The organism is Thioalkalivibrio sp. ALRh, from assembly GCF_000381425.1.
Taxonomy (GTDB): domain Bacteria; phylum Pseudomonadota; class Gammaproteobacteria; order Ectothiorhodospirales; family Ectothiorhodospiraceae; genus Thioalkalivibrio.
This window is the reverse complement of sequence record NZ_KB906519.1, coordinates 1480799-1536561: the sequence shown is the minus strand read 5'-3', so window position 1 is coordinate 1536561 and position 55763 is coordinate 1480799. Positions and strand designations below refer to the sequence as shown.

Below are 55763 nucleotides of genomic sequence, written 5' to 3'. Positions count from 1 at the left end.
CCGAGCCGTCATCGTGCAGGCGCACGATGCTGCCGGCATGGTCGTCCTTCTTCTGGGCGCGATCCTGGTCACCACGATCGCCGATGCTGACGTACACATAGCCCTCGTCGTCGAACACGATGCGCGAGCCGAAGTGACGCCCGCCGCGGGCCGCCGGCTCGGCGGAGAACAGCACTTCGACCTCCTCCAGCGCCCCGTCCGTGAACTGCCCGCGGGCCAGGCGCGTCGTCTGACCGCCCTCCACCTGCGCGGAATAAGTGAAGTACAGCCAGCCGTTGTCCTCGTAATCCGGGTGCAGGGCCAGATCCAGCAGCCCGCCCTGGTTATTCGCAACCAGGTCGTCCGGCAGGCCGGACACCATCTCGCCGCGCCCCTCGAGGTTCTCCGCGTCGGGGAAATAGCGCAGCTGCCCGGGCCGCTCGCTGATCAGCGCCCCGCCATCCGGCAGAAAGGCAATCGCCCAAGGGTGATTGAGCCCCGAGTGCAGGACTTCGCCCCGCAGCTCGCCGTCGGCGGTGGAGAATTCCTCGGCCGCGATCCCGGCCGAACCCCCGCAGGCCACCAGAAGCCCGCCCAGCAACGGGGCCGCCAGCAACCGCCCCGGGTATCGCTTGTCCATGTCCCTGCCCTCGTTAGGTCCGTACCCGTTGGTGGCCCGTACCCGCCGCCGGGTTCCCCGGGGCACCAACGCGAGCGTGTGCATTCATCCGTGTTTCCCCGGCTGACAGGACGGACACCAGTAGGTGGAGCGCAGGTGCTCGCCCGCCAGCGCCCGCTCCACCGGTGTCCCGCAGGTGCGGCAGGCCTGCCCGCTGCGTCCGTACACGTTCAGGTACTCGTCCGTCTCGGCCCGCGCGCGCGTGATACGCGGGCCCGGCTTGAGGTTGCGTCGCAGCAGGCGCGCCGCTTCGCAATAGAGCGCCAGGAGCTCGTCATCCGTGATCGCGCCGACCGGGTCGAGTGGATGTCGTCCGTGCAGGAACAGCACCTCCGACTTGTAGATGTTCCCGATGCCGGACGCCAGCGACTGATCCAGCAGCACATCCAGAATGGGTCGCGCGGGGTCGCTGCGGGCACGGATACGCCGGACGACTGCGGTCAGGTCCACCTCCGGGTCCAGCAGATCCGGCCCCACGCGCGCATCCAGTCGCTCCGGGTCGCCGCGCCCCTCCGGCCGGGGTTGCCAGGCGAGTTCGCGCGGATGGAAACAGACCAGCACCCGGTCCGCGAGCCGCAGCACGGCCCAGGCCTGATACTCCGGCTTGTGCCAGACGGCCCCCGGCGCATACTGGTGCCAGGTCCCGTACATGCCCAGGTGCGTGCGCAGCTGCCAGGCGCGGCCCGCGGCGTCGTCCAGCTCGATCAGCAGATGCTTGCCGCGCGCGCTCACGCCACGCGCAGCCATGGCCCCATGCTCCACCAGTGCCGCACCACGCCGGGACCGGGTCGACACGGCCTCCAGCGCGGCGCCGGTCAGCAGCGGACCCAATGCCCGGGCCAGCTTGTGGATGGTATCGCCCTCGGGCATCGCGGATGGACGATCAGCGCTTGCGGCTGGGATAGAGCGGGGGCTCGCCCTCGGGACGGGTGCGAAACAGGCGCATGGACCACAGGTACTGGGCCGGGGCCTGTGTGACCCCGCGTTCGATGGCCTGGTTCATCTGCCGGGCATCCGTATGGTCATCGCCGCTAGGGAAGCCCTCGAGCGGGGGCCACAGGCGCATCACGTACTGGTCCGCCACCGAGTCGTACCAGGCGAAGCTGGGCAGCACGGCCGCCTTCGACATGCGCGCCAGGCGTCCCAGCGCAGTGAGCGTCGCCTTGGGTACCCCAAAAAAGTCGACGAACACCGCTCCCTCGGCCCCCAGATCCTCGTCCGGCAGGTAGTAGAAGAAACGGCCGCGGCGAAGCTGGCGAATGGCCGGACGCAGGCCCTGCTCACGGGCGAAGATGTCGCCCGAGTAGCGTGTGCGGCTGCGGTGGTTAATCCACTCCAGCACCGGGTTCTTCATCGGCTTGGCGAACGACACACCGTCGTACATCTGGCTCATGCGCACGCCGCCGTAGTCCAGCGCCAGCGAATGCGGGGCGAGGACGATCACCGGCGTACCGGCCGCCTGCAGGCGCTCGTAGTGTTCCAGCCCCTCGATGCGGATGCGCGCGGCGTGCTGGCCGGGCTTGCCGAACCAGAGCAGGCCGTAGTCCAGCACCGTCTGCGCCTGGTAGCGGTAGTAGGCCTCCATGCGCTTCTCGCGCTCGGCCGGGGTCATTTCGGGGAAACACAGCTCGAGGTTGCACTCCACCACCGCGCGGCTGCGCCCGGCGCCCTTGCGGATCAGTCGCCCGAGCCCCCGGGCCAGTGCATGCACGGCCGGGCGCGGTATCTCCTGCAGCACCCAGGCGACGCCCAGCAGCAGCCAGCTGCCCCAGTAGCGCGGGGCGAAATGACGGCCGGTCAGCGGTGCCTGATAGGCGCCTGCCTCCTGGCCCGAGCGGGTCTCCCCGGCCTGTTCGCTCATGCGCCCCCGCCCGCATCGAGCTGCTTGCGCGCGCGCTTCGCATAGACCTCCATCTCCTTCGCCGCCTGCAGGTCGCCCTTCTCGGTGGCGATGGCAATGCCGCGTTCGCAGGTGGACAGCGCGGCCTGCGGCCGCTCCAGGTCAACGAGGGTCTTGGCCAGCAGCTTCCAGGCGGCGGAATACCCGCCATCCAGTTCCAGCGCGCGTTCCAGGTGCGGAATCGCGGCCTCCTTCTGGCCGTCGGTCGCCAGGGCGTTGCCCAGCGAAAAGCGCAGCATCGCGGAGTCCTGTCCGCCATCCAGCATGTTCTGGAAGCGTTCGATCATGTCACTCATGGAGCTCCTCCTTCTGGATATCGTCAGGCTAACGCCGCCAGAAGGCGGGCGACAGAAGCACCAGCACGGTAAAGATTTCCAGCCGGCCCATCAGCATCGCCAGCACCAGCACCCACTTGCTGAAGTCGTTAATCGAGGCGTAGTTGGCCCCGACCTCGCCCAACCCGGGGCCAAGGTTGTTCAGGGTCGCGGCCACCGCGGAGAACGAGGTGACCTGGTCCAGCCCGGAGGCCATGATCAGCAGCATCATCACCACGAAGACCATCACGTAGGCGGCGAGGAAGCCCCAGACCGCCTGGACCACGCGGTCGGGCGCTTCCTTGCCGTTCACCTTCACCGCGATCCGGGCATGGGGATGGATCAGGCGCTTGATCTCGCGCAGCCCCTGCTTCACCAGCAGCAGTACGCGCACCACCTTCATCCCGCCGCCGGTGGAGCCGGTGCAGGCCCCGATGAACGACAGGAAGATCAGCAGCACCGGGAGAAAACCCGGCCACAGGTAGAACGCATCGGTGGTGAAGCCCGTGGTGGTCGCCACCGACACCACGTGGAAGATCCCCCGTCGCAGGGCATCGTTCGTATCGGCGGCAAAGCCGCTCCACAGCATGTAGCCGACCACGATCACGGCGGCGGAGACCAGCAGGATCAGGTAGGTACGCAGTTCCTCGTCACGCCGGTACGGCTTCCAGGTCGCGCGGTGCAGCACCAGGAAGTGCAGCGCAAAGTTCATCCCGCCAAGAATCATGAACGCGATCGCCACCGTCTCGATCGCCACCGAATCGAAGTGCCCGATACTGGCGTCGTAGGTGGAGAACCCCCCGATCGCGATGGTCGAGAACGCATGCCCGACCGCGTCGAAGGCCTCCATCCCGGCGGCCCAGTAGGCCAGCGCGCAGGCCACGGTCAGGCCCAGGTAGATGTACCAGAGGTTGCGCGCGGTCTCGGCAATGCGCGGGGTCAGCTTGTTGTCACGGATCGGGCCGGGGGTTTCGGCCTTGAACAGCTGCATGCCGCCCACGCCCAGCAGCGGCAGGATCGCCACTGCCAGCACGATGATCCCCATGCCACCCAGCCACTGTAGCTGCTGGCGATACCACAGGATCGCGCGCGGCAGGTCGTCCAGCCCGGTGAGCACCGTCGCCCCGGTGGTGGTAAGCCCGGACATGGACTCGAACACCGCATCGGTAAACGAAACCGGCAGGTTCGGGTCCAGTACCAGAGGCGCCGCCCCGGCAATCCCCAGCCCAAGCCAGAACAGCACGACCAGGATGAAGCCGTCGCGCACCTGCAGGTCGCTGCGCGCCCGGTACATCGAGCCCCACAGGATCCCGCCGATCAGCAGCAGCAGCGCGAACGCCTGCAGGAACACCCAGGCGGTGGACTCGCCGTAGAGAAACCCGATCGCCGCCGGCGGCAGCATGGTCAGGCTGAACAGCGTCAGCAGGACCCCAAGCAGGCGGGCGGTGGATGCGAAATGCAGCATCGGCCAGTACGACCTAGAAGAACAGCGCGGAGGGCTGGAACAGGCGCTGCACCTGCTTGACCTTGCGCCGGTCGGTCAGGAACAGGATCACGTGGTCACCGGCCTCGATCACCGTGTCGTGGTGCGGGATGATCACGTCCTCGCCGCGCACCACCGCGCCCACACTCGTACCCTCGGGGAAGTCGATCTCCTCGATCCGCCGCCCCACCACCTGGGAGGTGCGGGCATCGCCGTTCACCACCGTCTCGATTGCCTCGGCGGCGCCGCGACGCAGGGTATGCACGGTGGCCGTTCCGCCCTCGCGCACGCGCGCCAGCAGCGCGCTGATGGTCGCCTGCTGCGGCGAGATCGCGACGTCAATCGTGCCGCTTTGCAGCAGGTCCACATAGCTCGGACGGTTGATCAGCGACATCACCTTGCGCACGCCCCAGCGCTTGGCCAGCATGCCGGCAAAGATGTTGGCCTGGTCGTCGTTGGTCACCGCACAGAAGACGTCGTTGTTCTCGATGCCGATCGATTCGAGGAAGCGGTCGTCCGCACTGTCGCCATGCAGGACCAGCACATTGCTGGGCAGCGAGCGCGCCAGGTGGTCGGCGCGATCCGGGTCGCGCTCGATCACCTTGACCCGGTAGCGCTTGCTGAGCGTCTCCGCCAGGCGCTCGCCGATATTGCCGCCGCCGGCGATCATGATGCGTTTGTAGGGCTTTTCCAGCTTGCGCAGCTCCGAGGTGACTGCACGGATGTTCTTCTTCGCGGCGACGAAGAAGACCTCGTCGTCGGCCTCGATCACGGTGCTGCCATCCGGCTGGATGGAGCGGTTCTGGCGAAAGATCGCCGCGACCCGCGTGTGGATGCCGGGCATGTCGCTTTGCAGGTTCTTCAGCTCGTGCCCGACCAGCGGCCCACCGTAGTAGGCGCGCACGCCGACCAGCGAGACCAGCCCCTCGGCAAACTCCAGCACCTGCAGCGAGCCCGGATGCTCGATCAGGCGGTGGATGTGACGGGTGACGATCGCCTCCGGCGAGATCAGCATGTCCACCGGCATCGCATCCTGGGCGAACAGCTCCGGGGTCTCGTGGTAATCCCGTGAGCGCACACGGGCGATCTTGGTTTCGACGTTGAACAGGGTCGAGGCAACCTGACAGGCGATCATGTTCACCTCGTCGGAGTCGGTCACCGCGATGACCATCGAGGCATCCTGTGCCCCGGCGGCCTCCAGCACGCTCGGGTGCGAGGCGAAGCCGTTCACCGTCTTGATGTCGAACTGGTCCTCCAGCTCGGCCAGGCGCTCGCCGCGGGAGTCGACGATGGTGATGTCGATGCCGTCGGCGCTCAGGGCCTCGGCCAATGACTGGCCCACCTGCCCGGCGCCGAGGATGATGATGTGCTTCATGCGTCTCCCGTCCCGGAGATGTCAGGGCGTCGTGCCAGGGAAACGAAGGCTGGCGTCTCAGCCGTCGGCCTTCACCCGTTTTGGATCGATGCCCAGTGCCTTGAACTTGCGATAGAGGTGGGTGCGCTCCAGCCCCACCCGCTCGGCCAGCCGTGTCATGTTGCCTTCCGAGCGCTCCAGTTGCTGGATCAGATACTCGCGCTCGAACTGCTCGCGCGCCTCGCGCAGCGGCAGGTCGGGGATCGCCAGTGCCCCCTCCTCGAACTCCTCACCGCGCTGCGGCTGGCCGGTCAGGGTGCGCTCGACCTCGTCGCGGGTGATCTCGTCACCGGAGCCGAGGATCATCAGCCGTTGCACCAGGTTGCGCAGCTCGCGCACGTTGCCGGGCCACTGATACTGCTGCAGCCGCTCCAGCGCCGGACGCTGGAACAGCCGCATCGGCAGGCCTTCCTGCTGGTGCAGATGGCGCATATGGTAGTCCAGCAACTCCGGGATGTCCTCCACGTGCTCGCGCAGCGGCGGGATGGCCAGCGGGAGGACGTTCAACCGGTAGTACAGGTCCTCGCGAAACCGGCCCTGCTCCACCGCCGCGCCAAGGTCATGCTGGCTGGCGGCAATCACCCGCACGTTGACGCTGATCGGCTGATCGCCGCCGATACGGGTAATGCGCTGGGTATCCAGGGCATGCAGCAGGCGCCCCTGCGTCTGCATATCCATCTCCGCGACCTCGTCGAGAAACAGCACGCCACCGGCGGCCTGCTCGAGCAGCCCATAGCGCACACGATCGCCTTGCTCGCTTCCGAACAGCTCGGCCACGGCCTCGTCGCCCGACAGCGAACCGACCGAGACCACGATGAACGGACTGTCCCGACGGGCGCTGCGCGCATGCAGCAGCCGGGCGAAGGTCTGTTTGCCCACCCCGGGCTCGCCGGTAATCAGCACCCAGGTGTCGTGTTGCGCCATGCGCTGCACCTGGTCGCGCAGGTTCACCATCACCGCACTGCCGCCCACCGGGTCGGCGACCGTGCCGGCATGGCGTTTCAGGCCCACGTTCTCGCGCTGCAGGCGGGCGGCCTCCAGGGCGTTGTTCAGCGTGATCAGCAGCTTGTCGATCGACAGTGGCTTTTCGATGAAGTCGTAGGCCCCCAGGCGCGTGGCATCGACGGCGGTCTCGACATTGCCGTGGCCGGAGATCATCACCACCGGACAGGGCAGACCCTCGTCGTCGCCCCACTCCTTGAGCAGGGAGATCCCGTCGCCATCCGGCATCCAGACGTCGAGGAGAATCAGATCCGGCCGGCGACTACGGCGCTGAGCCTTGGCCTCGGCCACCGAGCCGGCCAGCGCCACCTGATAGCCCTCGTCCTCGAGGACATCCTGCAACAGCATCCGGATATCCGGTTCGTCGTCGACGACCAGTACGTAGGGTTCGCTCATTCCGGTTCCTCGTGGGCCAGGGCCTGCGGGGTATGTTCGACCGGGATGCGAATGCGGAAAACCGCCCCACCTTCGCCCGCCGGTTCATTATGGCACTCAATCATGCCGCCATGTTCCTCGACGATCTTCTGCGCGACCGCCAAACCGAGACCGGTTCCACGCGGCTTGTCGGTGGTGTAGGGCTCGAAGATGCGTTCCAGCAACTCGGGCTTGATACCCGGGCCGGTGTCGGTCACCCGCAGCTCGATATGGGGTCCGGTCGGATCGTCGAGATAGGCGGTCGCGATATGCACCACGAACGCCTCCTGGTCCTTGCCGGCCTCCAGCGCGTTCTTGATCAGGTTGTGCAGCAGCTGTCGCAGGCGTCCGGCGTCGCCCCGAATCCCGGGGAGGCCCGACTCCAGGTCGGTCTGTACACGGGAATGGCCGTCGGAATCGACATACAGCTCGCAGACATCCTGGATCAGCTGGTTCAGGTCCACCGATCCCAGTTCCAGGCGCGGGGCCTGGGCGTAATCGCGGAAGGCGTTGACCAGCGTCTTCATCGCCTCCACCTGCTGGATGATCGTACCGGTCGCGCGATCCAAGACCTCGCGATCCGCCCCGTCCAGGACCTTGCCCAGCCGGCGCGACAGACGCTCGGCGGAGAGCTGGATCGGGGTCAGCGGATTCTTGATCTCGTGTGCCAAACGCCGCGCCACCTCGCCCCAGGCCGCGTCGCGCTGCGCCTTCAGGAACTCGGTCATGTCATCGAACACGATCGCGTGCAGGCCGCGGCTGGAGCCCGAGGTTGGCAGCCATACGGCACGCGTCATCAGCACCTTGCGCCCTGAACGGGTAAACACGACAACCTGCCGCGACCACTCGTCTTCCTGGCGCGCCAGGGCATCGTTGATCGCCTCGAAGAACTGCCCGACCAGCGGACACTCGGCGCCCAGCTCGGAGATCGGACGCGTGCGGGCGCCCTGCAGGTCGCACTCCAGGATCTGGCCGGCGGCCTCGTTCGCGGTGCGAAGGCGCAGACTGCCATCCAGCGCGAGCACGCCGGAACGCAGGTGCTGCAGGACGCTCTCCAGGTAGGCGCGCTCGGCATCCAGCAGGCGGCGGTTGCGTTCGGCCTCGTCACGCGCCTCGTTCAGCGTGCGCGTCATCGCATTGAACGACTGCACCAGAAAGCCCAGCTCGTCGGCCCGCTGCACCGCGAGCCGGGTGGAATAGTCGCCAGCCGCGACCGAGCGCGTCCCCTGCACCAGATCGGAGATCGGACGCACCATGCGCCTGGCCACCAGAAGCCCGGCCCACAGAGCCGCCATCAGCGAGATCGCCAGCGCCAGCGACAGGGTAAAGATAAAGCCCTGGATGATCGGGCCGCGCAGGTAGGCGAATTCGCGGTAGCCGGCAAAGGCATCCTCCACGCGTTGTGACAGGGCCGACATGCGCGGATCGACCGGATAAATCCCCTGCAGGATGCGGTTCTCCGCCCCCGGTCTTCGACTACTGGTGGTCGCCACCACGCGAATCACCAGCGAGCCGTCGGTCTGCGGCTCAAGTCGCGAATACGGCTGCTCCGGGCGCACCCGCATCAGGATATCGGCCCCGGGGGGACTCGGCAGGCGGCGGATCGGGCTGTCGGTGGACGAGGCAATGATGCGGTTGTTGGAGCCGACCAGCGTCAACTCCTGGGCCCCAACCTGACGGCGGTAGTCATTCAACGCCAGCGGAACCAGACCCTCCGAGACCCCTTCCAGCTCGCTCATCATCTCCTGCGTCTCGGTCGCCAGCTGGCGCACGCGCAGATCCAGCGACGAACGCGACAGCTCCAGGGCATCCTCCAGCGCGGAGTCCACGCGCACGTCGAACCAGGAGTCCACGCCCTCGTTCAGGAACTCGAAGGAGAAGTAATAGACGACCGATACCGGCAGCACCGCGACCAGCATGAACCCCCCGACCAGCCGCAGCGTCAGGCGACTGCCGGGCACCCCCTGGCGATACTGGGCGACCATGCGCACGAACTGGTGGACGATCAGCCCCCCCAGCACCAGCAGGATTGCGGCGTGGAATACCAGCAGCCACAGGAACAGCTGCTCGAAGCGGGCCTGGTCCTGCGCCGCCCCGCCCATGACCACCAGCGAGGTCAGCAGCAGCAGGAACAGCAGGCCCATGCCCAGCAGGCCCCATGGGAAGCGTCTTAGGGAAACGCTGATCAATGTACACACTCGCGTTGGCACCCCAGGTTTTCCGAGACAAGGCTCGCCGTGCAGCCGGTAATGGTTCTACCGGCAAGTGGCGCAACGCAGGATCGGGGAACCTGGGGTACCAACCCCGCAAGCGATTGAATGCCGGGGCTCGGCCGCCCGTTGTTATCAAAAACGGGCATGCGCACGGCGTTGCGGCTCCCTTGTGCAGAATGACTGCACGGCAGTTGCCGCGCCTTGTTCGCACGCAAAAGCGACGAAGCAGCGAGCGTGTACATTGGCCAGCGTTTCCCTAGTCCAGGGACCATCGATGCCACTCCCGCCGGGTGGTGAGGTCACCGCGCAGACCGGCATCCAGCTGCAGCGGCAAGGGCAGCGCCGAATACACGAGCAACAACCGCGCGGCCATGTTGTAGTCCTCCGGCCGCTCGCGCACCGCCCCCGGGACGCCGTGCATCGGCAGGCGCCCGAGTCGGCGGGCCACATACTCCAGGGCATCGCCCAGGGTCGGTTTGAGCTCCATCCGGTCGTCGTTCACGTCGGTTACCAGGTAGTAGCGGTTCAGCGCAAAATATTGCAGCTTGACCCGGCGTGTCTCGTGCTGCACGGACTCCCGTCCCAGCCAGCGATCCCGTTCGATCCGGGCCTCGGCCTCGAATTCCAGCGTGACCCCGTTCGCCAGCGCATCCTCCAGCACCTGCGGCAGTCGCATATCGAGCACAAGGCGCACCAGCAGGGTGTCATCGTCCATCCACATGTGCCGGGCGTCGCGGATCTCCAGGGCCTGCGCCGTACCCGGGGCCAGCGCCAGCACGAGCGACCATGCCAGCAGGAATCCGATCGGCGACCGCCCCGCGCGCATGCCCTAGTCCTTTGTCAACAACGCGTAGTAGAAGCCATCGCCACCTTCCAGGCCCAGCGGCAGCGCCCAGCCGACCGGGCGTGCGTGCGCCCCGGCGATCGGTGGGCCACCCTCGGGCTCCAGCGCTCGGGCATCCGGCATCCGCTCGAGAAAGTTTGCGACCACCGCGTCATTCTCCTCGGACAGCAGTGAGCAGGTTGCATACAGCAGGCGTCCGCCGGAACGCAGCAGCCCCCAGGCGGCCTCCAGAATGCGCGCCTGCTCCGCCGCCAGGCGCGGGATGTCGTCGGCGCGGCGCAGGGTCTTGATGTCCGGGTGACGCCGGATCACCCCGGTCGCGGAGCAGGGGACATCCAGCAGGATCGCATCGAAGGGCTGGTCATCCCACCAGGCATCAGGGTCGGCGACATCGGCCGCGGTCAGCTGCGCGGCGAAGCCCAGGCGGTCGAGGTTTTCGCGCACCTGCACCAGGCGCTCGGCGTCGCTGTCCAGCGCGGTGAGACGGAGATCGCCACCCGCCCGTTCCAGCAGATGACCGGTCTTGCCGCCCGGGGCCGCACAGGCATCCAGCACGCGCTCGCCCGGCTGCGGATCCAGCAGGACCGCCGCCCATTGCGCAGAGGCGTCCTGCACCGAGAGCCGGCCCTCGGCAAAACCGGGCAGCCGGGCGACGTCGGCGGGTTCGGCCAGTGTCAGGGCAGCCCCCAGCTGAGGATGCGCCTGTGCCGGGTGCCCCGCCGCGACCAGTGCCTGGAGCGCGTCCTCGCGCGAGGTGCGAGACAGGTTCACGCGCAGGGTCATGGGTGCGGGGCGGGTGGCCGCCTCCAGCAACGTCTCCCAGTCGTCGGGCCAGGAGGCCTGGATCGCCTCCAGCAGCCATTCCGGAACGGCGTAACGCAGCGCCGGGTCTTCCCGGACTGCCGCCTCCAGCGCATCCTGCTCGCGCTGCGCGCGCCGCAGGACCGCATTGATCAGCCCCACCGCACCGGGGCGATGGATGGCCCGCGCCAGCTCTGCGGTCTCGCGCACGGCCGCGTGGTCGCGGGTGGAGAAATGCATCAGCTCGGCCAGCCCCTGCGCCAGCAGCACACCGATCACGGCGTCTTTCTTGCGCAGGGGGCGCTCCAGGAACCCGTTCACCAGCGCCGACAGCTGCGGATACCAGCGCAGCGTGGTGTAGGCCAACGCCTGCACCCAGGCCGCGTCGCGGGCGTTCAGCCCCTCGGTTGCGTGCTCGACCGCGCGCGTCAGGGAATGCCCCTGCAATACGACGCCCTCGGCTGCCTCCAGCGCCCGCTGACGCGGGGAGCGCGAGTCCACCCGCGAGGGTACGATGCGTCCGTTGCGCTTGCCCGCCATCGCTCAGCCGCCCGCGAGGCGCTGCCCCACCAGCGCCGTGGTATTGGCCCAGTCCGCAGCTGCAACCGGGCGCTTGCCCGGCAGCTGCACGATCTCCAGGCGCAGTCGGCCCTCTCCGGTGCCTACTTCCACCCCGTCGCGGCCCGCAGCACGGATGGTGCCCGGCTCCGGGTCCGCCGGCCCGGGCAGCGGGCGCGCGGCATGCACACGGATCACCTGCTCGCCCCAGCGTGCCTGGGCGACCGGCCAGGGGTTGAAGGCCCGCACCTGGCGATCCAACTCCACCGCCGGTCGGGCCAAGTCCAGCCAGGCCTCGTCCTTCTCCAGCTTGTGCGCGTAGGTCGCGCTGGCATCGTCCTGCGATTCCGGCTGCGAACGCCCCGCGAGGACCTCGGGCAGCCGTTCCAGCAGCAGCTCGGCGCCCAGCGTGGCCAGCGTGTCGTGCAACTCGCCGGTGGTCGTCGTCGCCGTGATCGGGGTCGAGCGACAGGCGTGCACGGGGCCGGTGTCCAGGCCGGGCGCCATCTGCATCAGGCAGACCCCGGTCTCGGCATCGCCGGCCAGGATCGCGCGGTGGATCGGCGCGGCGCCCCGCCAGCGGGGCAACAGCGAGGCGTGGATGTTCAGCCCGCCCCGGCCGGGGATCTCCAGCACCGCCCGCGGCAGGATCAGCCCGTAGGCCGCGACGATCAGGATATCCGGGCGCAAGGCGGCCAGTTCGGCCTGGGCCTCGGGCGATTTCAGGGATTCCGGCTGCAGCACCGGGATGCCGGCCGCCTCGGCGGCGACCTTGACCGGGCTCGGGCGCAGTTGGCGCCCCCGCCCCGCCGGGCGATCCGGCTGGGTGCACACGGCCACGGGCCGCGGGCCACGCTCGATCAAGGCCTGCAGTGCGGGGACCGCGAAGTCCGGCGTGCCCGCGTAGACCACGCGCGGCGATGGTACGTCCCTGTCGGCCTGGGACATCAGACGGCGGGCGCCGCGGCCTTGTCTCCCGCGCCAGCCCGCGCGCCCTGCTTCTCCAGCTTCTTGCGGATGCGATTGCGCTTCAGGCTGGAGAGGTAGTCCACGAACAGTTTGCCGTCGAGATGGTCGATCTCGTGCTGGATGCAGACGGCCAGAAGGCCATCGATATCGAGCTCGTATGGCTGGCCGTCTCGGCCGAGGGCACGTACGCGGATACGGTCGGCGCGCTGCACTCGCTCGTAGAATCCGGGTACCGACAGGCAGCCCTCGTCCATCTCCTCCTCGCCGGAGGTCTCGAGGATCTCGGGGTTGATCAGCACGTGCGGCTCGCTCTGGTCATCGGAGACATCCGCCACCAACACCCGCTTTTGCACGTTGATCTGGGTGGCCGCCAGACCAATGCCCGGCGCGTCGTACATGGTTTCCAGCATGTCGTCGACCAGAGTGCGGACCTCGTCGTCCACCGTCTCGACCGGCTCCGCCTGCAGACGCAGGCGGGGATCCGGGAAATGCAGTATTTCGCGCTTGGCCATGAAAAACCTCAAACTTTGTACTGTACAGATGCCGCAATTCTGCTAACGTTGGACCGCAATATCCGCGGAATTGCGTCATCCGCATGGGGCCGGGCTAAAGCAAAAGAAGGCTCGGGGAGCGCGCGGATCTGACAGGGGACAGCAATGTACAAGACCAGGGCGACCACGACCTTCGTTCTGCCGGGCATTTTATTCAGTGTAACGCTGTTGCTCGGCGCCTGCGCAGCCACCCAGACCGAAGAGGGGGCTGCCACCGCCGAGGACACCGAGGCCACACAAACGGCCCGCAGCGAGGACACCTCCCGCGAAACCGACCGGGCCGCCGAGACCCCGGAGCCGGAACCCGAGATCCGCGAATCCGCTCCCGAACGCTACGTGGTCCGCGAGGGCGACACCCTGTGGGACATCGCCGCGATGTTCCTGCGCGATCCGTGGTACTGGCCGGAGATCTGGCTGGTGAACCCCGAGATCGAGAACCCGCATCTGATCTATCCGGGCGACGTACTCAGCATCTACTACGTGGACGGCGAACCGCGCATCACCGTGGATGGCGGCCCGCGCGTTCGCCCGACCAAGCGTCTGTCGCCCGAGATTCGCGTAGTCGATCGCGATGAGGATGCGACCCCGATCTCCACGCTGCAGTCGTTCATGTTCCGTCCGCAGGTGCTGGACGACGAGACGCTGGACAACGCCCCCTACATCCTGGCCTCGCAGGATGAGCGCGTGATCTTCGGCCCGGGCGACCGCGTCTACGTGCGCAATGCCGAAGACACCCAGCAATACGACCTCTATCACATCGTGCGTCGTGACGGCGAGCTGGTGGACCCGGACACCGGCGAGAACCTGGGCATTGCGACCCTGCCGATTGGCGAGGCCGAGATCGTCGAGCCCGGCAACGTGGCACGCGCAAACATCCGCAAGGGTGAGCGCGAAGCCATCCGTGGCGACCGCCTGGTCCCCTATGCCGATGAACAGGACATGCTGTTCGAGATCGGACGTCCGCCAGAAGACCTGGAGGGCACGATCATCTCCCTGTTCGACGCGATCAGCCAGATCGGCCAGCTCCAGGCTGCGATCATCAACCGTGGCGAGCGTGACGGCATCGAGAACGGCCAGGTGATGACCGCCTACACCGCCGGCCGCCAGGTTCGCGACCCGATCAGCGACCGGGCGAACGAGGTCGTGACCTTGCCCGAGGAATCGGTCGGAACGGTGATGGTGTTCCAGACCTTCGAGAAGGTCTCCTACATCCTGGTCACGGAGTCCGACCGCACCCTGCGCGAGGGTGACAAGGTCCGCCATCCGTCGCACTGATCCGCTCGCACGGGCATCCGCACCACCGATGACCGACGACTGGGACCGGGCGACGCATCAGCGCGCCTGGCTGGAACTGATCAACACCCCGGGGCTCGGCCACCAGCGCCTGCTGCATCTGGTCGAGGCCTTTGGCGGTCCCGGCGCCGCCCTGGCCGCTTCTCCTAGCGAATGGCGCCATCACGGCGTCGAGCTGAATATCGACCCGGCGGCCCGCACGGCAGCCGCCGATGCCGACCAGGCCTGGCTCGACCAGGACGAGCGGCACCACCTGCTATGCCGGGATGACCCCGACTACCCGCCGCTACTGGCCGAAATCCCCGATCCGCCCCCGGTCCTGTACCTGAACGGCGACCCGAGCCTGCTGCATCGGCCGCAGATCGCCATCATCGGCGCACGCGAGTGCACGCCGCAGGGCGAACGCCTGGCCGGGGAGTTCGCGCGCGAGCTCGCCGGTGCCGGCGTGGTGGTGACCAGCGGCCTGGCGCGCGGCATCGACGGGGTGGCCCACGAGGGCGCCCTGGCTGCCCCCGGTGGCCGCACGATCGCAGTCGTCGCGACCGGCCCCGACCGCATCTACCCGGCGCAGCATCGTCGCCTCGCCCACCGCATCGCGGATCACGGACTGGTCGTATCGCTGTGGCCAACCGGCACGCGCCCACTGGCGCGCAACTTCCCGCAGCGCAACCGGGTGATCAGCGGCATGGCCCTGGGCACGGTCGTGGTCGAGGCCGCGCTGAAGAGCGGATCGCTGATCACCGCCCGCCTGGCGGCGGAACAGGGCCGGCAGGTCTACGCGGTGCCGGGCTCGGTACTGAGCCCGGTCAGCCGAGGTTGCCATCGCCTGATCCGTGATGGGGCGCAACTCGTGGAATCGGCCGACGAGGTGCTGGAAGACCTGGCGGACTGGCTCGGCGTCGCCCCCGGGGAGACAGCCAGCACACCACCGGAACCGGCCCGGGAGCCACTGGATCCGGAGCAGGAACGCGTGCTGAACGCGATGGGTTTTGACCCGATCCCGCTGGAAACCCTGCGGGATCGCACCAAATTGACCATCGAGCGCCTTTCATCCATGCTGGTTTTGCTGGAACTCAACGGCCGTGTGGCCGCCCTCGACCACGGGCGCTACCAGCGCCTCGACGCAGGATCCCCTGAATCATGAACGAAAGCGTGCTGGATGTGCTCATGTACCTGTTCGAGCACACCATGGACGAGGAATCCGACGAGGAGCCGGATCGCGCGGAACTGGAACGCCACCTGGTGGAGGCCGGTTTCGCCCGCCCCGAGATCGACCGCGCCCTGGGTTGGCTGGATCGCCTGATGAGCGAGGCCCCCCTCACCGGTCGCGGCGGCGACAGCGCGGCCCAGCGCATCTATGCCCCGGAAGAGCGCAAGCGCCTGGACACCGAGGCGCACGGCTTCCTGCTGCACCTGGAGCAAAACGGGCTGCTGACCGCCGGCACCCGCGAGCTGGTACTGGACCGCGTGATGGAACTGGACGCCGAGGAGATCGACCTCGACCAGCTGCGCTGGGTGGTGCTGATGGTGCTGTTCAACCAGCCCGACGATGCGATCGCCTATTCCCGCCTGGAAGAGGTGATGCGCGACGATGCCGGCCCGTCGGCCGTGGATTATCTGCACTGAGTCCACCGTCCTCCGCAGACAATGCGGTAGCCACGGGCGTTTTCCTCCTCTAGTCTTTAGCGCCCGTGAACCCGGTCGCTGCCATGCGACCGCGATCGCCCCGATACGGAACCCGCTGCCACGGAGACGGTCCCGAGCGACATGAGCAAGCACCTCGTCATTGTAGAGTCGCCCGCCAAGGGCAAGACCATCGAAAAATATCTCGGCCCGGACTACCAGGTCATGGCCTCCTATGGCCATGTCCGCGACCTGGTCCCCAAGGAAGGGGCGGTGGACCCGGAAAACGGGTTCCGCATGAAGTACGACGTGATCGAGCGCAGCGAAAAGCAGATCGAGGCGATCGCCAAGGCGCTGAAGAAATCCGATGACCTGATCCTCGCGACTGACCCCGACCGTGAAGGCGAGGCAATCTCCTGGCATCTCTACGAGGTGCTGCGTGACCGCGGCCTGCTAGACGATCGTGGCGTGCATCGGGTCGTGTTCCACGAGATCACCAAGAAGGCGATCCAGCAGGCGATCGAGGAACCGCGCGACCTGGCCAAGCCGCTGATCGATGCCCAGCAGGCGCGCCGCGCGCTGGACTACCTGGTCGGCTTCAACCTCTCCCCGCTGCTGTGGCGCAAGATCAAGCGCGGCCTGTCCGCCGGGCGCGTGCAAAGCCCGGCACTGCGCATGATCTGCGAGCGCGAGAACGAGATCGAGGCCTTCGTCCCGCGCGAATACTGGACCCTGGATGCGAAGGTCGAGCGCCAGGAGCAGCCGTTCACCGCGCGCCTGACCTACCTGGACGGCAACAAGCTGGACCAGTTCGACCTGAACAGCGCCGAGCTCGCGCACGATGCCCAGAAGCGTCTGACCGAGGCCGCGAACGGCGAGCTGCGTGTCGCCAAGGTCGAGAAGAAGCAGCGCCGCCGCAACCCGGCCGCGCCGTTCACCACCTCGACCCTGCAGCAGGAGGCCTCGCGCAAGCTGGGCTTCACCGCATCGCGCACCATGCGCACCGCGCAGCAGCTGTACGAGGGGATCGATCTGGGCTCCGGCGCGATCGGCCTGATCACCTATATGCGTACCGACTCGGTGGCCCTGGCCGGCGAGGCGATTGGCGAGATCCGCGGCCTGATCGAGGAGCGCTATGGCGCCAACAACGTCCCCGACAGCCCGCGCCAGTACAAGACCAAGTCGAAGAACGCGCAGGAGGCCCACGAGGCTATCCGCCCGACCTCCGTGCGCCGCCTGCCGAACGAGGTCCGCGCCCGCCTGAGCAGTGACCAGGCCCGGCTGTACGACCTGATCTGGAAGCGCACCGTCGCCTGCCAGATGATCCACGCGACCTTCGACACCGTGGCCGCCGACCTGGTCCCGGGTGACAGCCGACACCAGTTCCGCGCCACCGGCTCCACCCTGGTCGACCCCGGCTTCATCGCCGTCTACCAGGAGGGCCGCGACGACGCGCAGGATGACGACGAGGACAAGCGCCTGCCGGAAATGGCCGAGGGCGACACGGTCCAGCTGGAAGAGGTCACCGCCGACCAGCACTTCACCGAGCCGCCGCCGCGCTACACCGAGGCCAGCCTGGTGAAGACGCTGGAGGAATACGGCATCGGCCGTCCGTCCACCTACGCCAGCATCATCTCCACGCTGCAGTCGCGCGAGTACGTGGAGATGGACGGCAAGCGCTTCATCCCGACCGACACCGGCCGGATCGTGAACAGCTTCCTGACCCAGCACTTCGACCGCTACGTGGACTACGACTTCACCGCGAAGCTGGAAGACGAGCTGGACGCGATCTCGCGCGGCGAGAAGGACTGGGTCCCGGTGCTGGAGGATTTCTGGGGCGACTTCCGCGACCGGGTGAAGGAGAAGGAAGAAAACGTCACTCGCGCCGAGGCCGTGCAGTCGCGCGAACTGGGCCCCGATCCGCAGAGCGGACGCCCGGTCAGCGTGCGCCTGGGCCGTTTCGGCCCGATCGTGCAGATCGGCACCAAGGACGACGAGGAGAAGCCGCGCTTCGCCGGCCTGCTGCCCGGGCAGAAGATGGACAAAATCACCCTCGACGAGGCGCTGGAGCTGTTCAAGCTGCCGCGCGACCTCGGCGAGACGCCCGAGGGCGAGCCGGTGATGGTCAACATCGGCCGCTTCGGACCGTACGTGAAGTACGGCTCCAAGTACGCCTCCCTCGGCCCGGACGACGACGTCTGGACCATCGAGCTGCCGCGCGCGCTGGAGATCGTCGCCGAGAAGAAGAAGAAGGACGCCGAACGCTTCATCAAGAGCTTCGACGAAGAGGGCATCCAGGTCCTCAACGGGCGCTACGGCCCTTACGTGACCGACGGCAACAAGAACGCCAAGATCCCCAAGGAGACCGATCCCAAGTCCCTGACGCTGGAGCAGTGCCAGGAACTGATCGCCGCCGCCCCGGAACGCAAGGGCCGCGGCCGCAAGGGGGCGGCCAAGTCGACCGGCAAGTCCTCCGGGAAGACCGCCTCCAAGTCGTCGACCGCAAAGAAGACGACCACGAAAAAGGCAGCCACCACCAAGAAGGCCGCCAGCAAGACGGGCACGAAAAAGGCCACCGCAAAGAAGACGAGCACGTCGAAGAAGGCCCCGGCGAAGAAGGCTTCGACCGCCAAGTCTGGTAGCGCGAAATCCGGCAGCGGCGACAGCCGCCTGAGTGCCCAGCCCTCCGGCGACCGTGGATCCGAATAGCCAACCGCTGCTAACCCCCGAGATCGAGCCCGTCGCGCAGTGCGTGCGCGACGGCGGCGTGGTCGCCTACCCCACCGAGGCGGTCTTCGGCCTTGGCTGCCGCCCGGATGACCCCCGGACGATCGATCGCATCCTCGAGATCAAGGGCCGCCCGGCCACCAAGGGACTGATTGTGGTCACCGACCGGCTGGATCGCCTCGCGCCCTGGCTGGCGCCGCTACCGGCCGAACGCCGGGCCGAGATCGACGCCAGCTGGCCTGGGCCGACCACCTGGCTGCTACCCGTCACCGATGCCTGCCCGCCGCTGCTGCGCGGCGAACACGACAGCCTCGCGGTACGCGTCACCGCCCACCCGGAGACGCGCGCGCTGTGCGCGGCCGCGGGCAGCCCCCTGGTCTCCACCAGCGCCAACCGCGCGGGCATAGAGCCCTGCCGCACCTGGGACTGCGTGAACACGCAGCTCGGGGCGGGCATCGACGCGATCCTGCAGGCAGAATGTGGCGGGCGCACCGCACCCAGCACGATCCGCGATGCCCGCACCGGGGCCTGGCTCCGGGGCGCGCCGGATACCCACGAATAACCAACCGGGACGCAGCATGAGCCAGGACCACGTCTCCATCGACCGTGTCATCGACTACCTGCAGGGCCTGCAGGACCGCATCTGCCAGGGTCTCGAGGGCCTGGACGGCCAGGCCCGCTTCCAGGAGGACGCCTGGGAACGCCCGGCCGGCGGCGGCGGCCGCACCCGTGTAATGCACGAGGGGCGGGTCTTCGAGCAGGCCGGGGTCAACTTCTCCCATGTGATGGGCGACAACCTCCCGGCCTCGGCCACCGCGCACCGCCCGGAGATGGCCGGACGCTCGTTCCAGGCCACCGGCGTGTCGCTGGTGATCCACCCGCACAACCCGTATGTGCCGACCTCGCACGCGAATGTGCGCTTCTTCATCGCGGAGAAGCCCGGCGAGGAGCCGATCTGGTGGTTCGGCGGCGGCTTCGACCTGACCCCGTACTACGGTTTCGACGAGGACTGCATCCACTGGCACCGCACGGCCGAGGCCGCCTGTCGTCCGTTCGGCGAGCACCTCTACCCGGCGCACAAGCAGTGGTGCGACGAGTACTTTCATCTCAAGCACCGCGACGAGCCGCGCGGCGTCGGCGGGCTGTTCTTCGACGACTTCAGCGAGGGCGGCTTCGAGCACGCCTTCGGCTACATGCAGAGCGTCGGCAATGCCTATCTGGATGCCTATGGCCCGATCGTCGAGCGTCGCCACGCGACCGAATACGGCGAGCGCGAGCGCCAGTTCCAGCTCTACCGGCGCGGGCGCTATGTCGAGTTCAATCTGGTCTACGACCGCGGTACCCTGTTCGGCCTGCAGTCGGGCGGGCGCACCGAGTCGATCCTGATGTCGCTGCCGCCGCTGGTGCGCTGGGAATACAACTACCAGCCGGAGGCCGGCACGCCCGAGGCCGAACTCTACGAGCGCTATCTGAAGCCGCGCGACTGGCTGGCCGAGTCCGCCGGCTGACCCACCAACAAGGACGACCCGCATGACCGCACCGATCGCCCCCTATCCCGCCGGCCGTCCGCGCCGCATGCGCCGCGACGCCTTCTCCCGCCGCCTGATGCGCGAGCATCACCTGCGCGCGGACGACCTGATCCTGCCGGTGTTCGTCACCGAGGGCGAAGGGGTGCGCGAGGCGGTGCCGTCGATGCCCGGCGTGGAGCGCGTCAGCATCGACCTGCTGCTGGAGGAGGCGGCCGCCGCCGTGCGCCTCGGCATCCCGGCGCTGGCCCTGTTCCCGGTGGTCCCGGGCGAGAAGAAGAGCCTGGATGCCGCCGAGGCCTGGAACCCCGAGGGCCTGGCCCAGCGCGCGGTACGCGCGCTGAAGCAGGCCCACCCCGAGCTCGGCGTGATCACCGACGTCGCCCTGGACCCGTTCACCACCCACGGCCAGGACGGCATCATCGACGATGACGGCTACGTGGTGAACGACATCACCGTCGAGGCGCTGGTGAAGCAGGCGCTGTCGCATGCCGCGGCCGGGGCCGACGTGGTCGCCCCCTCCGACATGATGGACGGGCGCATCGGCGCGATCCGCACCGCGCTGGAAGATGGCGGGCACGTGCACACGCGCATCCTCGCCTACTCCGCCAAGTACGCCTCGGCCTTCTACGGGCCGTTCCGCGATGCGGTGGGCTCGGCCAGCAATCTGGGCAAGGGCGGCAAGGAGACCTACCAGATGGACCCGGCCAACGGCGATGAGGCCCTGCACGAGGTCGCGCTCGACCTGGCCGAGGGCGCCGACATGGTGATGGTCAAGCCGGGGATGCCGTACCTGGACGTGGTCCGCCGGATTCGCGACGAGTTCCAGCGCCCGACCTTCGTCTATCACGTCTCCGGCGAGTACGCGATGCTCAAGGCCGCCGCCGAACGCGGCTGGCTGGACGAGCGCGCCTGCGTGCTGGAGGCCCTGACCGGCATGAAGCGCGCCGGGGCCGACGGCATCCTCACCTACTACGCCCGCACCGTGGCCGAATGGCTGACGGAGGACGCGGCCCGATGAGCGAGCCGCGCCCCGATCGTTATGGCGTGGTCGGCAACCCGATCCGCCATTCGCTGTCGCCGCGCATCCATGCCCTATTCGCCGAACAGACCGGGCAGCACCTGACCTACGAGGCCCTGCTCGGCACCCCGGGGCAGTTCGCCGAGGAGGTCTGGGCATGGTTCTCCTCCGGGTTCCGCGGCCTGAACGTGACCGTCCCGTTCAAGGAAGAGGCGTTCGCCCTGGCCCGGGTCCTGACCGACCGCGCCCGGCGCGCCGGCGCCGTGAACACCCTCTGGCGCGACGACGAGCGCCAGCTCCACGGCGACAACACCGACGGCATCGGCTTCTGCCGCGACCTCGACCGCCTGGGTGGCGAGGTGCCCGGCCGGCGCATCCTGATCCTCGGGGCCGGCGGCGCGACCCGCGGGCTGCTGCAGCCCCTGCTGGAGCGCCACCCCGCACAGCTGGTGATCGCCAACCGCACTGCGGCGCGGGCCGAGGCACTGGCCGAGGACTTCGCCGACCTGGCGATCGATACCGAGCTCTCCGCCTGCGGCCTCGACGCCCTGCCCGCCGGCCCGTTCGATCTGGTCATCAACGCCACCGCCGCCGGCCTGTCCGACGCGGGCCTGAACCTGCCCGCGACGCTGGTGCACCCGGACAGCCTGGCCTACGACCTGGTCTACGGCCCCGGTGCGGCCCGGTTCCTCGACTGGGCCCGGGATGCTGGCTGCCGGCAGACGTCGGACGGCCTGGGCATGCTGGTCGAGCAGGCCGCCGAGGCCTTCGCGACCTGGCGCGGCATCCACCCCGACACCACCCCGGTATTGCGCCAACTGCGTCACGAAAACGACACGGCCTGACGCCCGGTTCACCTTCCGTTCAAGCAACGGCGCAATCCTGTTCCCGAGCGCGCCCGTGGGCGCAGACTGAAACCCGGGAGTTCCTTCCCGGCTGGGGGGCAAGCATGATCTCGCGCATTGGTGTTCTGGTACTGGTCGGTTTTCTGACCTTCGCCATCGGCTGTACCACCACGGATCCCTATACCGGCGAGGAGCGGGTATCGCGCACGGCCATCGGCGCCGGTGTCGGCGCGGCTGCCGGGGCCGTGGTCGGCAGCATCACCAGCCGCCGCAACCGCACCCAGCGCGCGATGATCGGGGCCGGGATCGGGGCCCTGGCCGGCGGTGCGATCGGCAACTACATGGACCGCCAGGAGGCCGAGCTGCGCGAGCAGCTGCGGGGAACCGGTGTCAGCGTGACCCGCGACGGCGACAACATCATCCTGAACATGCCCGGGCACATCACCTTCGATATAGACCGCACCGACATCAAACCGGAGTTCGAGGAGGTGCTGAACTCGGTGGCGCTGGTCCTGGCCGAATACGACCAGACCGGTATCGAGGTCGCCGGCCATACCGACATCACCGGACGCGTCGAGTACAACATGGACCTGTCGGAACGGCGCGCTCAGAGCGTCGGGCGCGCCCTGATACGGCGCGGCGTCCAGTCGGTGCGCGTCGACACCGTCGGCTTCGGGCCGCATCAGCCCATCGCGACCAACGAAACCGCCGAGGGCCGCGCGCTGAACCGGCGTGTAGAACTGACCCTGTTCCCGCTGACCGCGGACTGAGCGCCGGCCCCCAGCACGATCGGGCCGGGGATTGCCCGACCCGCCCCCTTCCTCATCCATCCGGCGCGCCGGGCTGGTAAGCTTGGCCGCCATGGACGCACGTGCACGCCTGTGGGAACTGGCCCGACTGGTCCGCCTGGACCGGCCTGTCGGCATCTATCTGCTGCTGTGGCCGACTCTGTGGGCGCTCTGGATCGCAGCCGAGGGCTGGCCGCCGGGTTCGCTGATCTTCATCTTCGTTGCCGGCGTCGTGCTGATGCGCTCGGCCGGCTGTGCGATCAACGACTACGCGGACCGCGACTTCGACGCCCATGTCGCCCGCACGCGCGACCGCCCGCTGGCACTGGGCACCATCACCCCGAACGAGGCCCTGGCAACCTTCGCCGTGCTGGCGCTGACCGCCTTCGTGCTGGTGCTGTTCACCAACCTGCTGACCATTCTCTATTCCCTGGTCGCAGTGGTGCTGGCCGCCACCTATCCCTTCGCCAAGCGCTTCCACCACTTTCCGCAGGTGCACCTGGGCGCGGCCTTCGCCTGGGCGGTGCCCATGGCCTTTACCGCGGTCACCGGGGACCACCCGCCCCCGCTCGCCTGGCTGCTGTACGTGACCGTGCTGGCCTGGACCGTGGTATATGACACCTTCTACGGCATGGTGGACCGCGAGGACGACCTGAAAATCGGGGTGAAGTCCACCGCCATCGCGTTCGGCGAGATGGACCGTCTGATCACCGCGGGGCTCCAGGTGCTCGTCTGGCTGGGGCTGTACCTGATCGGCCAGCATGCCGGGCTCGGCGGCTACTACACGGCGGGGCTGGTGATCGTGGCGATGCTGATGTTCTACCAGCAGTTCCTGATCGCCGAACGCGAGCCGACCGACTGCCTGCGGGCATTCAAGAACAACCATTATCTCGGTGCCGTGGTCCTGCTCGCGATGATCGCAGACCATCATCTGGGGGGCTAACTCGGTTACGCGCGGGCAAGCGCCAGACCCTCGACCGATGCCGCTCCCGCCGCCCGCAGCGCACGGGCCAGCGCATCCAGGGTCGCCCCGGTCGTGACCACATCGTCCACCAGCAGCACCCGCTCGCCCGCCAACTCCGCGTTCACGGCAAATGCATCGCGCAGGTTCCGGCGCCGCTGTGGACCGCTCAGCGTCTGCTGCGAAGGCGTGGCCCGTACGCGGCGAACGCATGCGGTATCCAGCGGGAGCCCCAGGACCTCGGCGACGCACCGCGCCAGCGGCTCGCACTGATTGAACCCGCGCTCGCGCAGGCGCGAGGGGTGCAATGGAACGGGCACCACGCGGGTAGGCAACGGTGTCGGCACATCCCGGCGTTCGCGGGCTGCCTGTGCGGCCAGGTCCACGAGGATCCGTTCAGCGCGGGCGTGGCCGCTGCGCTTGTAGGCCAGCAGCACCCGATCCAGCGGCCAGGCATAGGCCCATGGCGCCCGCAGGGCGTCTACTGCCGGAGGGCGGCGCTGACAGGCGGGGCAGGCCACTGTCGCCGGCAGGGGTGCCGCGCAACCCGGGCACGGGGCCTCCACCCGCACCAGGTCCTTGCGGCAGGCAGGACAGATGGCCCCGCCCTCCGGCAACGGGGCCAGACACAAGCCACAGTGGTCGGGATACAGCGCCCGGGCCGCCCAGGCGCTCAGCGCACGCAGCGCGCCCGATCGCTCTCCAGTTTGCCCCGGCGTGGCTGAAGGGGGATGAGCCATGATGGTATGCTTCCGCTTTTGCATTCAGGGTAGTCCATGGCGACCAAGACCGTCTCTGCACGCAGTTCGCGGCGCGCCGCCGCGATGTTCGACGTCGGCAATCTGATCAGCGTGTCGATTGCCGGCATCCCGCTGTTTGTGGTTAGCAGCGAGGGGGTCGGAGTCGGCTTCATCATTGCCGCGATCATGGGCATCGTGCCGCTAGTGCTGTGGTTTGGCGCCTCCATGCTGGTGTACGCCCTGAACAAGCACCACCCCGATCCGCGCGTGGGCCATTTCACGCAGTGGGCGGCCTATCGCTACTACGCGCTGATGGGCCTGCTGATCGGGGTCGCCACCTTCTTCCCGCCGGATCTGGCCTACTACCGCGCCTATTGGGCCGTGGCTGCCGCCATCCTGCTGCCGTGGACGGTCTACGCCCTGTTCCGCGTCTACCGCGAACCCTGGGCCGATGTCGCCATCCCGGCGGAAGCCGACAAGGAGCCACACTCATGAGCACGCCCCGACACGACTGGAACACCGACGAGGTCGAGGCCCTGCTCGACCTGCCGCTGAATGACCTGATCTTCCGCGCGCAGACCGTGCACCGCGAACACTTCGATCCGAACGCAGTACAGGTCAGCACGTTGCTGTCGATCAAGACCGGGGCCTGCCCCGAGGACTGCGCCTACTGCCCGCAGAGCGCGCACCACGAAGTGGAGCTGGAACGCGAGCGCCTGCTGCCACTGGATGAGGTGCTGGAGGCGGCGCGCAACGCCCGCGCCCAGGGTGCGACCCGCTTCTGCATGGGGGCCGCCTGGCGGAACCCGACCGACAAGAACCTGGAACGCGTGATCGAGATGGTCCGTGCGGTCAAGGAAGAAGGCCTGGAGACCTGCATGACTCTGGGCATGCTGAAGGCCGAGCAGGCCCGACGCCTCTCCGAGGCAGGTCTGGACTACTACAACCACAATCTCGACACCTCGCCGGAGTTCTACGGGCACATCATCTCGACGCGCACCTACGAAGACCGCCTGGAAACCCTGGAACACGTACGCGAAGCGGGCATGAACGTATGCTGCGGCGGCATCCTCGGCATGGGCGAATCGCGCCGTGACCGGGCGCGTCTGCTGCAGCAGATGGCCAACCTGCCGAAGCACCCGGAGTCAGTCCCGATCAATCAGCTGATCCAGGTCGAGGGCACCCCACTGCACGGGATCGAACATCTCGATCCGCTGGAGTTTGTGCGCACCATCGCCGCCACCCGCATCCTGATGCCGGCCTCCTACGTGCGCCTGTCCGCCGGGCGCACCGAGATGTCCGACGAGATGCAGGCCCTGTGCTTCCTGGCCGGCGCCAACTCGCTGTTCTACGGCGACACCCTGCTGACCACACCGAACCCCGGCGAGAACCACGACCTCGCGCTGTTCGAACGCCTGGGCCTGCACCCGGAGACCGGGCCGGAAGCCCCCGGGGAATCGGACCGGCCCGCCTCCGCATCGGCCTGATGCCGACCGGCCAGTGGCGGGCGACTTTCCCGATCATTTCTCGGCGGTGGCGGCGGCGTATGCCCGCCACCGCCCGGACTACCCCGCCGATCTCTTTGACTGGCTGGCCGCGCGCACCCCGCACCACGAACAGGCCTGGGACTGCGCCAGCGGCAATGGCCAGGCCGCGCAGGGCCTGCAGCCTCACTTCTCCCAGGTCGTAGCGACCGATGCCGCCCCAGCCCTGCTGGCCGCTCTGCCGGCGACAGCCGGGATCAACCGAGTAGCCTGCGCCGCCGAGGCCTGCGCACTGGCCGATACCTCGGTGGATCTCGCCTGCGTCGCCCAGGCCGCGCACTGGTTTCGCCACGCCGAGTTCCATGACGAGGTTGCACGCGTCCTGCGCCCGGGCGGCCTGCTGGCGATCTGGGGCTACGGCATCCTGCGCGCCGAGGACCCGGCGCTGGACCGCCTGCTGACCGACTTTCACGACACCACCCTGGCGCCCTGGTGGCCGGAAGAACGCAGCCATATCCGCAGCCACTACCGCGACCTGCCGTTCCCCTGGCCGGAGATCGAGACGCCCGAGTTTCGGATCGACCGCGAATGGGGCCGCGACACCCTGCTCGGCTACCTCGGCACCTGGTCAGCCATCCGCCGCGCGCAGACGGCCGGCCAGGATCCGCTGGCCGTGCTGGAGCCGGCCCTGCGCGCGCTGTGGCCGAATACGGACATCACCGCCCGCGTCCACTGGCCGATCTTCCTGCGCGCCGGGCTGCGGCCGTGAGCGATTCACCATGAGCCATTCACCATGAGCGAGTCGCTGCAGGCCTTTCTGCAGGCCCGCCTCGACCGCGTGCGCACGGACGGTCGCTGGCGCCGTCTGCGCACGCTGGACGGGCCGCAGCAGCCGGAGCAGGTCATCGACGGTAAATCGATCGTCGCCTTTTGCTCCAACGACTACCTGGGTCTGGCGGCCGATCCGGCCGTCGCCGCCGCCGCCCGCGAGGCCCTCGACCGCTACGGGTTTGGGGCCGGGGCCGCCCATCTGATCAACGGCCACACCCGCGCCCATGTGGAACTGGAGCAGGCGCTGGCGCGCTTCACCGGGCGCGAGCGCGCGCTGCTGTTCTCGACCGGCTACATGGCCAACCTGGCGCTGGTACAGACGCTGGCCGGCCGCCACGACACGGTGTTCGAGGACCGCTGGAACCATGCCTCGCTGATCGATGCCGTGCGCCTGGCCGGCGCGCGCAGCCAGCGCTATCGTCATGCCGATCCCGGGCACCTGCGCGATCGCCTGGAGCGGGCTCCCGATCGCGGGCATCGGCTGGTCGTCACCGACGGGGTGTTCTCCATGGACGGGGATATCGCACCCCTGCCGGAGCTAGCCGCGCTGGCGCGCGAGTTCGATGCCTGGCTGATGGTGGATGACGCCCACGGCCTGTCGGTGCTGGGCGCGACCGGTGGCGGCAGCTGCCAGCACCACGGCCTCGGCGCGGACGATGTGCCGATCCTGATGGGCACGCTGGGTAAGGGATTCGGCGCCGCCGGGGCCTTCGTTGCCGGCTCCGAAGCCCTGATCGAGACCCTGATCCAGACCGCCCGGCCCTACATCTACACCACCGCGATGCCGGCCGCCCTCGCCGCCGCAACGCTGGCGTCCGTGCGCATCGCCGAGGCCGCAACGGATCGGCGGGCGCACCTGCAGGGCCTGCTCCAGCGCCTGGGGGCGGGCCTGGACCGGCTCGGCCTGCAGCACCCGCCTCCGTTGACCCCCATCCAGCCGGTCCAGATCGGTGACGCCCACCGCGCTAGCGACGTGGCCGAGAGGCTGCTGGCCGCCGGGTTTCTGGTCCCGGCGATCCGTCCGCCCACAGTCCCCGAGGGCCAGGCACGGCTGCGCATCACCCTGTCCGCCGCCCACACCGAGGCTCAGGTGGATGCCTTGCTACGGGCGCTGGAGCAGGCCCTCGAGCATGCGACTCCGTGAACCCGTACACACCCCGGCATTGACGCCCTTCACGTTTCCGAAAACCGCCATTCCCTGTTAAAGAACCGTTCAGCAACCCCGCGCGAGGCTGAAGCCGAGCACGGTCGAAAGGAGACGGACCATGGCACGGAAACGCAACCATTCCCGACGCGGTGTACCCACTCATCTGAAGGCGCTGGCGGCCGCGATGCTGTTCGGCTTCGCCGCCGACACCCTGGCCTCCCCACCGCCCTGGGCACCGGCCCACGGCTGGCGCGCGCAGAACGACCCGGGGTATGCCGGGTACCACGGCTACAGTTACGATCGCTGGGAACACGACTACGGCGTGATGGACGGCCGCTGCAACCGCGACGCAATCGGCGCGGCGATTGGCGGCGGTGCCGGCGCCGTCATCGGCCACCAGGTCGGCGACGGCGATCCGGTGGCCATTCTGATCGGGGCGGCCGGTGGCGCGGTGCTAGGCGGCATGATCGGACGCCAGATGGACCGCAATGACCAGGCCTGCATGGGACATGCCCTGGAACTGGCCGAGCCCGGACAACCCGTCTACTGGGACAATGCCAATGGGCAGCCGGTGCACATGACGCCGGGGCGCGTTCGCGACAGCGGCTGCCGCGACTTCGAGATGATGATCGACGGCGAACGCCACACCGGTACGGCTTGCCCGGACGCACCCGGACACTGGGAGATCCGCGGATAAACGACCATTGGCCCGGGGGCCTTGAACGCCCCCGGGCACCATCGCCTATCCTGCAGGGTCAACCTGCCCTGACCCGGCCGACGACGCCTTCCGTCCGGCTACCGAAGGGCCGCACAGCACGGAATGGCTCACTCCATGGCCCGGACCCTGCCCGCCAATACGTCCCCGTCCGCACCGGAACGCGTGATCGTTCTGGATGTGCTGCGCGGAGTCGCGATCCTCGGCATCCTGGTGATGAACATCCAGTCGTTCGGGCGTATCTCCAGCGAATACCTGAACCCGATGGCACTGGGTCCCCTCCCGCTGGCGGACTGGATTGCCTGGATCGTGGTCCACGTGCTAGCGGACGAGAAGTTCATCAGCATGCTGACCCTGCTGTTCGGGGCCGGGGTCGTGCTGATGGCCTCGGGCTCGCGCCATCCGGCCGACACCTTCGAGCAGCGCTTTCGCCGCCGCATGGGCTGGCTGTTCCTGATCGGACTGGCACACGGGCTGATCCTGTGGCCCGGCGACATCCTCGCGGCCTATGCGGTGTGCGGGCTGGTGGCCATGCACTTTCGCGACCACCCGCCGATGACCCTGCTGGGCCTCGGGGTCGCCCTGATCGGCGGGCTGACCGCGCTCTGGCTCGTGCTGAGCGCGATCCTGATCTTCCTTGTCCCCGAGCACTGGCTGCAGATGCTCAACGAGCGCTACTGGCAGCCCGGCGCCGATGTCGTCAGCGACGAGCTCAACCGGATGTCCCTGCACTGGCTGGCGGCGACCGGCGAACGGGCGACCGGTGCACTGACTGCGCAGCTGTGGATGTTCTTCTCCGAGCGCCTGTGGCAGATGCTCGCGATGATGTTCATCGGCATGGCCCTGCTGCGGCTCGGTTTCCTTCACGGGACCTGGTCACTGGCCGGCTATCGGCGCGTCGTGCTGATCGGACTGGGCGCCGGCATCCCGCTGGTACTGGCGGGGCTGTGGTTCAACACGGCCGTGGAGTGGGATCTGCGCTACTCGATGTTCCTGGGCCGCATCGCCAACCTGTGGGGCAGTGTCGCGATTGCCCTGGCCTGGGTCGCCCTGGTGATCCTGCTGGCCCACCCCGACGGGCGGCGGCGGATCCTGCCAGGCGTCATCCGCGCCCTCGAGGCGGTCGGCCGCCTCGCGCTGACCAACTACATCGGCCAGTCGATCCTCGCCGCGATGATCTTCTACGGGATCGGGCTCGGCCTGTTCTCGCAGTTCGGGCACCTCGAACTGCTCGGCATCGTGCTGGCGATCTGGGTGTTCCAGGTCACCTTCTCCCTGCTCTGGCAACGCTACATCGGCCCCGGGCCAATCGAGACCCTCTGGCGGCGCCTGGCAAGCTAGCCAGGGTCTACAGCAGCCCCCGTTCAGCCATGGATACGGGGGTGTCGGCGATCACCACGTGATCGAGTATCCGCACATCCACCAGCCCGAGGGCCTCGGTCAAACGCCGGGTGATCGCGATATCCGAGCCCGAGGGCTCGGCCACCCCGGACGGGTGGTTGTGGGCAAGGATCACCGCGGCCGCATTGTGGTGCAGCACACGCCGCACGACCTCGCGCGGGTGCACGGCGGCGCCGTCAATCGTGCCGCGGAACAGCTCCTCGAAGGCGATCACCCGATGGCGGTTATCCAGGAACAGGACCGCGAAGACCTCGAAGGGATAGTCGCGCAGACGCGCCGCAAGGAACTGGCGGGTGGCAGTCGGCGAGGTCAACGCATCGCCACGCTCCAGGTCGGCGGCGAGGTGCCGCCGACCCATCTCGAGCACCGCCTGGAGCTGGGCGTATTTGGCATCCCCCAGCCCCGGCGCCGCGCAAAATCCCGCCTGATCGGACTGCAATAGAGGCCGCAGCCCGCCGAAGCGGCTGAGCAGATCGCGCGCGACATCGACCGCGCTCTTGCCGGCCACGCCGGTGCGCAGAAAGATCGCCAGCAGCTCTGCGTCCGAAAGCGCGGCCGCGCCCCGCTCAATCAGCTTCTCCCGCGGACGCTCGGCCGCGGGCCAGTCGGTAATCGCCATCCCCACCTCCCTGTGGTTCAGTCGTTTGGTTTTTTCGTTCCAGGCCGTCTCGGTCATCCCGACCGTAGCGAAGAACCGTAGGATGCGTTGAGCGGCAGCGAAACGCATCGATTCGGACACCAATGGCAAGCATGATGCGTTTCGCTGCCGCTCAACGCATCCTACGACCCTGCTGGTAGCCCTCGGTCAGTCCTCGAAGCGGGAGATATCACGCACCGCGCCGAAGGCGGCGGAGGTCGTCATCAGGGCGTAGGCGCGCAGTGCCTGGGTGACCGGGCGGGTCCGCGACTCGGGCTTCCAGGCCTTCGCGCCACGGGCCTCCATCGCCTCGCGCCGGGCTGCCAGGGTGGCGTCGTCGACGTCGATGCGGATCTCGCGCCCGGGGATGTCGATCACGATGGTGTCGCCCTCCTCGATCAGGCCGATCGCGCCGCCCTGCGCGGCCTCCGGGGAGACGTGGCCGATGGACAGCCCGGAAGTACCGCCGGAGAAGCGCCCGTCGGTGATCAGCGCGCATTCCTTGCCCAGCCCCTTGGACTTCAGATACGAGGTCGGGTAGAGCATCTCCTGCATGCCGGGGCCGCCCTTCGGACCCTCGTAGCGGATGATCACGACGTCACCCGCCTGGATGCGGTCACCGAGGATCGCCTCGACGGCCGCGTCCTGGCTCTCGAACACCCGCGCAGGGCCGGAGAACTTCAGGATGCTCTCGTCGACCCCCGCGGTCTTCACGATGCAGCCGTCCGGGGCCATGTTGCCGTAGAGCACGGCCAGGCCGCCGTCCTGGGAGTAGGCATGTTCGATATCGCGGATACAGCCGTTCTCGCGGTCGATGTCGAGGCTGTCCCAGGTCTTGTCCTGGCTGAACGCGACCTGAGTGGGCACGCCGCCCGGCGCGGCCTTGTACAGGGTCTCGGAGGCAGCGGCGTGGCGCATCACATCCCACTGCTCCAGCGCCTGGCCCATGGTGTCGGCGTGGACCGTCGGGATATCGCGGTGGATCAGCCCACCACGGTCCAGCTCGGCCAGGATGCCGACCACGCCACCGGCGCGGTGCACGTCCTCCATGTGATAGAGCTGGGTGGCCGGCGCCACCTTGCACAGGTTCGGGACCTTGCGCGACAGGCGGTCGATATCCGCCATGGTGAAGTCGACCTCGCCCTCGCGCGCGGCCGCCAGCAGGTGCAACACGGTGTTGGTGGAGCCGCCCATCGCGATGTCCAGGCTCATCGCGTTCTCGAAGGCCTCGAAGGTGGCGATCGAACGTGGCAGCACGGATTCGTCGTCCTGCTCGTAGTAGCGCTTGGCGAGCTCGACCACACGCTTTCCAGCCTGTTCGAACAGCGACTTGCGCCCGGCATGGGTGGCCAGCAGCGAGCCGTTGCCCGGCAGCGACAGGCCCAGGGCCTCGGTCAGGCAGTTCATCGAGTTGGCGGTGAACATGCCGGAGCAGGATCCACAGGTCGGGCAGGCGGAGCGCTCGATGGCCTCCACCTCCTCGTCGCTGGCGCTGGAGTCCGCGGCCTTGACCATCGCATCCACCAGATCCAGGTGGATCACGTTGTCGGTACCCGGCTGCTTCACCTTGCCAGCCTCCATCGGGCCGCCGGAGACGAAGACCACCGGGATGTTCAGACGCATCGCGGCCATCAGCATGCCCGGGGTGATCTTGTCGCAGTTCGAGATGCACACCAGCGCATCGGCGCAGTGGGCATTGACCATGTACTCCACCGAATCGGCGATAATCTCGCGCGAGGGCAGCGAATAGAGCATTCCGCCGTGGCCCATCGCGATACCGTCATCCACCGCGATGGTGTTGAACTCCTTGGCCACACCACCGGCCTTCTCCACCTCGCCGGCGACCAGCTGGCCCAGATCCTTCAGGTGCACGTGCCCGGGCACGAACTGGGTGAAGGAGTTGGCGATGGCGATGATCGGCTTGCCGAAGTCGCCATCCTTCATGCCGGTGGCGCGCCACAGGGCGCGGGCGCCGGCCATGTTGCGGCCGTGGGTGGTGGTGCGGGAACGATAGGCGGGCATGGTCGGATCTCGTGAACGTTTATGCAGATGCGGAATCGTACATAATGAGTCGTACAAACCCCAGTTTCCGGAGGAAACGTTGATGAAAATCGAGGTCGAGAACATCAAGTGTGGCGGCTGCGCCAGCTCCATCCGCAAGGGCCTGATGCAGGTCGAAGGCGTCACTGAAGCCGAGGTCGATGTGGAAGGCGGCGCCGTGGAAGTCCATGCCCCGGATAGCGCCCGCGAAGCGGTCGCGGCGAAGCTGGCCAGCATGGGCTACCCCGAGGTGGGCTCGGTCTCCGGTCTGCGTTCCGCCAGCGCCAAGGCCAAGTCCTTCGCCAGCTGCGCCGTGGGGCGCATGAGCGGCGACTAGCCGGCAACGGACGGCATGCGTGCAGTCTCGCGTATCGCGCCCGCCCTCGTGGCGGGCGCGGCTTTGCTGGGGGTCCTGCTGCTGTGGGGCGCGACCCAGGCCGAGTCCGGCCTGCCCGTCACCGAGCTCACGGTCGGCGAGCGGACGCTTAGCGTGGAGATCGCCGCCGACGAGCCCGCCCGCCGGCAGGGCCTGATGCACCGCGAGGAACTGGCCGACGACCAGGGGATGCTGTTCGTCTGGGATCGACCGGCTCGCTACGCGATGTGGATGCGCAACACCTACATCCCGCTGGACGTCGCGTTTATCGACACCGACTACCGCATCACCAACATCGAAACCATGGAGCCACAGACCACCACCCTGCACGAAGCCAAACGCGACGTGCTCTATGCGCTGGAGGTCAACGCGGGCTGGTTCGCGGAAAACGATGTCAGCGCCGGCGACCGGATCGACGATCTCCCGCGCGCACTGGGCAAGAAATAGCCCAGATCTCACACTGATGCGCCCACCGCGTGCTTTCCCTACACTGTCCGACAAGCCCATCCGCGCGCGGACACGCCCGTGAACCCTCCCGCCACCGCCAGTGCCACGCCCGGCGCACCCAGTGAAACCCGGGCCGCCCCGCACCCCTCGGAACTCGACTGGTTCCGCGGGGCGGTGCCGTATATCGCCGCGCACCGGGGTCGAACCATGGTCATCGCCCTGGCCGGCGAGGCTGCGCTGGCACCGGAATTCCCGGAGCTGATGCGCGATATCGCCAAACTGCACGCGCTCGGTGTGCGTGTGGTGCTGGTCTATGGCGTGCGCCCCCAGATCGAGGCCCGACTGGCCGAGAGCGGCCTGACGCCGCAGTACGCGGAGGGCCTGCGAGTCACCGACGCGCCGGCGCTGGAGGCGGTACTGGATGCAGTCGGCCGGCTGCGCCTGCAGATCGAGGGCCTGCTGTCGCGCAGCCTGGGGCAGCCGGGCACCGGCAATGCACGGCTGCGCGTGGCCAGCGGCAATTTCGTCACCGCGCGCCCGCTTGGCGTGCGTGGCGGCGTGGACTTTCACTACACCGGCGAGGTGCGCGGGGTCGATACCGAGGCCCTGCGCAACCTGCTGGACCAGGATCAGGTGGCGCTGGTTTCGCCGCTGGGGTACTCGCCCACCGGCGAGGTGTTCAACCTCTCCGGCGAGGACGTGGCAACCCAGGTCGCGATCGCCCTGAACGCGGACAAGCTGATCTTCCTGACCGAGGCGGGGGTCCTGCGCGATCCACAACACGGGGTCCTGGGCCAGCTGACCGTGCCCGCCGCGGAACGGCTCCTGGCGGAATCGGACGATCTGCCGGAGGAGCTGGCCAATCACCTCAAGAGCGCGATCGATGCCTGCCGCCAGCGCGAGATGCGCGTCCACCTGGTGGACCGCCATGACGATGGCGGGCTGCTGATCGAGCTGTTCACCCGCCAGGGGATCGGCACGCTGGTCTCGCGCGAACCGCTGGAGCGGCTGCGTCAGGCAACGATCGACGATGTCGGCGGTATCCATGCCCTGCTGCAGCCGCTGGAGGCCGAGGGCATCCTGGTCCATCGTGCACGCGAGCACCTGGAGCTGGAAATCGAGCGCTTCCAGGTGCTGGATGTCGACGGTCTGATCATCGGCACCGCCGCGCTGTATCCGTTTGGCGAACAAGCGGCGGAGATCGCCTGCCTGGCTCTGCACGCCGACTATCGCGGCAGCGGACGGGGCGACCGCCTGCTGGCGGCCATGGAGTCACTGGCGCGGGAACAGGGCGCACGGCAGCTGTTCGTGCTGACGACCCGCACCGCGCAGTGGTTCCAGGAGCGCGGCTACACGACCGGAAAGGTCGACGATCTGCCGCCCGAGCGGCGCGCGCACTACAACCAGGCGCGAAACTCCCGGGTCTACACGAAACGGCTCCAGCCCTGACCCCGGCCGCCCGCCGCAACCGCGCCATCAGCGCCGGCGGCGGGTGACCTCCTCCCGCGAATCCCCCTCGGTCTCTGGGCGGCGATTGATCGGATAGCTGTCGGCGGGCCCGACGAATGGCTGGATCAGCATGCGATCGAGCCGCTCCCAGGCGGGGTCACGGAACTGGTTCAGCCCAATCGTCATCCCGTCATGCCCGTCCTGCGGCTGCGCGCGGTAGGTCCCCATGATCCGGTCCCAGAGCGAGAGGTTGAATCCGAAGTTCGAGTTGGTCTCGTGCGGATACCAGGAATGGTGGACGCGGTGGAAGTCCGGCGTGACGATGAACCAGCGCAGCACCCGGTCCACCGCGGCCGGCATGCGCACGTTGGAGTGGTTGAACAGGGCCAGCGAGCTGAGGATCACCTCGAAGATCAGCACCGCCAGTGCCGGGGCGCCGATTGCGACCACCACCATGGCCTTGATACCGAACGACAGCACAATTTCCAGCGGGTGGAAGCGCAGGCCGGTGGTCACGTCGAAGTCGAGATCCGCATGGTGCATGCGGTGCAGCCGCCACAGCGACGGGACGGCATGAAACATCACGTGCTGGGCCCAGATCGCGAAATCGAGGACCACGACCGCGATCAGCACGACCAGCCAGAAGGGCAGGTCCAGCATCTGCAGCAGCCCCCAGCCCTGGGTCTCGACGAACAGCCCCAGGCCCACCAGCCCCGCCGGGAACAGGAACCGGGTCAGCAGCGTGCCGGTAATCACCACGCCCCAGTTATTCGACCAGCGATAGGCCTTGCCCACCGACAGGGGACGTCGCGGCCCCAGGATCTCCCAGGTCGCCATGATCGCCAGAACGGACAGCAGGATGCCGACCCGAATGATCGGCTCCTGCGCCAGAAACCAGTCCGCCATGTGTGTGCCCTGCGTTCGCTTCAGGCGCGGTCGCGCCCCTGCCTACTGCCTACTGACCGAAGCGCGCCTCGTTGCGTTCATGGGCCTCCTGGGCCGCCACGCTCAGGGTCGCGATCGGACGAGCCTCCAGGCGAGCGATACCGATCGGTTCGCCGGTCTCCTCGCAGTAGCCGTACTCGCCCAGATCAATACGCGCCAGGGCCGCATCGATCTTGTTCAGCAGCTTGCGGTAGCGATCGCGCGTGCGCAGCTCCAGCCCGGCATCGGCCTCGTGAGTCGCGCGGTCGTTGGGGTCCGGTTCCTGCCAGCTCTCGGTGCGCAGGTGCTCGAGCGTCTGCTCGGACTCCTCGATCAGTTCCGCACGCCAGGCCTCGAGCTTGGCGCGAAAGTAGTCCAGCTGACGCGGATTCATGTAGGGTTCGTCCTCGGACGGACGATACCCGGACTCCAGGATGGTTTCGGCTTCTTGGCTCATATCGGCCCCTCGCCGGACCGCCTTCCGACCCCATGTCGGAACGGACCCGGCACGACGACAGGTACACCCGATCCAGTATAGGGCACTTCCCCACGCGGGCGGCAAACGCCGCGCAACAATCGCAGGACTTCATGGGAACCCATGCACACCATGAGCACCACGCAGCGCCTGATCCAGATCAGTGACACCCACCTGGGCCGCGTGCCCGGGCCGATCCGGGCCGGCTATCCGGACAGCGACACCCAGCTGGAACGAATCCTCGGCGCCCTGCCCCGGGAGCCGGCGGCGGATGCCCTGCTCCTGAGCGGCGATCTGGCCGAGGATCCGGAACCGGCGACCTATGCTCGGCTGGCGCGACTGCTGGGCAGCCGGCGCGAACCGATGCTCGCACTCGCCGGCAACCACGACGATTGCCAGACCCTGCGCACCGCCCTGGAGCCCGAGACCTGTCAAGTCCATGGCGAGAGGATGCTGGGGCCCTGGAAGCTGATCGGCCTGGATTCCAGCACACCCGGCGAGGCGGCCGGGCGTCTGGACGCGTCAGAGTGTGAGCGCCTGGAGAAAAGCCTGTCGGCCGACCCGGACCGCCCCACCGTCGTCGCCCTGCACCATCCGCCAGTGGCCATCGGCAGTGTCTGGATGGATCGCCTGGGGCTGCTGGATCCGGACGCGCTGTTCGCGGTGCTCGACCGCCATCCGCAGGTGCGCGCCTGCCTGTTTGGTCACATCCACCAGGACTTCCGGGCCCGGCGGGGTGCGATCGAGTTCCTCGGAAGCCCGTCGACCTGCGTGCAGTTCACGCCGGGCTCCGAAGAGTTCGCCGTGGATGCGGCCCTGGACGCCGGCTACCGCATTCTGGATCTGCACCCGGATGGGCGATTCGATACGCAGGTGGTCCGCGTACCGGGGACCCGCATCGCCATGGAACCTTCGGCATGAATACGCCAGACGCCCGCGCCCAGTCCTTGCAGCACTGGCTGGACACCCTGCCCGGGGCGTTCGAGGACCTGCGCCTGCTGCGGGCGGATGCGAGCTTTCGCCGCTATTTCCGAGCCCGTCGGTACGGGGTGTCGGTCGTGATCATGGACGCCCCGCCCGAACGCGAGGCAACCGAGCCCTTCGTACGAATCGCCCGGCTGCTGGAGGGTCTGGGGCTGCGACCGCCCCGGGTACTGGAACACGAGCCCGACTCGGGCTTTGTGCTGCTGGAGGACCTGGGGGACCGCACCTTCACCCGGGCCCTGGCCGAGGGGGCGAACGAATGGCCGCTGTACCAGCGCGCCCTGGATACGCTCGCCACGCTGCATCAGCGCTGGCCCGAGCAAGGCCGCGCTGATCACATCCCCCCCTATGACCGCGAGCGTCTGCTGGCAGAGACGGCCCTGTACGCGGACTGGCACTGGCCACGGCTGCGGGGTCACGCCATGCCGGAGGCCATGCGTGCGGAGTTCGACGCCGCCTGGCACCAGGTGCTGGAGGCCCTGCCAGGTCTCCCGGACACCCTGGTGCTACGCGATTTCCATGTCGACAATCTGATGCTGCCTCCCGGCGACGAGCAGGCCTGCGCGCTGCTGGACTTTCAGGATGCGGTGATCGGCAGTCCCGCCTATGACGTGGTCTCGCTGCTGGAAGACGCTCGCCGCGAGGTCTCGGCCGAAACGGTCGCCCGCGGGCTCGAACACTACCTGGCGAACGCGGACATGCCCCGCGCGTCGTTCATGGCGCACTATCACGTGCTGGGCGTGCAGCGCACGGTGAAGATCCTGGGCATCTTCGTGCGCCTGGCCGAACGCGACGGCAAGCCCCGCTATCTGGAGCACCTGCCGCGCCTGCACCGACTGCTGGAACGGGGCCTGCGCCACCCCGAACTGGGGCCGGTCGCCCGCTGGTTCGCTGCCCATGCGGCCAGGGAGCACGCCTGATGCGCGCGATGATCCTGGCCGCCGGACGCGGCGAGCGCATGCGCCCGCTGACCGACCATTGCCCGAAGCCACTGCTCCCGGTCGCCGGACGCCCGCTGATCGCCTACACCCTGGAACGCCTGGCCCGGGCCGGCTACCGCACGGTGGTGATCAACACCGCACACCTGGGCGCACAGATCCGCGAAGCGCTGGGGGCCGAGTACGCAGGCACGCGACTGTTGTACTCCGAGGAACCGGAGGGGGCGCTGGAAACCGCGGGGGGCATCCGCCAGGCCCTGCCGCTGCTGGGCGACGGGCCGTTTCTGGTGGTCAATGGCGACGTCTGGTGTGAGCACCCGCTCCACCCTCCCGCCCAACAGCCGCTCGCGGAAAGCGGCCCGCTTGCGCACCTGGTGCTGGTGGACAACCCGCCGCACCATCCGCAGGGCGACTTTCGACTGTCCGGCGGGCGGGTATCGCTGGATACCGGCACGCCGCTGACCTTCAGCGGCATCGGCTGGTATCACCCCGCGCTGTTCGCTGGCCTGCCCGAAGGGCGCCGCCCGCTGGGACCCTTATTGCGCGAGGCCATCGGCGGCGGGCGGGTGAGCGGAGAGCGCTACAGGGGGGACTGGCGCGACATCGGCACCCCCGAACGCCTCGCGACGCTGGAGGCGGACATCGACCGAAGTCGGGATCACGGCTTGATGTAGGTGTAGCCCGCGCGCTGCAGCCGCGTCAGCTCGCCAATGCCCGAGGACACACGGTCCTTGGGCTCGGCATCATGCAGATCGTCCAGCTCGATCCCGCGCTTGTCCAGGGTGTTGCCGCAGACGAGGAACCGCACATCCTGCATCTTCAGGGTGTCCACAGTACTGCGAAGGTCGGGGTCGTCCTTGGCGTGCTGCAGCAGACTGACCCCGCCACCGTGCATCACGACCTTGATCTCCAGACGATCCACCGCACTGCCGTCGATATGGTTCTGCAGGTTGCGCAGGGCATTGAGGTGCAGAGCCGGATCATCGGCATTGATGTGATAGACCACCTGCAGTGTGTCGTCGGCATCAGCGGTCTCGCCGCCGTCTCGCTCGAACGAGAACAGGGCCCAGGTGACCCCCAGCGACAGTACGAAAAGCGCCCCGGCCAGGAACCAGCCGGGGCGCGCGAGAAACGAGAGGGGGTTCATCGCCAGGCCGAACCCTCGGGATGACCTGCGACTGGCGCGATCATACCTTGATGTAGATCCAGCCTTCGGCCTGACGGCGCGCGGCCTCGGCTACGCCGGAATCGATCCGTTCGGCCTGCGGGAGGATGTCCACCGTGCCGCCCTCCTCGCGGGCCAGACGATCGAGGGTCTGGGTGCAGGCCGTGAAACGCAGGCTCGCATACTCCTGGCTGAGCGCCGCAACCCGCTCGGGATACGGAGCCCGGTCCGTGCGCAGGAAATCCATCGCGTTGTTGTGCACCACGACCTGCACGTTCAGCTCGCGACCATCGGCCGCCGCGTCGCGGTACATCGCCTCGATGTCGTCCAGCAGCTCGGCCATGGATTTCGGGTCGGCCTCGTTGATATGCAGCAGGATCTGGTCAGTCTCGGTCGCCGCGACGACCTGCGGCGCGGAACCATCGGCCTGATCGCTACCGGCAATCAGCGCCGTCTCGCCGGCATCACCACCGATCCAGGCGGTTGGTTCGCCACTCCCGAGGAATCCGGCGTCGCGCGTAATCTCGTAACCCGCCAGGGACCCCAGCACGAGCGCCACCACCCCGGCCGCCATCGACGGGAACCAGTGGGTACGTGATGATCGGGAGATACGACAGCGTCCGCCGCCTGACTGGGCCGTGGGAAGGTCCTCGTAGGCCATGCCCACCAGCTCCTTGAGCTGGTGCATATCGCAGACCTCTCGGCTCAGGCGCTCGCTGGAGGAGATCAGCTTCAGTGTATTGAGGCGATCCTCGGGCGAGAATTCGCCATCGACGAACGCATTGAGAATCTCCTCGCTGGGGCGATCCTGCGCATTGAGACGGTGTTCAGCCATGCCGATTCCTCACTACCTGAAGATGGGGTCCATCAGCCGCTTGCCCCTGGTCGGCCTGCTGTTCCAACAGCACCTTTTTCAGTTGCGCCCGAGCCCGGCTCAGGCGGCTCATTACGGTCCCGATCGGCACATCCAGCACCTCCGAGACCTCTGCGTATGCGAACCCCTCCAGGTCCACGAGCGACACCACCTGTCGGTGATCCGCGCTCAACTGCGCCATCGCACGGTGGACATCCGACACCATCCGGTTGCGTTCGGTCTGCATCTCCGGACAGTCCTCGCAGGGCAGCTCCATGCTGTCCACGTCCACCGTATCCTTCTGCCGCCGTCCCCAGTCCCGGTAGCAGTTGGTCATGATGCGGAACACCCAGGCCTTCAGGGCGCTCTCGTCCTGCAGCGATTTCAGCCGGGTCAGGGCCTTCATCATCGCTTCCTGCACCAGGTCGTCGGCCAAAGCGGCGTCGTGACACCAGGCAAAGGCCATGCGGTACATTTGCGGTCGAAGGTCACAGACCTTCTGGCGCAACCGCCTCTGTGCGAACCAGGTCGCCATGTTGTATTTCCTCCATCCGCAGGGCCGTACGTGCGGCCTTGCTTGTTCTTGTACCTTGTAGGACGCTACCCCACGCAGCGCTATTCCGGTCCAGGCCCTTCTCTTTGTGGCCTGCGTCCCGAATCCCCAGCCTCAGGATACCCAATGCCCTTCGATCCGCAACAACTGGAAGCCTCCTTTGCATTCGACCCGGAGACCACCCGTGACCTGCGCGAGCGCTGGTCGCGTCTGATCACGGATGCCGTCTGGGGCGACCTGAAGACCGGGACGATCGGGGCAGTACCCCGCCTGCGCAAGCGCCTGCTGGAGCTGGGCGAGAACCTGCGGTCGCTGTTGTCCGACCGCGCCTGGATTCCGCACGAGCGCGAACGCGTGAAGGGGGCGATGGCGGCCGCGCTCAACCTGCGCGACAGCCTGCAGCAGACCGACCGGGCGGCGAAGCTGCTGAACGGAGGCGAGGATTTCGCGGCCTTCGAGGCCGACTACCTGGCCTTTCGCAAGGCGCTACTGACCTTCCTCGAACAGCACGAACAGGTCTGGGGTGATCTCCTGGAAAGCCTCTACGACGACGCGCCGGACGAGGACTGACTTTGGGCCAGGAGATCGCCGACGAGCACTTCAACGCACAGGACTACGAGCGTTTTCGCGCCGCCCTGGGTCGCGAGACGGCGCTGCTGCACGAATGGCTGGAACAGCAGACGGATGGCCCCGAAGTCCCGCCACGACTCGGGTTCGAGATCGAGGCCTGGCTTTGCGATGCGGCCGGACGCCCCCTGCCGGTCAACCAGGGGGTCCTCGAATCGATGGACAGCCCCCTGGCCACGCTGGAACTCGCCCAGTTCAACCTCGAGCTCAATTCGTCGGTCTTCCAGGTAGGCCCCGGATGCTTTGCGGCGATCCTCTCGGAGCTGAACGAGACCCTGCGCCAGGCACGCCGCGCCGCACGCCACCATCAGGCCGAGCTGCTGATGGCCGGCACGCTCCCAACCATCCAGCCGGAGGACCTCGGCCTGCACCACATGTCGCCCCAGGCGCGCTACCGCGCACTGAACACGGCGGTGCTGGAACAACGTGCACAACGGCCGCTCAAGCTCGACATCGTCGGGCGCGAACATCTGCAGCACGCCCACCGCGACGTGATGCTGGAGGCCCTGGCCACCTCGTTCCAGGTCCACACGGAGACCCGTCCAGCAGTCGCCCACCGCGCCTACAACGCCAGCCTGGTGGCCAGCGCCCCGGTACTGGCCGCAGCCGGCAATACCCCGTTTGTGTTCGGCCATGATCTGTGGTGCGAGAGCCGCATCCCGGTGTTCGAACAATCGGTCGAGGTGGGTGGCTTTGCCGACAGCGCGCGCGGCCCGATCCGGCGCGTGACCTTTGGCACGGGGTACCTGCATCACTCGATCGGCGAACTCTTTACCGAGAATCTGGAGCACTTTCCGGTGCTGTTGCCGGCCAGGCTCGATGCCCCGTCGCGGGAGCTGCGCCATCTGGCCCTGCACAACGGGACGATCTGGCGCTGGACGCGCCCCATCGTGGGCGTCGACGACCGCGGCCACCGCAACCTGCGGCTGGAGTTCCGCTGTCTGCCGGCCGGGCCCACGCTGATCGACATGCTGGCGAACACGGCGTTCGCGATGGGACTGACCGAACACCTGATCCACGAATCGCCCGACGGCACGCTGGGCACACCCTTCTCGGAGGCACGCGACAACTTCTACAATGCCGCGCGCTACGGGCTGGATGCCAGGCTGCGCTGGGGACACGCGGAGCCGGAGCCGGCCCCCCGGCTGATTCGGCGGCACCTGCTGCCGCGGGCCGCCGCGGGACTCGAGCGTCTGGGCGTGGACCCCGCCGAGGCCAACAGCCTGCTCGGAATTATCGCGGCGCGCACGGCCACGCGGCAGACCGGGACCCAGTGGCAGCGCGACTGGGTCGAGCGTCATGGTCGGGACTGGTCCGGCCTCGTGCGCGCCTATCGCGGCTGGCAAAACACCGGCTCGCCGGTCCACACCTGGGGACTCTGATTCGACCCATGACCCAAGACCTTCCCGAACTCCACGAACTGCCTGATGGCTTTCTCGACGCCACCCCGCAGAACCTGTACGAGTGCGTACCGGAGCCCACCCTGATCCACCTGGAGGGGCAACGCAGCCCGGCGGTCGCGGTCGTCCTTCTGCTGCACGGCAACGAGCCCGTGGGCCTGCAGGCGGTCCAGCAGCTGCTGCGACACTACACCGGGAAGCCCCTGCCACGGGCACTGACGCTGATCATCGGCAACCCGCGCGCCGCGGCCGTCAGCCAGCGCCATCTCGACGAGCAACCGGACTTCAATCGCATCTGGCCCGGTACCGAGCAGGCGGGATCGCCGGAGGCCGAGCGCTTCGCCGAGGTCTGTCGCCGCCTGGAACAGCGCGGGCTGTTCGCCGCGGTCGATTTGCACAACAACACCGGGCGCAACCCACATTACGCCTGCATCAACCGCCTGGACCCGGCCTTCATGAACCTGGCGGCGCTGTTCGGGCGCACAGTGGTTTACTTCACGCGCCCGCGCGGCGTCGCCTCGATGGCCCTGGCGCGTATCGCCCCCTCGGTGACGCTGGAATGTGGCCCGCCGAATGACGAGTCAGGCATCCAGCACGCCTTCGAGATGCTGGACGCGGTGCTGCACCTGGATCACTTTCCGGAGCATCCGCCACGCGCCGGCGATATCGAGATCTTCCACACCGTGGCCCAGGTGCGCGTACGACCCGGGCTGCAGGCCGGGCTGGACGCCCAGCACGATGTCCGGCTCGAACCCGACCTGGACCGCCTGAACTTCCAGTTGCTCCCGGCCCGCTCGACACTGGTGCATATCCGCCCCGAGGTCGACAGCCCGCTGGTCGCGATTGCCGAGGACGGAAGCGAGGTGACCGCTCAATATCTGGAGACGCATGGCGACGAGATCCAGCTCAAGCGCGCGGCGATGCCGTCGATGTTGACGCTGGATTCACGGGTAATCGCACAGGATTGCCTGTGCTACCTGATGGAGCCCCTGGCCCTGCCTTGACGAGCGCTCTGCCCCTGACGCCTCAGGGGCAGCCCCAACATTCTTACTTCTTGCTGCTGGTCCGGCGCTTGGTCGCAGTCGTACCGGTCTTGCCGTCGTTCAGGCTGATGATCTGCGTCTTGCTGGTGCGGTGGCGGTAGATTTCGCGCAGATAGCGAATCGCCTGCTTGACGTTCTCTCGACTCAGCCGGATGTCATTGATCGAGACGAAGCTCTGCTCGTCGCTGCACATCTCGCGATATTTTTTCTCGTACATCGGTTTGATCGCGTACCAATTGGTATCAAGGATGCGCGTCGGGTTCTCGAACTCGTTGAGCATGTCGTCCACGCGCTGTTCGTCGAATTCCTCGGCCCGGATCAGGTCCAGAACCGCATGGTCGAGGGTGTCATCGAAGCGGGTCTTGTCATTGGCGAAGCAGCGCTTGATGTAGGCAACGAACAGGGTCAGGAAGTCGTCCGACAGGCAGGGGCTCTTCACCACCAGGGTGGTCAGCGACAGGTTGGCCGAGGCCCCGATGACCAGGGCGTAGCGCTTGAGCGTGGTGTTCGGGAACAGCCCGTTCAGGTGCGTCTTCAGCCGGTTCAGGTCCATGTAGGACAGCTTGTAGTCCTTGGGCAGCGACAGGATCGTGACGATAGACGAGCAGTTCTTGAAGAAGTGCAGGTCGCGCAGATGGACCGCGTCCATGCTCGACTCCTTGTATTTCTTCAAGGCCTCGCGGTAGCGCGGGGCATCGATCGGCAGCAGGCTGATGCCCTCGATCGCCTCGGTCTGCTTGTTGAAATGCGGCAGATCGATGGAGCGATAAAACAGGTCATCGATATCCAGCGAACCCTGCCCGACCGGGGCCTGCTCGCCGGTCGCCACCTCGGACTCCGCGTAGGCCACGGCCACCGGCCCCGCCAGGCTCATGAAGAGATCGTTCGCATCCAGGCGGATCGTCTCGCCGATGTCGACCCCCGCACGGCGGAAGTAGTCTTCATCGTAGTCCGTGGTGACCGCCTGCGCGGTCAGGATGTTGAAGATCTGCTGGGAGATGTACTGGTTGGCGTACTTCTCCATGGCGTTGACATCGACGTTGCGGATATTGCCGTCGTCGGTCTCCTCCGCGTAGCGCATGATGTCGTTGGAGATCAGCATCATCGCGTTCCAGGGGCGGATGCGATGCATCATGTCCTCGTCGCGGGTCTCCTCGGCCTCGAAGTTGTAGGAGAAATCCCATTCCTCCGCGAGATACTTGCACAGCAGGCGCCCGGCATTGATGTGCAGCGCCTCGGACATCTCCACCCGGTTGTCCTGGATGTTCGGCAGGATGCAGATACCGGCGGCAAAGATCGGCTCGAACACGAACGAGTGGTCGCGGTTGGCCTTGTCGCGCTTTTCCAGCTTCGGGTCGAAGGTCTTGCGCATGTAGGAGTACTGTTGCGCCAGCCCGAATTCCGAGGCCATGCCGGAGCCCGTACCGCCGCCGGCGCTGAAGATGTAGAAGTACAGCCGCGACTGGTTGGCCTTGATCCCGCAGGAATCGATCAGATAGGAGTGGATGAACTTCCAGTCCTCGTTGGAGAACTGATCGGTGTCCTTGTTCAGGATGATGCGCGCCAGGTACTGGCCCAGGATCGGCGCGTTACCGGCCCCGCCGGCATGCACCTCGGACAGGTCCATGATCTTCATCTTGTTGTAGTTATCGATGAAGTTGTCCTGCCCGGCACGACTGGAGAAGCGGATGCGCCCCTCGATGTCCTTGTCGAGATCGCCCAGCATCACCATCGGCTCGATCAGGAATACCGGCTTCACCGCATTGGACGGCGGCAGGTTCAGGCTCTTGCGAATCCAGCGCAGCGGCCGCATCTCCTTCTCGCGGCCACCATTTTCTTCGTTGTCCAGCTCGCGCATGTATTCCGATCGCGCGCTGTGAACCAGCGCCGCCACATCGAGGGCGACGTTGGAGCCGCACCGGCCAACACCGATCAGGCACACGGACGGGAAGCACTGCTGCTTGTGTTCGTCGGCGGCGCTCCCCTTGGTCAGTCGCGGGAATACCGTGCTGCGCAGGTGATCGAGGTTCTCGAGGATTCGGTCGAGGTCGCGCTCGGTAAAGTAGTGCGGCTCTGCGCGATCCTGGGTGGTGCGCATCGACGCGCGACTGGCACCCGCGGCCGGCATGGCCATGCGCGGCCGCGACGGTGGCGCCACGACCCCTTCAGTCAGGACGTTGTCCGCATCCTCGGGCGGGTTCTCCGGCGTGGTATCGCTGGGGTTGGACGTGGACATGCCTGTACTCCTGTATGAATCGCCAAAAATGAGCGCTGGTTCCTTGCGCCTCGCACTAAAGCATGGCAAGGACGGGGTTTCAACCAGACAGGAGGCACGGGCCGACCGGCCACGTATGGCGGAGTATCACGCGATGCAGAAGCGTTCGACGGGCCGGCGGGTCGTCATACTAAATGCGGACGACACGGGGAAGCATCGTCCTGGAAAACTCAGCCGTCGCGCTCGACGCGCTCGAGCACCTGGGAGACATGATCACCCTTGCGGTAATTCGGCAGATCACGCTGCATGTCGGCCAGGGCCTTTTCGCGCGCCTGCTCGCTGTCATACCAGCGATAGGACTCCCAGTCGGGCCCCAGCAGGTGCGGCATGGCCATGGTGCTGCCTTCCGGCAGGCGGATGCGGATTCCGTAACGTTTCATGGAGTTCGTCCGATGTTGGTCCCAATGAGCCGGGACGGCCGGGGCGCAGTCTAGCCGAGCCCTGAAAGACCAGCAACAAACCGGCGCAGCCCCCCCAGAACAAAAAAGGGGCTGCAGAAGCAGCCCCTTTCGGGAAGACGGTGGTGGCTACGCCCTGATTCGAACAGGGGACCCCATCATTATGAGTGATGTGCTCTAACCAGCTGAGCTACGTAGCCACGCGGGTTGCGAATTCTCCGGAGCTGCCCACCCAAAGTCAAGTAGATGCGCGAAGCGGGTCAGATCTGCAGGCGCTCCACCACCCGTCCGTTCTTCAGGTGCTCCTCGAGGATCTCGTCGATATCGTGCTCGTCGTGATAGGTGTACCAGACACCCTCGGGATACACGACGGCGATCGGGCCCTCGTTGCAACGGTCCAGGCAGCCGGCGGTATTGACCCGCACCTGCCCCTTGCCGTGGATCCCCATCGCCTTGGCGCGATCCTTCGCGTAGGCGCGCATCTCGGTCGCCCCGTGGTCCTCGCAGCAGTTGCCGTCTTCGCGGCAATTGGTGCAGAAGAAGATGTGGCGTTCGTAGTAGCCCATCGTGTGCTCCGTCATTCGATCAGCGCATCATAGCGCGGGGTGCGAAAGATCCGGTTACTGGAAGCGATAGACCAGACTCACGTCGGTAATGGTGTCGGTATTCTCGGTACCCGGCTCGACATCGGTGTTGTGCTTGACCGTGAAGCTGGTGCGCAGTGCCAGCCGGCTGGTCATGTCTGCGGTGAGCGAGAGGATGTTTTCAATCTCGGTGTTGTCCGAACCATAAAGGATCAGGAGTTCGTCGGTCAGGCGCGCATTCTCGGAGAAGTCCCAGCGAAAGTTGCCGCCAAAGCGTGCCACGGGTTCGCGTTCGGTGCTGCCCTCGATGCGCTGCTTGTACTGCCGCATACCGCCACCCACTTCGGCGTCCAGCTTGACGGTCTCGCGATCCACCAGCCGGCGACCGTAACCGCCAGTCAGCGAGCTCTGGTACACATAACTGCTGAACCGGTCACGCTCGTAGCGTGCAGCACCGAACAGGTAATCGTGTTCGCCCAACTTGCGATCCAGCTGGTAACTGCCGACATAGCGCTGCCCGGTCGTGTCGTCGTCTTCCTCGTGGTAGTACCCATCCAGGCGCAGCCGATTGCGCCATTCTTCCGCCGTGTGCTGCGAGCGGAAGCGGGCATTGGCCGTAGTCGACTCGGTGTTCCCTGTGGTCTTGGATGCCCCGAGCTCGATACTGGTCTCCCAGCCCTCGGCATCCCAGGCGATGGCGGGCAGGGCTGGTATGCTCACCAGCATGAACAGGGCAAGCGAGGAACGAACAGGGTGGGCAAAACGCAGCATGAAACCTCTCCCGGGACAGAGTAATGGGGACGAAACCCTAGCAAAGCCCCTCGGTGCGTCGGACCAACCGCCCCGGTTTCAGGGTCTTTCCGCGGCTGACCAGTGCGTCCACTGCGGGCTGTGCCTGCCGCACTGCCCCACCTATGCCTGGCACCGAGTCGAAGGGGACTCTCCGCGCGGGCGCCTGACCCTGATGCAGGGGCTGGCCCAGGGCCGACTGGAGCCGCAGGCGCCCCGCCTGCGCGAACACCTGGAGGGTTGTCTCGGTTGCCGCAGCTGCGAGGCCGTCTGCCCGGCACGCGTACCGTTCGGCGCATTGATGGATCGCGCACACGAGATCCTGGAGGAAAACCCGCAGGAGGACCGCCCCGCCACCGCCCGTTGGCGCCAGTCCCTGCAGGCCTCGGCTCTGCGCCACGAGTCACTGCGCGCCCTCGGTGGCATGGCCGCCCGCATCGCCCAGAAGACCGGGGTGCAGCGCTGGCTGCGCCCCGGACAGCGGTTGTGGCGCACCCTGGACCATACCCGTGCCTCGCTCGCCCCGGCGCCGCGACTGGCGGACACCGTGGCCCCGGAACACGCGGATGCCCTGCTGTTTACCGGTTGCATGGATCGTTTCTTTACCGGACCGGACCTGGAGGCCGCGCTCGCCGTACTGAACGCGCTGGGGTTCCGGGTCGCGGTACCGCGCGACCAGGTTTGCTGCGGGGCACTGGAACAGCATGGTGGGCGGCCACAGGCCGCGCGCGCCCTGCAACAGCGAAACGCAGAGGCCCTGGCCGGCGAGATGCCCGTGATCGCGCTGGACAGCGGTTGCGAGGCCACGCTGCGGGAAACTCCCGAGGGCAGTCAGGGGGAGCGCAGCATGAGCCTGACCCGGTTCCTGAGCGACCACATCGAGGCCGAACCCGCGCCTCCGACCTGGCGCGACAGCCCGGTACGCGTCGCGCTGCACCTGCCCTGCACCCTGCGCAACGTGACGCACGAGACCCGCGATCTGACCGCACTGCTACAACGGCTGCCAGGCGTCACCCTGACGGACGTGTCCGGTGCCCCGAACTGCTGTGGTGCGGGTGGCACCGCGATGCTTGCGCTTCCGGAGATGTCCGACGGGCTGGGCGCGGCCACGCTGGATGCGCTGACCGCCGATGCCCCGGATGTGATCGTGAGCGCAAACGTCGGTTGCAGCGTCCACCTGCGTGCCCTGGCGGACGACTGCGGGGGCCCGCCAATCCTCTCGCCGGCCCGCTTTCTCGCCAGTCGGCTCGGCTCCGGCCCCTCCCGGACCTGACGGCCGCAATCGCTTGCGTTACGCTTTAGTTATTCCCTGCGAAACGGGCACCACCATGCGCAAACTCAGCCCCCTGGATCACCTGATCGGCCAGGCCGATGCCTTCGTCAAGGTCGTGGCCGGCCACGCCCGCTCCACCGGCCGTCCGTCGCCCGGGGGCGACGACTGGCCGCACCTGGAAGAGGAAGACCGCCAGCTGTCGACGCGCCTGATGCGGGTCAACCATGCCGGCGAGCTTGCCGCCCAGGGTCTGTACCAGGGGCAGATGCTGACCGCGCGCAATCCACAGATCCGCGAACACCTGGACCAGGCCTCACGCGAGGAAGGCGACCACCTGCACTGGTGCGCGCAGCGTGTGCACGAACTGGGCGGCCACACCAGCCTGCTGGGGCCGTTCTGGTATATCGGATCATTCGGGCTCGGCGCCGTGGCGGGCCTGGCGGGGGATGCCTGGAGCCTGGGCTTTATCGACGAGACCGAGCGTCAGGTCGAGCGCCATCTGGACCGTCACCTGGAGCGCTTGCCGAAGAGCGACGAGACCTCCGCCCGTATCCTCGAGCAGATGAAGCAGGACGAGGTGGAACACGGGGCGCATGCGATGGCGCTGGGCGGCAAGCCACCCCCCTGGCCGGTACGCAACGTGCTGATGCCGCTCACCTCGACCGTGATGACACGCACCGCCTACTGGATCTGAGACCTGCCCCGGAGGACCGGGGCTATTCGTCGGCCGGGATGTCGCAGCGGTTGGGCAGATCGAAGTGCTCGATGCCCTCGAGGATACCGCGCGCATAGGTCGCGTCGGCAAAGAAGATGCGCTGGAATCCGCGCAGCCCTTCCAGCTCCGGCTGGTGATTCCCGACCACGACCCCGAGCAGCCGCCCGCGCAGCATATCCTCGTCGTTACCGGAGTCCCCGGCCACCAGCACATGTTCGAGCGGGATGCCCCACTTGTCAGACAGGTAGCGCACCGCGAGCCCCTTGGAGGCGCGCACCGGAAGCAGATCCAAGTAGCGCTTGTGCGAATAGATCACGCGCGCGTGCAGGTCTTCGCGGTACAAGCGGGTCTCGATGCTCTCGGCATCCAGCTCCCCCGGAGGATCGACGAAGAAACTCACCTTGAACGCCCGCTGGTCCTCCTTGGGCTGCAGCTCCAGCCCGGGCACCTTCAGCAGGCACTCGCGCAGGCGGTCGGGCTCCCAGCGGTGGCTGATGTGCCGTGCCCAGCCGCGATCCTCGGTCCGCTCCGCCCCGTAGTGGATCTCGCTGCCCACCGAGGTAATCCAGACGTCCGGCGCGGGCACCCCGTGCTCTTCCAGCACGGCCGCGGCGGAATCCAGCCGCCGGCCCGTGGCCACACCGAATACCACCTGCTTGCGGTGGCGTTTGAGCCAGGCGACAAAGGCCCGCGTGGCCTTGTCGTTGCCCAGCAGGGTGTTGTCGATGTCCGTGATCACGGCACGGTCGGCCTTGGCCAGCCGACCGGAGGTCGAGCGCTGTTCGCGCCGTGTCTGGCGCACCTCCTTGCTGAGCGCCTTGACCAACCTCACGTACTTCTCGGCATGTCCGTCCCAGGAGTAGTGCTGGCGCACGCCCTTCAGGCCCGCGCGCGAATAGCGCTGCCAGCGCGGGCGGTCCGCGAGGATGCCCTGGATCGCATCGGCGATCCCTTCCGGGTCCAGCGGGTCGACCAGCAACCCGTTGTGGCAGCGCGAGATGATCTCTTCGGGCCCCCCGTCATTGGTGGCGACGATCGGGGCCCCGCTGGCCGCGGCCTCGATCAGGGTCAGGCCAAACGGCTCGGTCAGCGCTGGATTGACGAACACCCCCTTGCTGGACGCGACCAGGCGGTAGAGGTCCGGCACGTCCTCGGGGCTGTGGTGCTTCGGGTAGGCCACACGGCCGTAGAGGTCGTGGCGGTCGATGCGCAGCAGGAGGTCCTTTAGTACGTCGCGCGCACCCTTGTCGAGGTCGCGGATGTCATCGCGATTGCCGGCCACGATCACCAGATTGGCGTTCTCCCGCAGCCACTCGTTGCCGGCGTAGGCCTCGACCAGGGCGCGGATGTTCTTGCGCTCGTCGGCCCTGGAGAGCGCCATGATCAGCGGGCGATCCGGCTTTTGCAGAAACCGCCGGATCTCGGGCCAGATCGGCGGCTTGCGCTGGCCGCGTTTGGGCGGGTAGAAGCGTTCGAGGTCGGTCCCGGGTGGGATCACCTCCATGCGTTCGGGCTGGTAGTTGTCGTAGGTCGCGTACTGCTCGCCAATCTCCTGGCGAGTGCTGGCAATCACCCGATGGGAATGGGCCAGGGCCTCTTCCTCGGCGTGGATGCGGGTGGCGATGTTATAGCGCGACTCGATGTCGTCGTCGGACATCCCGCCCTCGCGCAGACGCTCGCGCTTGACCCGACCCAGGGAATGCCCGGTCTGGAGCATCGGCGCGCCCAGCAGGTTGGACAGGCGCACCGCCACATGCCCGGCATCGGCGTAGTGCCCGTGAATCACGTCCGGGCGCAGCCCCACCTCGCGGATATGCCCGAGGGCGTTGTCGGCGAAGCAGTCGAGATAGGGCCAGAGCTTTTCCTTGCGCAGGTAGCGTTTGGGTCCGCAATCCAGACGCACAATAAAGGCGCCGTCGCCGAGTGGCTCCTCGCGTTCGGCGTAGTCGTCCGCGACCCGGCTGTCGACAATGCGCCGTGTGAGCAGATCGACCCGCCCCACCTGCGGGTGTCGCGCCAGCGCGCGCGCCAGCTCGACTACGTACAGCGTCTGCCCACCGGTGTCGGCGTCGCGCCCCAGCTCCAGATCCCGCCCCCGCATCAAGCCGTGGACACTGATCAGGACGAGGTACAGGCCCTCCCCATCACGGGCCTTGCTCTGGGTCTTTTTCATGGACGCACATGCCTCATGGCAATTCGGGTTCGGGGCTGTCGAACAGGCTCATGGTATCGGGGTTGTCGAGCAGGGCCTGTGAAACCAGGACGGCGGTAGCCGACCAGGTCTGCTGATAGTTGGCGCGCCGACCGATCAACCGGCCGTGACGGCCGTCGTAATACTCCGGCCAGTCGTCGCGATGCAGCCGTTCGGCCGCCACTGCATGCACGCTGCGCGCGAGATCCGGGCGCCCGACCCGCAGCGCGGCACCGGTAAACGCCCACAGCAACGCCGGCCAGTTGCCACCATTGTGGTAGGACCATGGCGTGTTCTTGGGGTCGGAGCCGGTCAGCAGGCGCCATTCCTCGCCGCTCATCGCCGGGTAGCAGATCTTCACCGGCATGGTCCCGATCAGGTCCTCGAAGCGCTGCTCGAAGGTCTGCATGATCGAGCGCGACTGGCGCTCGTCGGCCAGCCCGAACAGAACCGCCAGCAGATTGCCGAAGCTGAAGAAGCGAAAATCCATCCGCCCCGGCCCCAGGTTGCCGACCAGATACCCGCTCTCCGAGGGCAGCCAGTCCACCAGCCAGTCAGGGATGCTCTCGGGATAGATGTTCAGCGCATTCTCCGACTCGTGGCCGAAGTGCTCGGTACGGTAGCGGTGGATGTGGTTCAGTCGCTCGAGATCCAGCCAGTAGTAGTGGCGGATGTAATCGGACAGTTGCCGGGTACGGATCGCGGACTGCTCGCAGAGCTGCTCGGAGTCGGTATCGCAGGGTTCCAGCATCGCCAAGGAGGCCTTCAGCATGCCGTAGAACAGCGCCTGAATCTCCAGCGGGTGGCCGAACACGCCCATGCGCCGGTCGATCATGAAGCTGCCGTCCGGCACCAGCAGGGTCGGGAAGACCTCGAAGCGGTCCTGCAGACAGATACTGAGGATCAACCGGATGCCGCGCTGCACATCCTGGCTTTTGATGAAGTCGTGATCTCCGGTGCGGTTCTGATAGGCGCGCAGCAGCAGCACCCACCACATCATCGAATCCACCGGGGCCACGCGGCCGATCGCGCGATCGCCGAAATCGGCCGCCAGCCCCTCGCGACCGTTCTCGTCGGTGAACACGCGAAAGCTCGCCGGCATCACGCGCGGCAGGCGGCGGTGACCCTCGATTTCTTCCTGGGTATCGCGGATTTGCAGGATCAGCGACAGGAAGTCGCGCACCACCTCGGGCTCGTCGTTCAGCAGGTAGACGAGCCCGGAGGGCACGAAATCGCGGATAAAGCAGTCAGCGTAGTTGTCCGCAGGCGCGCGGGCATCCAGGCTGGCGACGGTCCCCACCGTACGGCCTTGATAGCGCACCTCGGCATCACGAAGAAGCTGGAAGGCGGACTCCAGCGTCGGGTTTCGGGCATCGGGCGGAAGCTGGTTCATACCCTTGAGTCTAAGGGAGACACGGGTCGGATGTGCACCGCCCCAGAGAAACCACGGTTCAGGCCTCCGGATGCACGGGCATGGGCGGCTCGGCGGCCGGACGGGCGAACAGGTATCCCTGGCAGTAGTCGACCTGGTCCTTGAGCCAGCGCCACTCCTCCACCGTCTCGATGCCCTCGGCGACGGTCTGGATCTCGAGCTCGCGCGCCAGTTCGGTGATCTTGCCAAGAATCTTCTGCTGATAGATATCACCGTCGATGCCACTGACCAGCTGGCGGTCGATCTTCACGTAGTCCGGGCGCAGCTGCGAAAGCATGTTCAGCGAGGCATAACCCGCGCCGAGATCGTCGAGTGCCACCTGGAAACCGGCACGGCGATAGCGATCGACGATGCGCGAGAGGTGATCGACATCGGTCACGTAGTCGCTCTCGATCACCTCGAACACGAAACCGCTCGGACCATCCCCGTCCGGACGCGACAGGATCTCGCGCACCGTCGTCTCCAGACAGAACGCCGGGTCGTAGATCGCCGTGGGATTGAAGTTGATGAACAGCCGACTCCCGATCCCGCGTTCGGTGGCGCGGCGAATTGCGTTGATCCGCGCCGAGCGGTCGAGATGGAACAGCAGCTCGGCCGCCCGCGCCGTCTTGAACAACTCATTCGGCGGGATCACGTCGCCGGCGGGCGTGCGGGCACGCACCAGCGCCTCGTAGGCGAACACCTCTTCGGGCTGGGCGGCGTGCACGATCGGCTGGAAATGAAAGTCCAGCGAGTCGTTCGCGAGGATCGCCGCCAGATCGCGGGCGTTGTGGCGAGCGATCAGCGTGGACAGCAGGTGGGTGTCCTGCAGATGGGCGAGGCTGAAGGTCTCGTCGCCCGGGACGAAGGTCGCCCGACAACCGGACTGTTCCGCACCGCTCAAGGCCTGCTCCAGACGCACCAGGGTGTCACCCAGCCCCCCGTTATTGTCGACCGGCATTGCAAGAATGCCGGAGACGGGTTCGCTGCAGGGGAGTTGTTCCTCCACCATGCGGCTGCGCAAGACTGCGCGGGTATGCGCCAGAACCGGCGCGAGATACAGGGTGCCGGATTCCGCCGGCAGGAGATCGATACGTTCGCAATCCGGGCAACTCACGACCACCTCCAGCGGTCCATCGTATCCAGTCGAGACCCTCCGGGCAGTGCTACGATCCCGGTCATTCTCGGTTTGTACGCACCATAGCACCACCCGGAGGCTGCAATGAATAACCCAGATCATCCCGACGACGACCTGCGCGCACGCCTGACACCCGAGCAGTACCGCATCGCCCGCGAAGGCGGGACCGAGCGCCCATTCACCGGGGCCTATCACGACCACAAGGCGGATGGCGTCTATCACTGCGTAGCCTGCGGTACCGCGCTGTTCGACTCCACCACCAAGTTCGATTCCGGCTCCGGATGGCCCAGCTATACGGCCCCTGCCGCGCCCGACGCCGTGAGCGAGTACCGCGACCGCTCGCTGGGCATGGAACGCACCGAGGTCCGCTGCGCGGGCTGCGACTCGCACCTGGGACACGTCTTCCCCGACGGCCCGCCCCCGACCGGACTGCGTTACTGCATCAACTCCGCCGTGCTCGATTTTCGCCCACGCGCCTGAGTACGTCGCCACTCCCGTGGAAAGGAATCCCGTGTCCTCTTCGATCACCCCGCGCGAACGCGTGAATGTCCTGCTGCTGGCCACGGCACAGGCCCTGTTTCTGATCGCCGCGGTCACCGTGATGACACTGAGCGGCGTGGTCGGGGAGCGCCTGGCCACGGACCCGGCCCTGGCCACCCTGCCGGTCGCCGCGATGATGGTCGGGACCCTGGTCACCACCCTGCCCGCCTCGCTGTTCATGAAGCGCTTCGGGCGGCGCACCGGCTTCCTGCTGGGCACCAGCGTGGGCGGGGTCGGTGGCGCCGCACTGGCGGCGGCCGGGGTCTTCGCGGAGGCCTTCTGGCTGTTCGTGCTCGGCAACCTGCTGCTGGGGGC

General features: G+C 67.4%; 56 protein-coding genes and 1 tRNA gene (2 of these 57 running past the window's edge). 29 read left to right on the top strand and 28 right to left on the bottom strand.

All coding sequences use genetic code 11. The features are described 5' to 3' along the window. The 12 genes from F791_RS0107370 to def form a co-directional block, all read right to left on the bottom strand. A protein-coding gene (locus tag F791_RS0107370) for a PQQ-dependent sugar dehydrogenase (protein WP_018993196.1) crosses the window boundary here: on the bottom strand, nucleotides 1-619 show its 5' portion. Its footprint begins 542 nt before the window's first position; 619 of the gene's 1161 nt are visible here — the first part of the coding sequence; the start codon lies at nucleotides 617-619; its stop codon lies off the left edge, out of view. 84 nt (nucleotides 620-703) lie between these two features. Beyond that, nucleotides 704-1528 carry an Fpg/Nei family DNA glycosylase gene (locus F791_RS0107365; RefSeq protein ID WP_018993197.1) on the bottom strand — a complete coding sequence of 275 codons (825 nt, stop codon included), beginning with the start codon at nucleotides 1526-1528 and terminating at the stop codon, nucleotides 704-706. Between the two features lie 13 nt (nucleotides 1529-1541). Beyond that, on the bottom strand, nucleotides 1542-2519 hold the full coding sequence (locus tag F791_RS0107360; RefSeq protein WP_018138938.1) for a lipid A biosynthesis acyltransferase: 978 nt from the start codon (nucleotides 2517-2519) through the stop codon (nucleotides 1542-1544). Beyond that, nucleotides 2516-2854, bottom strand: coding sequence for a tetratricopeptide repeat protein (locus tag F791_RS0107355; protein ID WP_018138937.1), 339 nt, complete (start codon nucleotides 2852-2854; stop codon nucleotides 2516-2518). The genes F791_RS0107360 and F791_RS0107355 overlap by 4 nt, the downstream gene beginning before the upstream one ends. Before the next feature lie 28 nt (nucleotides 2855-2882). Then, on the bottom strand, nucleotides 2883-4337 hold the full coding sequence (locus tag F791_RS0107350; RefSeq protein WP_018138936.1) for a TrkH family potassium uptake protein: 1455 nt from the start codon (nucleotides 4335-4337) through the stop codon (nucleotides 2883-2885). A gap of 13 nt (nucleotides 4338-4350) precedes the next feature. After that, a complete protein-coding gene (gene trkA, locus F791_RS0107345) occupies nucleotides 4351-5730 on the bottom strand; it encodes a Trk system potassium transporter TrkA (protein ID WP_018138935.1) in 1380 nt (459 codons plus the stop codon). A gap of 57 nt (nucleotides 5731-5787) precedes the next feature. Continuing rightward, nucleotides 5788-7167, bottom strand: a complete 1380-nt coding sequence (locus F791_RS0107340; RefSeq protein ID WP_019592410.1) for a sigma-54 dependent transcriptional regulator — start codon at nucleotides 7165-7167, stop codon at nucleotides 5788-5790. Then, nucleotides 7164-9374, bottom strand: coding sequence for an ATP-binding protein (locus F791_RS0107335; protein ID WP_038056920.1), 2211 nt, complete (start codon nucleotides 9372-9374; stop codon nucleotides 7164-7166). The genes F791_RS0107340 and F791_RS0107335 overlap by 4 nt, the downstream gene beginning before the upstream one ends. A 280-nt stretch (nucleotides 9375-9654) precedes the next feature. Next, nucleotides 9655-10224 carry a DUF4390 domain-containing protein gene (locus tag F791_RS0107330; RefSeq protein WP_018993198.1) on the bottom strand — a complete coding sequence of 190 codons (570 nt, stop codon included), beginning with the start codon at nucleotides 10222-10224 and terminating at the stop codon, nucleotides 9655-9657. 3 nt (nucleotides 10225-10227) lie between these two features. Beyond that, nucleotides 10228-11583, bottom strand: a complete 1356-nt coding sequence (gene rsmB, locus F791_RS0107325; RefSeq protein WP_019592409.1) for a 16S rRNA (cytosine(967)-C(5))-methyltransferase RsmB — start codon at nucleotides 11581-11583, stop codon at nucleotides 10228-10230. Nucleotides 11584-11586: 3 nt separating this feature from the next. Then, a complete protein-coding gene (gene fmt / locus F791_RS0107320) occupies nucleotides 11587-12549 on the bottom strand; it encodes a methionyl-tRNA formyltransferase (RefSeq protein ID WP_019592408.1) in 963 nt (320 codons plus the stop codon). Further along, nucleotides 12549-13082 (bottom strand): peptide deformylase, encoded by a 534-nt coding sequence (def, locus tag F791_RS0107315; protein ID WP_018138929.1) that lies wholly within the window; start codon nucleotides 13080-13082, stop codon nucleotides 12549-12551. The genes fmt and def overlap by 1 nt, the downstream gene beginning before the upstream one ends. 144 nt (nucleotides 13083-13226) lie before the next feature. Between def and F791_RS0107310 the strand changes: the two genes are divergently transcribed. The 10 genes from F791_RS0107310 to ubiA all read left to right on the top strand — a co-directional run bounded on the left by F791_RS0107310 (nucleotide 13227) and on the right by ubiA (nucleotide 23887). Then, nucleotides 13227-14396, top strand: coding sequence for a LysM peptidoglycan-binding domain-containing protein (locus tag F791_RS0107310; RefSeq protein WP_012983636.1), 1170 nt, complete (start codon nucleotides 13227-13229; stop codon nucleotides 14394-14396). A 28-nt stretch (nucleotides 14397-14424) separates the two neighbouring features. Then, complete coding sequence (dprA, locus tag F791_RS0107305; protein WP_012983637.1) at nucleotides 14425-15558, top strand: DNA-processing protein DprA; 1134 nt, start codon at nucleotides 14425-14427, stop codon at nucleotides 15556-15558. Next, entirely contained in the window at nucleotides 15555-16040 is a 486-nt protein-coding gene (locus tag F791_RS0107300) for a DUF494 family protein (RefSeq protein ID WP_012983638.1), read from the top strand. The genes dprA and F791_RS0107300 overlap by 4 nt, the downstream gene beginning before the upstream one ends. Before the next feature lie 141 nt (nucleotides 16041-16181). Beyond that, nucleotides 16182-18746, top strand: coding sequence for a DNA topoisomerase I (locus tag F791_RS0107295; RefSeq protein WP_012983639.1), 2565 nt, complete (start codon nucleotides 16182-16184; stop codon nucleotides 18744-18746). Then, on the top strand, nucleotides 18733-19326 hold the full coding sequence (locus F791_RS0107290) for an L-threonylcarbamoyladenylate synthase (RefSeq protein ID WP_012983640.1): 594 nt from the start codon (nucleotides 18733-18735) through the stop codon (nucleotides 19324-19326). Before F791_RS0107295 ends, F791_RS0107290 begins: the two co-directional genes overlap by 14 nt. Nucleotides 19327-19342: 16 nt before the next feature. Further along, complete coding sequence (gene hemF / locus F791_RS0107285; RefSeq protein ID WP_012983641.1) at nucleotides 19343-20272, top strand: oxygen-dependent coproporphyrinogen oxidase; 930 nt, start codon at nucleotides 19343-19345, stop codon at nucleotides 20270-20272. Nucleotides 20273-20294: 22 nt separating this feature from the next. Beyond that, nucleotides 20295-21311 carry a porphobilinogen synthase gene (gene hemB, locus F791_RS0107280; RefSeq protein ID WP_012983642.1) on the top strand — a complete coding sequence of 339 codons (1017 nt, stop codon included), beginning with the start codon at nucleotides 20295-20297 and terminating at the stop codon, nucleotides 21309-21311. Next, entirely contained in the window at nucleotides 21308-22156 is an 849-nt protein-coding gene (gene aroE, locus F791_RS0107275) for a shikimate dehydrogenase (RefSeq protein ID WP_012983643.1), read from the top strand. The genes hemB and aroE overlap by 4 nt, the downstream gene beginning before the upstream one ends. A gap of 104 nt (nucleotides 22157-22260) precedes the next feature. Continuing rightward, nucleotides 22261-22926 (top strand): OmpA family protein, encoded by a 666-nt coding sequence (locus F791_RS0107270; RefSeq protein WP_012983644.1) that lies wholly within the window; start codon nucleotides 22261-22263, stop codon nucleotides 22924-22926. Between the two features lie 91 nt (nucleotides 22927-23017). After that, nucleotides 23018-23887 carry a 4-hydroxybenzoate octaprenyltransferase gene (gene ubiA, locus F791_RS0107265; RefSeq protein ID WP_012983645.1) on the top strand — a complete coding sequence of 290 codons (870 nt, stop codon included), beginning with the start codon at nucleotides 23018-23020 and terminating at the stop codon, nucleotides 23885-23887. A gap of 5 nt (nucleotides 23888-23892) precedes the next feature. Here ubiA and F791_RS13860 read toward each other — a convergent pair whose 3' ends face one another. Then, nucleotides 23893-24645, bottom strand: a complete 753-nt coding sequence (locus tag F791_RS13860; RefSeq protein WP_255349324.1) for a ComF family protein — start codon at nucleotides 24643-24645, stop codon at nucleotides 23893-23895. A 36-nt stretch (nucleotides 24646-24681) separates the two neighbouring features. Between F791_RS13860 and F791_RS0107255 the strand changes: the two genes are divergently transcribed. The 6 genes from F791_RS0107255 to F791_RS0107230 all read left to right on the top strand — a co-directional run bounded on the left by F791_RS0107255 (nucleotide 24682) and on the right by F791_RS0107230 (nucleotide 30163). Continuing rightward, a complete protein-coding gene (locus F791_RS0107255) occupies nucleotides 24682-25140 on the top strand; it encodes a hypothetical protein (RefSeq protein WP_012983647.1) in 459 nt (152 codons plus the stop codon). Further along, nucleotides 25137-26132: a biotin synthase BioB gene (bioB, locus tag F791_RS0107250; RefSeq protein ID WP_018993204.1), complete on the top strand. Its 996-nt coding sequence runs from the start codon at nucleotides 25137-25139 to the stop codon at nucleotides 26130-26132. Before F791_RS0107255 ends, bioB begins: the two co-directional genes overlap by 4 nt. A 13-nt stretch (nucleotides 26133-26145) precedes the next feature. After that, the gene (locus F791_RS0107245) at nucleotides 26146-26898 is read left to right on the top strand and encodes a class I SAM-dependent methyltransferase (protein WP_018174894.1); all 753 of its coding nucleotides are present in this window, start codon (nucleotides 26146-26148) and stop codon (nucleotides 26896-26898) included. 24 nt (nucleotides 26899-26922) lie between these two features. Continuing rightward, nucleotides 26923-28104: an 8-amino-7-oxononanoate synthase gene (bioF, locus tag F791_RS0107240; protein WP_018993205.1), complete on the top strand. Its 1182-nt coding sequence runs from the start codon at nucleotides 26923-26925 to the stop codon at nucleotides 28102-28104. A 121-nt stretch (nucleotides 28105-28225) separates the two neighbouring features. Further along, entirely contained in the window at nucleotides 28226-28804 is a 579-nt protein-coding gene (locus F791_RS0107235; protein WP_018993206.1) for a glycine zipper domain-containing protein, read from the top strand. 135 nt (nucleotides 28805-28939) lie between these two features. Then, nucleotides 28940-30163 carry a DUF418 domain-containing protein gene (locus F791_RS0107230; protein ID WP_018993207.1) on the top strand — a complete coding sequence of 408 codons (1224 nt, stop codon included), beginning with the start codon at nucleotides 28940-28942 and terminating at the stop codon, nucleotides 30161-30163. Nucleotides 30164-30170: 7 nt separating this feature from the next. Here F791_RS0107230 and radC read toward each other — a convergent pair whose 3' ends face one another. Both radC and ilvD read right to left on the bottom strand, forming a co-directional pair. Then, nucleotides 30171-30842, bottom strand: coding sequence for a DNA repair protein RadC (gene radC, locus F791_RS0107225; protein ID WP_018649101.1), 672 nt, complete (start codon nucleotides 30840-30842; stop codon nucleotides 30171-30173). 186 nt (nucleotides 30843-31028) lie between these two features. After that, on the bottom strand, nucleotides 31029-32882 hold the full coding sequence (ilvD, locus tag F791_RS0107220; protein WP_018993209.1) for a dihydroxy-acid dehydratase: 1854 nt from the start codon (nucleotides 32880-32882) through the stop codon (nucleotides 31029-31031). An 82-nt stretch (nucleotides 32883-32964) separates the two neighbouring features. Here ilvD and F791_RS0107215 point away from each other — a divergent pair, with 82 nt between their 5' ends. From F791_RS0107215 to argA, 3 genes are all read left to right on the top strand, one after another. Next, entirely contained in the window at nucleotides 32965-33237 is a 273-nt protein-coding gene (locus F791_RS0107215; protein ID WP_012983655.1) for a heavy-metal-associated domain-containing protein, read from the top strand. 15 nt (nucleotides 33238-33252) lie between these two features. Then, the gene (locus tag F791_RS0107210) at nucleotides 33253-33723 is read left to right on the top strand and encodes a DUF192 domain-containing protein (protein WP_018174901.1); all 471 of its coding nucleotides are present in this window, start codon (nucleotides 33253-33255) and stop codon (nucleotides 33721-33723) included. Nucleotides 33724-33930: 207 nt separating this feature from the next. Continuing rightward, complete coding sequence (argA, locus tag F791_RS0107205) at nucleotides 33931-35172, top strand: amino-acid N-acetyltransferase (protein WP_018138916.1); 1242 nt, start codon at nucleotides 33931-33933, stop codon at nucleotides 35170-35172. 27 nt (nucleotides 35173-35199) lie between these two features. Here the strand turns inward: argA and F791_RS0107200 are convergent, their stop codons facing one another. Both F791_RS0107200 and dksA read right to left on the bottom strand, forming a co-directional pair. After that, nucleotides 35200-36078 carry a sterol desaturase family protein gene (locus F791_RS0107200; RefSeq protein ID WP_012983658.1) on the bottom strand — a complete coding sequence of 293 codons (879 nt, stop codon included), beginning with the start codon at nucleotides 36076-36078 and terminating at the stop codon, nucleotides 35200-35202. 49 nt (nucleotides 36079-36127) lie between these two features. After that, the gene (gene dksA, locus F791_RS0107195) at nucleotides 36128-36553 is read right to left on the bottom strand and encodes an RNA polymerase-binding protein DksA (RefSeq protein ID WP_012983659.1); all 426 of its coding nucleotides are present in this window, start codon (nucleotides 36551-36553) and stop codon (nucleotides 36128-36130) included. Nucleotides 36554-36694: 141 nt separating this feature from the next. Here dksA and F791_RS0107190 point away from each other — a divergent pair, with 141 nt between their 5' ends. From F791_RS0107190 to murU, 3 genes are read left to right on the top strand one after another with little or no spacing between them, the layout of a single operon-like run. Further along, complete coding sequence (locus tag F791_RS0107190) at nucleotides 36695-37492, top strand: phosphodiesterase (RefSeq protein WP_018138915.1); 798 nt, start codon at nucleotides 36695-36697, stop codon at nucleotides 37490-37492. Then, entirely contained in the window at nucleotides 37489-38475 is a 987-nt protein-coding gene (locus tag F791_RS0107185; RefSeq protein WP_019592407.1) for an aminoglycoside phosphotransferase family protein, read from the top strand. The genes F791_RS0107190 and F791_RS0107185 overlap by 4 nt, the downstream gene beginning before the upstream one ends. Beyond that, nucleotides 38475-39167, top strand: coding sequence for an N-acetylmuramate alpha-1-phosphate uridylyltransferase MurU (gene murU / locus F791_RS0107180; RefSeq protein WP_012983662.1), 693 nt, complete (start codon nucleotides 38475-38477; stop codon nucleotides 39165-39167). Before F791_RS0107185 ends, murU begins: the two co-directional genes overlap by 1 nt. Here murU and F791_RS0107175 read toward each other — a convergent pair. Genes F791_RS0107175 through F791_RS0107165 form a run of 3 tightly spaced genes read right to left on the bottom strand, consistent with a single transcriptional unit; the run spans nucleotide 39152 to nucleotide 41046 of the window. Continuing rightward, on the bottom strand, nucleotides 39152-39640 hold the full coding sequence (locus F791_RS0107175; protein ID WP_012983663.1) for a DsrE family protein: 489 nt from the start codon (nucleotides 39638-39640) through the stop codon (nucleotides 39152-39154). The two genes, murU and F791_RS0107175, sit on opposite strands and share 16 nt — an antisense overlap. 40 nt (nucleotides 39641-39680) lie before the next feature. Beyond that, entirely contained in the window at nucleotides 39681-40493 is an 813-nt protein-coding gene (locus F791_RS0107170; protein ID WP_012983664.1) for a hypothetical protein, read from the bottom strand. Then, nucleotides 40486-41046: an RNA polymerase sigma factor gene (locus F791_RS0107165; RefSeq protein ID WP_012983665.1), complete on the bottom strand. Its 561-nt coding sequence runs from the start codon at nucleotides 41044-41046 to the stop codon at nucleotides 40486-40488. The genes F791_RS0107170 and F791_RS0107165 overlap by 8 nt, the downstream gene beginning before the upstream one ends. 144 nt (nucleotides 41047-41190) lie before the next feature. On the opposite strand from F791_RS0107165, the gene F791_RS0107160 reads away from it, so the two are divergent. The 3 genes from F791_RS0107160 to F791_RS0107150 are packed head-to-tail and all read left to right on the top strand — an operon-like array spanning nucleotide 41191 to nucleotide 44095. Continuing rightward, nucleotides 41191-41634 (top strand): hypothetical protein, encoded by a 444-nt coding sequence (locus F791_RS0107160; protein ID WP_012983666.1) that lies wholly within the window; start codon nucleotides 41191-41193, stop codon nucleotides 41632-41634. A 2-nt stretch (nucleotides 41635-41636) separates the two neighbouring features. Then, nucleotides 41637-43073 carry a glutamate--cysteine ligase GCS2 gene (locus F791_RS0107155; RefSeq protein WP_018649104.1) on the top strand — a complete coding sequence of 479 codons (1437 nt, stop codon included), beginning with the start codon at nucleotides 41637-41639 and terminating at the stop codon, nucleotides 43071-43073. Between the two features lie 8 nt (nucleotides 43074-43081). Further along, entirely contained in the window at nucleotides 43082-44095 is a 1014-nt protein-coding gene (locus F791_RS0107150) for a M14 family metallopeptidase (RefSeq protein WP_018993211.1), read from the top strand. Nucleotides 44096-44138: 43 nt separating this feature from the next. Here the strand turns inward: F791_RS0107150 and F791_RS0107145 are convergent, their stop codons facing one another. From F791_RS0107145 to F791_RS0107125, 5 genes are all read right to left on the bottom strand, one after another. Then, on the bottom strand, nucleotides 44139-46370 hold the full coding sequence (locus tag F791_RS0107145; protein WP_018138910.1) for a hypothetical protein: 2232 nt from the start codon (nucleotides 46368-46370) through the stop codon (nucleotides 44139-44141). 209 nt (nucleotides 46371-46579) lie between these two features. After that, a complete protein-coding gene (locus F791_RS0107140) occupies nucleotides 46580-46789 on the bottom strand; it encodes a hypothetical protein (RefSeq protein ID WP_018138909.1) in 210 nt (69 codons plus the stop codon). A gap of 141 nt (nucleotides 46790-46930) precedes the next feature. Beyond that, nucleotides 46931-47007, bottom strand: a tRNA-Met gene (locus F791_RS0107135). A 60-nt stretch (nucleotides 47008-47067) separates the two neighbouring features. Further along, nucleotides 47068-47373, bottom strand: coding sequence for a ferredoxin (locus tag F791_RS0107130; RefSeq protein WP_018138908.1), 306 nt, complete (start codon nucleotides 47371-47373; stop codon nucleotides 47068-47070). Nucleotides 47374-47427: 54 nt separating this feature from the next. Beyond that, nucleotides 47428-48162: a YdiY family protein gene (locus tag F791_RS0107125; protein ID WP_018138907.1), complete on the bottom strand. Its 735-nt coding sequence runs from the start codon at nucleotides 48160-48162 to the stop codon at nucleotides 47428-47430. Between F791_RS0107125 and F791_RS0107120 the strand changes: the two genes are divergently transcribed. After that, the gene (locus F791_RS0107120) at nucleotides 48161-49453 is read left to right on the top strand and encodes a (Fe-S)-binding protein (protein WP_081616975.1); all 1293 of its coding nucleotides are present in this window, start codon (nucleotides 48161-48163) and stop codon (nucleotides 49451-49453) included. The two genes, F791_RS0107125 and F791_RS0107120, sit on opposite strands and share 2 nt — an antisense overlap. Before the next feature lie 55 nt (nucleotides 49454-49508). Further along, nucleotides 49509-50147, top strand: a complete 639-nt coding sequence (gene coq7 / locus F791_RS0107115; RefSeq protein WP_018138905.1) for a 2-polyprenyl-3-methyl-6-methoxy-1,4-benzoquinone monooxygenase — start codon at nucleotides 49509-49511, stop codon at nucleotides 50145-50147. A gap of 22 nt (nucleotides 50148-50169) precedes the next feature. Here coq7 and F791_RS0107110 read toward each other — a convergent pair whose 3' ends face one another. Genes F791_RS0107110 through F791_RS0107100 form a run of 3 tightly spaced genes read right to left on the bottom strand, consistent with a single transcriptional unit; the run spans nucleotide 50170 to nucleotide 54887 of the window. After that, the gene (locus F791_RS0107110) at nucleotides 50170-52341 is read right to left on the bottom strand and encodes an HAD-IIB family hydrolase (protein WP_018138904.1); all 2172 of its coding nucleotides are present in this window, start codon (nucleotides 52339-52341) and stop codon (nucleotides 50170-50172) included. 13 nt (nucleotides 52342-52354) lie between these two features. After that, nucleotides 52355-53752, bottom strand: a complete 1398-nt coding sequence (locus F791_RS0107105; RefSeq protein ID WP_018138903.1) for a glycoside hydrolase 100 family protein — start codon at nucleotides 53750-53752, stop codon at nucleotides 52355-52357. 58 nt (nucleotides 53753-53810) lie between these two features. Then, nucleotides 53811-54887: an EAL domain-containing protein gene (locus F791_RS0107100; protein ID WP_018138902.1), complete on the bottom strand. Its 1077-nt coding sequence runs from the start codon at nucleotides 54885-54887 to the stop codon at nucleotides 53811-53813. 105 nt (nucleotides 54888-54992) lie between these two features. Here F791_RS0107100 and msrB point away from each other — a divergent pair, with 105 nt between their 5' ends. Next, nucleotides 54993-55388, top strand: a complete 396-nt coding sequence (gene msrB / locus F791_RS0107095) for a peptide-methionine (R)-S-oxide reductase MsrB (RefSeq protein ID WP_018138901.1) — start codon at nucleotides 54993-54995, stop codon at nucleotides 55386-55388. A 31-nt stretch (nucleotides 55389-55419) separates the two neighbouring features. Continuing rightward, nucleotides 55420-55763, top strand: the 5' end (the start) of a protein-coding gene (locus tag F791_RS0107090) for an MFS transporter (protein ID WP_019592406.1). The gene runs 868 nt beyond the window's last position; the window shows 344 of its 1212 coding nt (coding positions 1-344); the start codon lies at nucleotides 55420-55422; its stop codon lies off the right edge, out of view.

Bases quoted from the DNA above. Each gene is read 5' to 3' on its own strand.
- F791_RS0107110 (WP_018138904.1), bottom strand. From the start codon at position 52,341: ATGAAAAAGACCCAGAGCAAGGCCCGTGATGGGGAGGGCCTGTACCTC.
- radC (WP_018649101.1), bottom strand. From the start codon at position 30,842: ATGGCGATTACCGACTGGCCCGCGGCCGAGCGTCCGCGGGAGAAGCTG.
- argA (WP_018138916.1), top strand. From the start codon at position 33,931: ATGGTCATCGCCCTGGCCGGCGAGGCTGCGCTGGCACCGGAATTCCCG.
- F791_RS0107350 (WP_018138936.1), bottom strand. From the start codon at position 4,337: ATGCTGCATTTCGCATCCACCGCCCGCCTGCTTGGGGTCCTGCTGACG.
- msrB (WP_018138901.1), top strand. From the start codon at position 54,993: ATGAATAACCCAGATCATCCCGACGACGACCTGCGCGCACGCCTGACA.
- dprA (WP_012983637.1), top strand. From the start codon at position 14,425: ATGACCGACGACTGGGACCGGGCGACGCATCAGCGCGCCTGGCTGGAA.
- F791_RS0107355 (WP_018138937.1), bottom strand. From the start codon at position 2,854: ATGAGTGACATGATCGAACGCTTCCAGAACATGCTGGATGGCGGACAG.
- F791_RS0107330 (WP_018993198.1), bottom strand. From the start codon at position 10,224: ATGCGCGCGGGGCGGTCGCCGATCGGATTCCTGCTGGCATGGTCGCTC.
- F791_RS0107200 (WP_012983658.1), bottom strand. From the start codon at position 36,078: ATGGCGGACTGGTTTCTGGCGCAGGAGCCGATCATTCGGGTCGGCATC.
- rsmB (WP_019592409.1), bottom strand. From the start codon at position 11,583: ATGGCGGGCAAGCGCAACGGACGCATCGTACCCTCGCGGGTGGACTCG.
- trkA (WP_018138935.1), bottom strand. From the start codon at position 5,730: ATGAAGCACATCATCATCCTCGGCGCCGGGCAGGTGGGCCAGTCATTG.
- F791_RS0107105 (WP_018138903.1), bottom strand. From the start codon at position 53,752: ATGAACCAGCTTCCGCCCGATGCCCGAAACCCGACGCTGGAGTCCGCC.
- F791_RS0107300 (WP_012983638.1), top strand. From the start codon at position 15,555: ATGAACGAAAGCGTGCTGGATGTGCTCATGTACCTGTTCGAGCACACC.
- def (WP_018138929.1), bottom strand. From the start codon at position 13,082: ATGGCCAAGCGCGAAATACTGCATTTCCCGGATCCCCGCCTGCGTCTG.
- F791_RS0107165 (WP_012983665.1), bottom strand. From the start codon at position 41,046: ATGGCGACCTGGTTCGCACAGAGGCGGTTGCGCCAGAAGGTCTGTGAC.
- bioB (WP_018993204.1), top strand. From the start codon at position 25,137: ATGAGCACGCCCCGACACGACTGGAACACCGACGAGGTCGAGGCCCTG.
- F791_RS0107125 (WP_018138907.1), bottom strand. From the start codon at position 48,162: ATGCTGCGTTTTGCCCACCCTGTTCGTTCCTCGCTTGCCCTGTTCATG.
- fmt (WP_019592408.1), bottom strand. From the start codon at position 12,549: ATGTCCCAGGCCGACAGGGACGTACCATCGCCGCGCGTGGTCTACGCG.
- F791_RS0107235 (WP_018993206.1), top strand. From the start codon at position 28,226: ATGGCACGGAAACGCAACCATTCCCGACGCGGTGTACCCACTCATCTG.
- F791_RS0107210 (WP_018174901.1), top strand. From the start codon at position 33,253: ATGCGTGCAGTCTCGCGTATCGCGCCCGCCCTCGTGGCGGGCGCGGCT.
- F791_RS0107150 (WP_018993211.1), top strand. From the start codon at position 43,082: ATGACCCAAGACCTTCCCGAACTCCACGAACTGCCTGATGGCTTTCTC.
- aroE (WP_012983643.1), top strand. From the start codon at position 21,308: ATGAGCGAGCCGCGCCCCGATCGTTATGGCGTGGTCGGCAACCCGATC.
- F791_RS0107145 (WP_018138910.1), bottom strand. From the start codon at position 46,370: ATGTCCACGTCCAACCCCAGCGATACCACGCCGGAGAACCCGCCCGAG.
- F791_RS0107255 (WP_012983647.1), top strand. From the start codon at position 24,682: ATGGCGACCAAGACCGTCTCTGCACGCAGTTCGCGGCGCGCCGCCGCG.
- ilvD (WP_018993209.1), bottom strand. From the start codon at position 32,882: ATGCCCGCCTATCGTTCCCGCACCACCACCCACGGCCGCAACATGGCC.
- F791_RS0107360 (WP_018138938.1), bottom strand. From the start codon at position 2,519: ATGAGCGAACAGGCCGGGGAGACCCGCTCGGGCCAGGAGGCAGGCGCC.
- F791_RS0107140 (WP_018138909.1), bottom strand. From the start codon at position 46,789: ATGAAACGTTACGGAATCCGCATCCGCCTGCCGGAAGGCAGCACCATG.
- F791_RS0107230 (WP_018993207.1), top strand. From the start codon at position 28,940: ATGGCCCGGACCCTGCCCGCCAATACGTCCCCGTCCGCACCGGAACGC.
- F791_RS0107270 (WP_012983644.1), top strand. From the start codon at position 22,261: ATGATCTCGCGCATTGGTGTTCTGGTACTGGTCGGTTTTCTGACCTTC.
- F791_RS0107175 (WP_012983663.1), bottom strand. From the start codon at position 39,640: ATGAACCCCCTCTCGTTTCTCGCGCGCCCCGGCTGGTTCCTGGCCGGG.
- coq7 (WP_018138905.1), top strand. From the start codon at position 49,509: ATGCGCAAACTCAGCCCCCTGGATCACCTGATCGGCCAGGCCGATGCC.
- ubiA (WP_012983645.1), top strand. From the start codon at position 23,018: ATGGACGCACGTGCACGCCTGTGGGAACTGGCCCGACTGGTCCGCCTG.
- F791_RS0107130 (WP_018138908.1), bottom strand. From the start codon at position 47,373: ATGGGCTACTACGAACGCCACATCTTCTTCTGCACCAATTGCCGCGAA.
- murU (WP_012983662.1), top strand. From the start codon at position 38,475: ATGCGCGCGATGATCCTGGCCGCCGGACGCGGCGAGCGCATGCGCCCG.
- F791_RS13860 (WP_255349324.1), bottom strand. From the start codon at position 24,645: ATGGCTCATCCCCCTTCAGCCACGCCGGGGCAAACTGGAGAGCGATCG.
- F791_RS0107295 (WP_012983639.1), top strand. From the start codon at position 16,182: ATGAGCAAGCACCTCGTCATTGTAGAGTCGCCCGCCAAGGGCAAGACC.
- F791_RS0107185 (WP_019592407.1), top strand. From the start codon at position 37,489: ATGAATACGCCAGACGCCCGCGCCCAGTCCTTGCAGCACTGGCTGGAC.
- F791_RS0107170 (WP_012983664.1), bottom strand. From the start codon at position 40,493: ATGGCTGAACACCGTCTCAATGCGCAGGATCGCCCCAGCGAGGAGATT.
- F791_RS0107340 (WP_019592410.1), bottom strand. From the start codon at position 7,167: ATGAGCGAACCCTACGTACTGGTCGTCGACGACGAACCGGATATCCGG.
- bioF (WP_018993205.1), top strand. From the start codon at position 26,923: ATGAGCGAGTCGCTGCAGGCCTTTCTGCAGGCCCGCCTCGACCGCGTG.
- F791_RS0107310 (WP_012983636.1), top strand. From the start codon at position 13,227: ATGTACAAGACCAGGGCGACCACGACCTTCGTTCTGCCGGGCATTTTA.
- dksA (WP_012983659.1), bottom strand. From the start codon at position 36,553: ATGAGCCAAGAAGCCGAAACCATCCTGGAGTCCGGGTATCGTCCGTCC.
- F791_RS0107160 (WP_012983666.1), top strand. From the start codon at position 41,191: ATGCCCTTCGATCCGCAACAACTGGAAGCCTCCTTTGCATTCGACCCG.
- F791_RS0107215 (WP_012983655.1), top strand. From the start codon at position 32,965: ATGAAAATCGAGGTCGAGAACATCAAGTGTGGCGGCTGCGCCAGCTCC.
- F791_RS0107120 (WP_081616975.1), top strand. From the start codon at position 48,161: ATGAAACCTCTCCCGGGACAGAGTAATGGGGACGAAACCCTAGCAAAG.
- F791_RS0107365 (WP_018993197.1), bottom strand. From the start codon at position 1,528: ATGCCCGAGGGCGATACCATCCACAAGCTGGCCCGGGCATTGGGTCCG.
- hemF (WP_012983641.1), top strand. From the start codon at position 19,343: ATGAGCCAGGACCACGTCTCCATCGACCGTGTCATCGACTACCTGCAG.
- hemB (WP_012983642.1), top strand. From the start codon at position 20,295: ATGACCGCACCGATCGCCCCCTATCCCGCCGGCCGTCCGCGCCGCATG.
- F791_RS0107190 (WP_018138915.1), top strand. From the start codon at position 36,695: ATGCACACCATGAGCACCACGCAGCGCCTGATCCAGATCAGTGACACC.